The 56,444-nt window shown below is 59.8% G+C and carries 54 protein-coding genes, 2 tRNA genes and 2 pseudogenes; 33 read left to right on the top strand and 25 right to left on the bottom strand.

Annotated features, from left to right (window positions below):
• Nucleotides 1-114: 114 nt before the first annotated feature.
• Nucleotides 115-684 carry a lipocalin family protein gene (locus IMW75_RS19625; RefSeq protein WP_205893502.1) on the bottom strand — a complete coding sequence of 190 codons (570 nt, stop codon included), beginning with the start codon at nucleotides 682-684 and terminating at the stop codon, nucleotides 115-117.
• Between the two features lie 31 nt (nucleotides 685-715).
• Nucleotides 716-970: a lipoprotein gene (locus tag IMW75_RS19620; protein ID WP_045061982.1), complete on the bottom strand. Its 255-nt coding sequence runs from the start codon at nucleotides 968-970 to the stop codon at nucleotides 716-718.
• Between the two features lie 30 nt (nucleotides 971-1,000).
• Between IMW75_RS19620 and IMW75_RS19615 the strand changes: the two genes are divergently transcribed.
• The 3 genes and pseudogenes from IMW75_RS19615 to IMW75_RS27420 all read left to right on the top strand — a co-directional run bounded on the left by IMW75_RS19615 (nucleotide 1,001) and on the right by IMW75_RS27420 (nucleotide 3,200).
• Entirely contained in the window at nucleotides 1,001-1,153 is a 153-nt protein-coding gene (locus tag IMW75_RS19615; RefSeq protein ID WP_205893501.1) for a hypothetical protein, read from the top strand.
• A 154-nt stretch (nucleotides 1,154-1,307) separates the two neighbouring features.
• Nucleotides 1,308-2,342: pseudogene (locus IMW75_RS27425) on the top strand (HAMP domain-containing protein); the annotation flags it as partial.
• A gap of 93 nt (nucleotides 2,343-2,435) precedes the next feature.
• Nucleotides 2,436-3,200, top strand: coding sequence for a methyl-accepting chemotaxis protein (locus IMW75_RS27420; protein WP_414704660.1), 765 nt, complete (start codon nucleotides 2,436-2,438; stop codon nucleotides 3,198-3,200).
• Nucleotides 3,201-3,316: 116 nt separating this feature from the next.
• Here IMW75_RS27420 and IMW75_RS19605 read toward each other — a convergent pair whose 3' ends face one another.
• The 5 genes from IMW75_RS19605 to IMW75_RS19585 form a co-directional block, all read right to left on the bottom strand.
• A complete protein-coding gene (locus tag IMW75_RS19605; RefSeq protein WP_045061984.1) occupies nucleotides 3,317-3,919 on the bottom strand; it encodes a DUF924 family protein in 603 nt (200 codons plus the stop codon).
• A gap of 1 nt (nucleotide 3,920) precedes the next feature.
• Nucleotides 3,921-4,931 (bottom strand): class 1 fructose-bisphosphatase, encoded by a 1,011-nt coding sequence (locus IMW75_RS19600; protein ID WP_045061985.1) that lies wholly within the window; start codon nucleotides 4,929-4,931, stop codon nucleotides 3,921-3,923.
• Between the two features lie 286 nt (nucleotides 4,932-5,217).
• Complete coding sequence (locus tag IMW75_RS19595) at nucleotides 5,218-6,591, bottom strand: DUF3999 domain-containing protein (protein WP_205893500.1); 1,374 nt, start codon at nucleotides 6,589-6,591, stop codon at nucleotides 5,218-5,220.
• Nucleotides 6,588-9,803: a DUF2339 domain-containing protein gene (locus IMW75_RS19590; RefSeq protein ID WP_205893499.1), complete on the bottom strand. Its 3,216-nt coding sequence runs from the start codon at nucleotides 9,801-9,803 to the stop codon at nucleotides 6,588-6,590. Before IMW75_RS19590 ends, IMW75_RS19595 begins: the two co-directional genes overlap by 4 nt.
• Before the next feature lie 162 nt (nucleotides 9,804-9,965).
• Nucleotides 9,966-12,416 carry a glycogen/starch/alpha-glucan phosphorylase gene (locus IMW75_RS19585; RefSeq protein WP_205893498.1) on the bottom strand — a complete coding sequence of 817 codons (2,451 nt, stop codon included), beginning with the start codon at nucleotides 12,414-12,416 and terminating at the stop codon, nucleotides 9,966-9,968.
• Nucleotides 12,417-12,675: 259 nt separating this feature from the next.
• Here IMW75_RS19585 and IMW75_RS19580 point away from each other — a divergent pair, with 259 nt between their 5' ends.
• Nucleotides 12,676-13,116: a YkgJ family cysteine cluster protein gene (locus IMW75_RS19580; protein ID WP_045062033.1), complete on the top strand. Its 441-nt coding sequence runs from the start codon at nucleotides 12,676-12,678 to the stop codon at nucleotides 13,114-13,116.
• A 174-nt stretch (nucleotides 13,117-13,290) separates the two neighbouring features.
• Here IMW75_RS19580 and typA read toward each other — a convergent pair whose 3' ends face one another.
• Both typA and thiI read right to left on the bottom strand, forming a co-directional pair.
• Nucleotides 13,291-15,111: a translational GTPase TypA gene (gene typA / locus IMW75_RS19575; RefSeq protein WP_045061989.1), complete on the bottom strand. Its 1,821-nt coding sequence runs from the start codon at nucleotides 15,109-15,111 to the stop codon at nucleotides 13,291-13,293.
• A gap of 139 nt (nucleotides 15,112-15,250) precedes the next feature.
• On the bottom strand, nucleotides 15,251-16,705 hold the full coding sequence (gene thiI, locus IMW75_RS19570; RefSeq protein WP_045061990.1) for a tRNA uracil 4-sulfurtransferase ThiI: 1,455 nt from the start codon (nucleotides 16,703-16,705) through the stop codon (nucleotides 15,251-15,253).
• 332 nt (nucleotides 16,706-17,037) lie between these two features.
• On the opposite strand from thiI, the gene glnA reads away from it, so the two are divergent.
• From glnA to IMW75_RS19555, 3 genes are all read left to right on the top strand, one after another.
• Complete coding sequence (glnA, locus tag IMW75_RS19565) at nucleotides 17,038-18,444, top strand: type I glutamate--ammonia ligase (RefSeq protein WP_045061991.1); 1,407 nt, start codon at nucleotides 17,038-17,040, stop codon at nucleotides 18,442-18,444.
• A 232-nt stretch (nucleotides 18,445-18,676) separates the two neighbouring features.
• A complete protein-coding gene (locus tag IMW75_RS19560; RefSeq protein WP_205893497.1) occupies nucleotides 18,677-19,186 on the top strand; it encodes a DUF4124 domain-containing protein in 510 nt (169 codons plus the stop codon).
• Complete coding sequence (locus IMW75_RS19555) at nucleotides 19,183-19,806, top strand: DUF4124 domain-containing protein (protein ID WP_205893496.1); 624 nt, start codon at nucleotides 19,183-19,185, stop codon at nucleotides 19,804-19,806. The genes IMW75_RS19560 and IMW75_RS19555 overlap by 4 nt, the downstream gene beginning before the upstream one ends.
• A gap of 3 nt (nucleotides 19,807-19,809) precedes the next feature.
• Here the strand turns inward: IMW75_RS19555 and IMW75_RS19550 are convergent, their stop codons facing one another.
• Nucleotides 19,810-20,013, bottom strand: a complete 204-nt coding sequence (locus tag IMW75_RS19550) for a hypothetical protein (RefSeq protein WP_205893495.1) — start codon at nucleotides 20,011-20,013, stop codon at nucleotides 19,810-19,812.
• 23 nt (nucleotides 20,014-20,036) lie between these two features.
• Here IMW75_RS19550 and glnL point away from each other — a divergent pair, with 23 nt between their 5' ends.
• Nucleotides 20,037-21,122: a nitrogen regulation protein NR(II) gene (gene glnL / locus IMW75_RS19545; RefSeq protein WP_045061994.1), complete on the top strand. Its 1,086-nt coding sequence runs from the start codon at nucleotides 20,037-20,039 to the stop codon at nucleotides 21,120-21,122.
• Entirely contained in the window at nucleotides 21,119-22,555 is a 1,437-nt protein-coding gene (gene ntrC, locus IMW75_RS19540) for a nitrogen regulation protein NR(I) (protein WP_205893494.1), read from the top strand. Before glnL ends, ntrC begins: the two co-directional genes overlap by 4 nt.
• Before the next feature lie 551 nt (nucleotides 22,556-23,106).
• Here the strand turns inward: ntrC and IMW75_RS19535 are convergent.
• Nucleotides 23,107-23,547, bottom strand: a complete 441-nt coding sequence (locus IMW75_RS19535) for a hypothetical protein (RefSeq protein WP_045061996.1) — start codon at nucleotides 23,545-23,547, stop codon at nucleotides 23,107-23,109.
• Between IMW75_RS19535 and IMW75_RS19530 the strand changes: the two genes are divergently transcribed.
• A complete protein-coding gene (locus IMW75_RS19530; protein WP_205893493.1) occupies nucleotides 23,546-24,001 on the top strand; it encodes a tRNA (cytidine(34)-2'-O)-methyltransferase in 456 nt (151 codons plus the stop codon). The two genes, IMW75_RS19535 and IMW75_RS19530, sit on opposite strands and share 2 nt — an antisense overlap.
• Nucleotides 24,002-24,109: 108 nt before the next feature.
• On the opposite strand, the gene secB is transcribed toward IMW75_RS19530, so the two are convergent.
• The 3 genes from secB to IMW75_RS19515 are packed head-to-tail and all read right to left on the bottom strand — an operon-like array spanning nucleotide 24,110 to nucleotide 25,310.
• Complete coding sequence (gene secB, locus IMW75_RS19525) at nucleotides 24,110-24,601, bottom strand: protein-export chaperone SecB (protein ID WP_045061997.1); 492 nt, start codon at nucleotides 24,599-24,601, stop codon at nucleotides 24,110-24,112.
• 39 nt (nucleotides 24,602-24,640) lie between these two features.
• Entirely contained in the window at nucleotides 24,641-24,895 is a 255-nt protein-coding gene (grxC, locus tag IMW75_RS19520) for a glutaredoxin 3 (protein WP_045061998.1), read from the bottom strand.
• A 1-nt stretch (nucleotide 24,896) separates the two neighbouring features.
• Nucleotides 24,897-25,310 carry a rhodanese-like domain-containing protein gene (locus IMW75_RS19515; protein ID WP_045061999.1) on the bottom strand — a complete coding sequence of 138 codons (414 nt, stop codon included), beginning with the start codon at nucleotides 25,308-25,310 and terminating at the stop codon, nucleotides 24,897-24,899.
• Nucleotides 25,311-25,463: 153 nt separating this feature from the next.
• Between IMW75_RS19515 and gpmI the strand changes: the two genes are divergently transcribed.
• From gpmI to IMW75_RS19495, 4 genes are all read left to right on the top strand, one after another.
• On the top strand, nucleotides 25,464-26,993 hold the full coding sequence (gene gpmI, locus IMW75_RS19510; RefSeq protein ID WP_045062000.1) for a 2,3-bisphosphoglycerate-independent phosphoglycerate mutase: 1,530 nt from the start codon (nucleotides 25,464-25,466) through the stop codon (nucleotides 26,991-26,993).
• 251 nt (nucleotides 26,994-27,244) lie between these two features.
• The gene (locus tag IMW75_RS19505) at nucleotides 27,245-28,540 is read left to right on the top strand and encodes a murein hydrolase activator EnvC family protein (protein WP_205893492.1); all 1,296 of its coding nucleotides are present in this window, start codon (nucleotides 27,245-27,247) and stop codon (nucleotides 28,538-28,540) included.
• A 31-nt stretch (nucleotides 28,541-28,571) separates the two neighbouring features.
• Entirely contained in the window at nucleotides 28,572-29,891 is a 1,320-nt protein-coding gene (locus IMW75_RS19500; RefSeq protein WP_045062002.1) for a S41 family peptidase, read from the top strand.
• 1 nt (nucleotide 29,892) lies between these two features.
• Nucleotides 29,893-30,669: a divergent polysaccharide deacetylase family protein gene (locus IMW75_RS19495; protein WP_045062003.1), complete on the top strand. Its 777-nt coding sequence runs from the start codon at nucleotides 29,893-29,895 to the stop codon at nucleotides 30,667-30,669.
• 132 nt (nucleotides 30,670-30,801) lie between these two features.
• On the opposite strand, the gene IMW75_RS19490 is transcribed toward IMW75_RS19495, so the two are convergent.
• The 7 genes from IMW75_RS19490 to IMW75_RS19460 all read right to left on the bottom strand — a co-directional run bounded on the left by IMW75_RS19490 (nucleotide 30,802) and on the right by IMW75_RS19460 (nucleotide 36,625).
• Entirely contained in the window at nucleotides 30,802-31,557 is a 756-nt protein-coding gene (locus IMW75_RS19490) for a substrate-binding periplasmic protein (protein WP_045062004.1), read from the bottom strand.
• 77 nt (nucleotides 31,558-31,634) lie between these two features.
• Nucleotides 31,635-32,405, bottom strand: coding sequence for an imidazole glycerol phosphate synthase subunit HisF (gene hisF / locus IMW75_RS19485; RefSeq protein ID WP_007972752.1), 771 nt, complete (start codon nucleotides 32,403-32,405; stop codon nucleotides 31,635-31,637).
• 9 nt (nucleotides 32,406-32,414) lie between these two features.
• Nucleotides 32,415-33,152 (bottom strand): 1-(5-phosphoribosyl)-5-[(5-phosphoribosylamino)methylideneamino]imidazole-4-carboxamide isomerase, encoded by a 738-nt coding sequence (hisA, locus tag IMW75_RS19480; RefSeq protein ID WP_045062005.1) that lies wholly within the window; start codon nucleotides 33,150-33,152, stop codon nucleotides 32,415-32,417.
• 42 nt (nucleotides 33,153-33,194) lie between these two features.
• Nucleotides 33,195-33,449, bottom strand: coding sequence for a DUF2164 domain-containing protein (locus IMW75_RS19475; RefSeq protein WP_045062006.1), 255 nt, complete (start codon nucleotides 33,447-33,449; stop codon nucleotides 33,195-33,197).
• A complete protein-coding gene (hisH, locus tag IMW75_RS19470; RefSeq protein WP_045062007.1) occupies nucleotides 33,450-34,088 on the bottom strand; it encodes an imidazole glycerol phosphate synthase subunit HisH in 639 nt (212 codons plus the stop codon).
• A complete protein-coding gene (gene hisB, locus IMW75_RS19465; RefSeq protein ID WP_007897437.1) occupies nucleotides 34,088-34,681 on the bottom strand; it encodes an imidazoleglycerol-phosphate dehydratase HisB in 594 nt (197 codons plus the stop codon). The genes hisH and hisB overlap by 1 nt, the downstream gene beginning before the upstream one ends.
• A 282-nt stretch (nucleotides 34,682-34,963) precedes the next feature.
• The gene (locus tag IMW75_RS19460) at nucleotides 34,964-36,625 is read right to left on the bottom strand and encodes an OFA family MFS transporter (protein WP_045062008.1); all 1,662 of its coding nucleotides are present in this window, start codon (nucleotides 36,623-36,625) and stop codon (nucleotides 34,964-34,966) included.
• 222 nt (nucleotides 36,626-36,847) lie between these two features.
• Between IMW75_RS19460 and IMW75_RS19455 the strand changes: the two genes are divergently transcribed.
• The 9 genes from IMW75_RS19455 to IMW75_RS19415 all read left to right on the top strand — a co-directional run bounded on the left by IMW75_RS19455 (nucleotide 36,848) and on the right by IMW75_RS19415 (nucleotide 43,344).
• The gene (locus IMW75_RS19455) at nucleotides 36,848-37,252 is read left to right on the top strand and encodes an acetyl-CoA sensor PanZ family protein (RefSeq protein ID WP_045062009.1); all 405 of its coding nucleotides are present in this window, start codon (nucleotides 36,848-36,850) and stop codon (nucleotides 37,250-37,252) included.
• A 78-nt stretch (nucleotides 37,253-37,330) separates the two neighbouring features.
• The gene (locus tag IMW75_RS19450) at nucleotides 37,331-39,550 is read left to right on the top strand and encodes an AsmA family protein (protein ID WP_045062010.1); all 2,220 of its coding nucleotides are present in this window, start codon (nucleotides 37,331-37,333) and stop codon (nucleotides 39,548-39,550) included.
• Nucleotides 39,547-40,614: an A/G-specific adenine glycosylase gene (gene mutY, locus IMW75_RS19445; protein ID WP_122841431.1), complete on the top strand. Its 1,068-nt coding sequence runs from the start codon at nucleotides 39,547-39,549 to the stop codon at nucleotides 40,612-40,614. The genes IMW75_RS19450 and mutY overlap by 4 nt, the downstream gene beginning before the upstream one ends.
• Complete coding sequence (locus tag IMW75_RS19440) at nucleotides 40,611-40,883, top strand: oxidative damage protection protein (protein ID WP_010464608.1); 273 nt, start codon at nucleotides 40,611-40,613, stop codon at nucleotides 40,881-40,883. Before mutY ends, IMW75_RS19440 begins: the two co-directional genes overlap by 4 nt.
• 103 nt (nucleotides 40,884-40,986) lie before the next feature.
• A tRNA-Phe gene (locus IMW75_RS19435) sits at nucleotides 40,987-41,062 on the top strand.
• A 162-nt stretch (nucleotides 41,063-41,224) separates the two neighbouring features.
• Nucleotides 41,225-42,187, top strand: a complete 963-nt coding sequence (locus tag IMW75_RS19430; RefSeq protein WP_205893491.1) for an alpha/beta hydrolase family protein — start codon at nucleotides 41,225-41,227, stop codon at nucleotides 42,185-42,187.
• Nucleotides 42,188-42,224: 37 nt separating this feature from the next.
• Entirely contained in the window at nucleotides 42,225-42,641 is a 417-nt protein-coding gene (locus IMW75_RS19425) for a hypothetical protein (protein ID WP_045062013.1), read from the top strand.
• A gap of 6 nt (nucleotides 42,642-42,647) precedes the next feature.
• Complete coding sequence (locus IMW75_RS19420) at nucleotides 42,648-43,097, top strand: hypothetical protein (RefSeq protein WP_205893490.1); 450 nt, start codon at nucleotides 42,648-42,650, stop codon at nucleotides 43,095-43,097.
• 43 nt (nucleotides 43,098-43,140) lie between these two features.
• Complete coding sequence (locus IMW75_RS19415) at nucleotides 43,141-43,344, top strand: AbrB/MazE/SpoVT family DNA-binding domain-containing protein (protein WP_205893489.1); 204 nt, start codon at nucleotides 43,141-43,143, stop codon at nucleotides 43,342-43,344.
• 111 nt (nucleotides 43,345-43,455) lie between these two features.
• Here IMW75_RS19415 and gabP read toward each other — a convergent pair whose 3' ends face one another.
• On the bottom strand, nucleotides 43,456-44,847 hold the full coding sequence (gabP, locus tag IMW75_RS19410) for a GABA permease (protein WP_205893488.1): 1,392 nt from the start codon (nucleotides 44,845-44,847) through the stop codon (nucleotides 43,456-43,458).
• Nucleotides 44,848-45,004: 157 nt separating this feature from the next.
• Nucleotides 45,005-45,232, bottom strand: coding sequence for a hypothetical protein (locus tag IMW75_RS19405; protein ID WP_152644325.1), 228 nt, complete (start codon nucleotides 45,230-45,232; stop codon nucleotides 45,005-45,007).
• A 175-nt stretch (nucleotides 45,233-45,407) separates the two neighbouring features.
• On the opposite strand from IMW75_RS19405, the gene IMW75_RS19400 reads away from it, so the two are divergent.
• The 7 genes from IMW75_RS19400 (at nucleotide 45,408) to IMW75_RS19370 (ending at nucleotide 50,930) form a co-directional block, all read left to right on the top strand.
• A complete protein-coding gene (locus IMW75_RS19400; protein ID WP_205893487.1) occupies nucleotides 45,408-46,181 on the top strand; it encodes an ABC transporter ATP-binding protein in 774 nt (257 codons plus the stop codon).
• Nucleotides 46,182-46,193: 12 nt separating this feature from the next.
• Entirely contained in the window at nucleotides 46,194-46,940 is a 747-nt protein-coding gene (locus IMW75_RS19395; RefSeq protein ID WP_045062019.1) for an ABC transporter substrate-binding protein, read from the top strand.
• Between the two features lie 77 nt (nucleotides 46,941-47,017).
• Nucleotides 47,018-47,713, top strand: a complete 696-nt coding sequence (locus IMW75_RS19390; RefSeq protein WP_205893486.1) for an ABC transporter permease — start codon at nucleotides 47,018-47,020, stop codon at nucleotides 47,711-47,713.
• Nucleotides 47,710-48,399, top strand: coding sequence for an ABC transporter permease (locus tag IMW75_RS19385; RefSeq protein ID WP_045062021.1), 690 nt, complete (start codon nucleotides 47,710-47,712; stop codon nucleotides 48,397-48,399). The genes IMW75_RS19390 and IMW75_RS19385 overlap by 4 nt, the downstream gene beginning before the upstream one ends.
• Entirely contained in the window at nucleotides 48,380-49,609 is a 1,230-nt protein-coding gene (locus tag IMW75_RS19380; RefSeq protein ID WP_205893485.1) for a methyltransferase, read from the top strand. The genes IMW75_RS19385 and IMW75_RS19380 overlap by 20 nt, the downstream gene beginning before the upstream one ends.
• A gap of 343 nt (nucleotides 49,610-49,952) precedes the next feature.
• A complete protein-coding gene (locus IMW75_RS19375; protein ID WP_205893484.1) occupies nucleotides 49,953-50,777 on the top strand; it encodes an FkbM family methyltransferase in 825 nt (274 codons plus the stop codon).
• Nucleotides 50,778-50,854: 77 nt separating this feature from the next.
• A tRNA-Thr gene (locus IMW75_RS19370) sits at nucleotides 50,855-50,930 on the top strand.
• A 507-nt stretch (nucleotides 50,931-51,437) separates the two neighbouring features.
• Here the strand turns inward: IMW75_RS19370 and IMW75_RS19365 are convergent.
• Nucleotides 51,438-52,103, bottom strand: a complete 666-nt coding sequence (locus IMW75_RS19365) for a DUF2076 domain-containing protein (RefSeq protein ID WP_205893483.1) — start codon at nucleotides 52,101-52,103, stop codon at nucleotides 51,438-51,440.
• Between the two features lie 690 nt (nucleotides 52,104-52,793).
• Here IMW75_RS19365 and IMW75_RS19360 point away from each other — a divergent pair.
• The 3 genes from IMW75_RS19360 to IMW75_RS19350 all read left to right on the top strand — a co-directional run bounded on the left by IMW75_RS19360 (nucleotide 52,794) and on the right by IMW75_RS19350 (nucleotide 55,966).
• Nucleotides 52,794-54,170 carry a hemolysin family protein gene (locus tag IMW75_RS19360; RefSeq protein WP_205893482.1) on the top strand — a complete coding sequence of 459 codons (1,377 nt, stop codon included), beginning with the start codon at nucleotides 52,794-52,796 and terminating at the stop codon, nucleotides 54,168-54,170.
• Nucleotides 54,167-55,183, top strand: coding sequence for a CNNM domain-containing protein (locus tag IMW75_RS19355; RefSeq protein WP_205893481.1), 1,017 nt, complete (start codon nucleotides 54,167-54,169; stop codon nucleotides 55,181-55,183). The genes IMW75_RS19360 and IMW75_RS19355 overlap by 4 nt, the downstream gene beginning before the upstream one ends.
• 213 nt (nucleotides 55,184-55,396) lie before the next feature.
• Nucleotides 55,397-55,966: a MepB family protein gene (locus IMW75_RS19350; protein WP_205893480.1), complete on the top strand. Its 570-nt coding sequence runs from the start codon at nucleotides 55,397-55,399 to the stop codon at nucleotides 55,964-55,966.
• A 5-nt stretch (nucleotides 55,967-55,971) separates the two neighbouring features.
• Here IMW75_RS19350 and IMW75_RS19345 read toward each other — a convergent pair.
• Nucleotides 55,972-56,319, bottom strand: a pseudogene (locus IMW75_RS19345) (IS66 family transposase); the annotation flags it as partial.
• Nucleotides 56,320-56,444 lie beyond the last annotated feature (125 nt).

Genomic DNA, 56,444 nt, shown 5'->3' with positions numbered 1-56,444 from the left:
GAAATGTGGGAGCGAGCCTGCTCGCGATGAGGCCGTCATATCCAACAGAGATATTGGCTGACAGACCGCTATCGCGAGCAGGCTCGCTCCCACAGTTTTGATCTTCGGTGCCCGCTAGTTCGAAGTCTTCGCCATCTGCGTATCGGAGGCACGCCAGATCAATCGCGTGGTGTCGTACCCCTGCTGTCGCGCCTTGCTCAGCAGCTCTTCGCGCGTTACGCCGTTGACGGTGGGGCTGCGTGACAGCAACCACAGGTAACGACGGCTCGGATCGCCAACAATGGCAGTCTTGTAGTCGTCGCTGACGTACAGCACCCAGTAATTGCCCTTCGCTACACCCGGCAGCAAGCGCGAAAACCAGTTGTCGAATTCGACCCACAGCTTGTCGGTCTTGCCTGGCACTTGTGGCCAGGCGGTGCCTTGGGCCTCTTCCCATTGCCAATCCGCCGTCAGGCAGCGGTTCAGCACCAGCACATTACCGTCGGACTTGAGGGTGTAATGGGCTTCGGATTGCGCACAGTTGCGCTGGAAATACATCGGCAGGCGCGCCAGCTCATACCAGGTGCCTTGATATTTCTTCAGGTTGACGCTGTCGACCGTTTTCGGCGCCAGCGACTCATCGCCAGAAGTGGCGCAGCCGGCCAATACCAGGCCGGCCAAAAGAACAAATAATAACCGCTTCATTGTTTTTCTCCCGTGGGCGCGAAGCCCCGGTTTACTTCAGGCCTTGGCCAGAAAACATCAACACTTTGTCACCGGCGTACTGCACGCTGATAAAGCTGTTCTTGTCGCCCCAGGTGCAACTGGACATGCCGAGCGCGCCGGAGCAATCGGTAGGCTTGCCCAGCAAGGTTTCAACCTCGGCCTTGGGCATGCCCGAGGACAACTTCGAATAGTTTTCCTGATTGACCTTGCTGCATGCGGCCAACAGCACGCAGAACGAAAGCAGGGCGATAGAGCGCAGCGACATGGTGTAGCTCCTGGGGCGAAGGGGGTTGGCATGGCTGCCAAGCAGAAGCTTAGAAGAGAAAACCCCAATCTGGTTCCCCGGCCGGCAGCCTATTTGTCGATCCACTCGTCTGCCATGTTCCGAAAAATCAGCAACTTTGCCGCGCCACTCATCAATTCGCCAATTTTGCAGCAGGACGCCTAATCTTTGGCACGGTGCGGTCGACACATCATGTAGGAGCGAGCTTGCTCGCGATGGATGCCAACGATAACGCGGTTCGATTAACCACACGCGATTATCAAACTCCCTCGCACGAGCAAATCGCGACCACACCAGTCCCTGCGCGGTAGCTCACTTAATGACCAGAAACATGAAGTTCAGCCACAAGATCCTGCTGGCTGCCGCCCTCGTGGTGGCCGTTGCATTCGCCTGTTTCATCCTGTTCAACGACTACCGCCAGCGCCAGACCCTGCGCAGCAGTACGCAAGCGTCGATGCAGGAACTGGGCAGCCTGACCACCAGCAACATCCAGACCTGGCTGGAAAGCCGCATTCAGTTGCTGCAATCGCTGTCCCAGCAGATTGCAATAGACGGCTCCGCGCCGGCCAGCCTCAAGCGCGCTATCGACCTGCCGGCCTATACCAGTAACTTCCAGCTGAGCTATTTCGGTGGCAGCGACGGCGTGATGTTCTCGGTCCCGGCCGGCAATCGCGCCGCCGACTACGATCCCCGCGCCCGCGGCTGGTACAAAGCGGCCAACAGTGCAAAACAGACGGTGGTCACTGAACCCTACATCGCAGCGTCCTCAGGCAAACTGGTGATCACGGTGGCAACACCGGTGCAACGCCAGGGCCAGATGATTGGCGTCGCCGGTGCAGACATCGACCTGTCCAGCGTCAGCGCGATCATCAACTCGCTGAACTTCGGTGGCCACGGCCATGCGTTTATCGTCAGCGCCGACGGCAAGATCCTGATCCATCCGGACAGCAACTTTGTCCTCAAGAGCCTGGCCGACGCCTACCCCAATGGGGCACCGACCGTGAGCCCGGGGCTGAAAGAGGTCGAGATCGGCGGTAAAAGCCAGTTCATCTCCTTCACTCACGTCAACGGTGTGCCTTCGGCGGACTGGTACGTGGCACTGGTGCTCGACCAGGAAACCGCGTTCGCGATGCTCAGCGAATTCCGCACCTCGGCGATCATTGCCATGGTGATTGCGGTGGTGATCATCATTGCGCTGCTGGGCATGCTCATCAGCTTCCTGATGCAACCGCTGCTGACCATGGGCCGTGCCATGCACGACATCGCTGAAGGTGAAGGCGACCTGACCCGGCGGCTGACTATCCACGGTCATGACGAATTCGGCGCGCTGGGCACTTCGTTCAACCGCTTCGTGGAACGTATCCATACTTCCATCACTGAAGTGGCGTCCGCCACCGGCCAGGTCAACGAAGTCGCCCTGCGCGTAGTGGCAGCTTCGAACTCGTCGATGTTCAACTCCGACCAGCAAGCATCGCGCACCAGCAGTGTGGCTGCGGCGATCAACGAACTGGGGGCCGCCGCCCAGGAAATCGCCCAGAATGCAGCCCTCGCCTCGCAACATTCGAGCGATGCGCGGGCCCTGGCCGAAGACGGCCAGCAGGTGGTCGACAAGACCATTGCCGCGATGCAGCAGCTGTCGGCGAAGATCAGTGATTCCTGCGGCAACATCGAAACGCTTAACAGCAGCACGGTGAACATCGGGCAGATTCTGGAAGTGATCACCAGCATCTCCCAGCAGACCAACCTGCTGGCCCTGAACGCAGCCATCGAAGCGGCCCGTGCCGGCGAAGCCGGACGTGGGTTTGCCGTGGTCGCCGATGAGGTACGCAACCTGGCGCACCGCACCCAGGACTCGGCGCAGCAGGTGCAGAAGATGATCGAGGAACTGCAGGTCGGCGCCCGGGAAGCGGTGAGCACCATGACCGATAGCCAGCGTCAGAGCGAAAGCAGTGTCGGCATCGCCAACCAGGCCGGCGAGCGCCTGGGTAGCGTGACCCAGCGTATCGGTGAGATCGATGGCATGAACCAGTCGGTGGCGACGGCCACTGAGGAACAGACGGCAGTGGTGGAGTCGATCAATGTCGACATTACCGAAATCAACATGCTGAATCAGGAAGGCGTGGAGAACTTGCAGTCGACGTTGCGGGCATGCTCGGATCTGGAGCAGCAGGCGGCGCGGCTTAAACAGTTGGTGGGTAGCTTCAGGATTTAAACTGCTTTCACTGGCCCCATCGCCAGCAGGCTGGCTCCCACAGGGGATTGTGAACGACACAACCCCAATGTGGGAGCCAGCCTGCTGGCGATGACGGCATCAGCCGCAAGGAAAATCTAGAACCTTGAACCAGGCCCCGAAAGAAACGCCAACTCTTCAGCCGTCGAATCCCTTCCCAACACTGCATTGCGATGCGGAAACCGCCCAAACCGCGCAATCACCTTCTGATGCTTTTCGGCGTAATTCAGGTAATCGGTAAACAACGCCTGATCACCCTCAGGTTGTTGGTTAACCAGATCGATGTACCGCGAAACGGCCTCGTTCTGCACCGCCAGATTCTCGCAATGCTCGAACACCATGTAGATGAATACCCGCTGAATCGGCTGCAACTGCCGATCAAAATCCGCAGCAATGCCTTGGGCTACCAGGGCTTGAGCCCTGAGGTCACCGCAAAAGGCTTTGGGGGAGTCGCGATAGATCATGCGTGGCAGCTGATCGAGCAACAGCACCAGCGCCAGCCAACCGTCGGGGCGTTGCGCCCAGTCAGTCAATCCGCCGGCCAGCGCCTGCTCGACCCAGTCCCCGAAACGCGTTTGCGCCTCGAGGTCCTGGCGGTCGTGCTTGCCGAACCATAACTTGCCCTTGTCAGCCGCTACCTCGTCAGAGGTCTGGGCTGAGCCAAACCACCATTCGAGCAACGGCTGCCAGGGCGCGGTCATGTTATTCCTTGTGGTAAGCCGTAACGCGGGCGACTTCTTCTTTCGAGCCCAGGTACACCGCTACGCGCTGGTGCAGGCCTTCTGGCTGGATGTCGAGAATGCGCTGGTGACCATCGGTGGAAGCGCCGCCGGCCTGTTCCACCAGGAACGACATCGGGTTGGCTTCATACATCAGGCGCAGTTTGCCCGGCTTCGACGGCTCGCGGCTGTCGCGTGGGTACATGAACAGGCCGCCACGGGTCAGGATACGGTGCACATCGGCCACCATCGCGGCAACCCAGCGCATGTTGTAGTTCTTTTTCAGCGGGCCTTCATCGCCAGCCAGCAATTCGTCGACGTAGCGCTGTACCGGAGCTTCCCAGTGACGCTGGTTGGAGGCATTGATCGCGAATTCCTGGGTGCTTTCAGGAATCGTGATGTCTTCATGGGTCAGGACAAAGCTGCCCATTTCACGGTCCAGGGTAAAGCCCTTGACGCCGTCACCCAGGGTCAACACCAGCATGGTTTGCGGGCCGTAGATCGCGTAACCGGCCGCAACCTGCTGGGTACCTGGCTGCAGGAAGGCCTTTTCGTTCAGGGCTTCGTTCTGGCTCAGGTATTCAGTTGGGCAACGCAGTACCGAGAAGATGGTGCCGACTGGCGCGTTGATATCGATGTTGGACGAACCGTCCAGTGGGTCGAACACCAACAGGTAGGCGCCTTTCGGGTATTTGCCCGGGATCTGGTAGGCATTGTCCATTTCCTCGGACGCCATGCCGGCCAGGTGACCGCCCCATTCGTTGGCTTCGAGCAGGATGTCGTTGGAGATCACGTCGAGTTTCTTCTGCACTTCGCCCTGGACGTTTTCAGTGCCCATGCTGCCCAGAACACCACCCAGGGCGCCTTTGGATACGGCGTGGCTGATTTCTTTACAAGCGCGCGCCACCACTTCAATCAGGAAACGCAGATCGGCAGGAGTGTTGTTGCTGCGGGTCTGCTCAATCAGATAGCGACTCAGGGTAACGCGGGACATGGAAGGCTCCGGTGGAATGGGGGGGCGGGAAACCCGCGCAGTTTAACGCGAGTCGGGGCGCATTTCCTCCTATCAGACGTGAGATGCCCAATAGAGTTCATGCGCGGGGTTTAGCGTAGTTCGAATCCTGCAGGATTTGGCGGAAGATTTTTGCCGACTCTGCGAGCGCCATCGCGGGCAAGCCTTGCTCCCACAGGCGCCATCAGTCAGGCCCAATCCCCCAGGACTTCCCTGATCCTGTGGGAGCAAAGCTTGCTCGCGATCCGGCGCGCAGCGCCGGCCATTCTCAGGAGTTCGCCGGCGGTTTGCGCAACAGGCTGAACGCCATCGCCGCCAGAAACACCACACTCAAGAGCAACACCGCCCAAAGACCGAATTTCTTCCAGTCGGTGGCGGCGGTGGCCGCAGTGGTCACCGTAGACGTCGGCACCACGACCACTCCAGCATCTACCGAAGCCTTGCCCAGCGCCGCCAACTTTTGCGCGCTGTAATCCGGGATCAGCGTCGACAACGGCAGGTTCGCCGCCTTCACCGTCGCACTGCCAAGCGCCAGGGTGTAAGGCCCCTCCCCGCGTGCCAGGAACACCAGCAGCGTAGAGCGCACGGCAAATTTCAGGGTCGGCGCCTGCGCGCCCAAGCCACCGCCGCGCTCGTCGACGACCAGCTTCAACTGCTGGACGGTCTGCCCGGCCAACTGCAACTCGTTCTGCACCACATCCTGGCCATTCTGGGTCAGGCGGTACAACAAACCGCTGCCCAGCGGCCGCCACGGCAAGCTGCTTTCCCGACGCCCGGACACCGTCACCGGCGCCAGGCTGTTGGCCTGATCCAACTCGATCTGGATGCGCTCCACGTTCAGCCCCGTCGGCAACTGCCAGATGTACTCACCGGCCTTGGCGCTGCTGGCGCCCAACGGCTGCGACCAGACCAACGGCAGCGGCAAGCTGCGCCCGCTGGCGCTTTCCAGTTGCGCCGAGGTCAGGACAGGCGCCGACTGCGCCGTGTTCCAGAGCAGGCGCAGGTAACGCGCCGATTGCCCCGGCAACCCCACCTCACGCTGCTCCACCCGCTCGTCGGCAAAGGTCAGCCGAGCCACCTGCCCTTCTCCCCAGGATTGCCAGTGCTGCAAGTCGTCGCTGGCCTCAATGGTGAAACGCTGGAAGCCATCGCGCTCACTGGTCCAGTCGAGTATCAACTGCTGCAGGGGCGCCTTGATTCCGCTGGCATCCAGCAACCAGCCGCGCAGCACTTCTTCGCCCGCTTCAAGTTGACCGGCTGGTTGCACTTCCACCAGCGTACCGTCACCGCTCGACCGCACCTTCACGCTCGGAGCGCGCTCAGTGGAGTCGGCGGAGGCGTACAGCGGGAACCATTTCACGTCGGTCAGCACAGGCTTCTCGCTGGCCTGCGCCGATTCCCGAGCCAGGGCATAGGCCTGGGGCTCGCCTGCGGCATTGAACACCCGTACATCTGCAAGATCGGTCTGGCGTGCATTCAATTGCACGCTCATCGGTAGCTCAAGGCGATACCACGGCCCCTCGCCGCTGATTGACAACGGCACCTGGGTGCTGAAGTCTGCCGGTTTTTCCTGGGCGCCGGCCGACAGCGTCACGCCTAGCGCAACAACGCCCAACCAACCCAGGCTCAGCTTCTGACTCAAGACGAAACTCCTTCGGTTTGCGGGGCCGGTTTATCCGCCTCCGCCGCAGCTTCGGCGCGCTTGGGCGGCAGCGGGGCGAAATAGCCCACCACCAGCAGCAACACCCCGACTCCAATGAAAGACACAATCCGCGCCAACCCGCCACGGTTGCTCAGCTCAACAAAGAACAACTTGGCAACCACCACACCGATCAGCGCGGCGCCGATCAACCAGACCTCGCGACGATGGCGCAGGTGACCACCAATCATCAGGCTCAGTGCCATCAAGGTCCAGACGATCGACAGCCCGGCCTGCACCCGCATGGATTCAAGCAATGCATCGAGCTGGAATGGCACGCCAGCCCAATGATGGGCGGTGCGCATCACCAGGACGGTGAAGAAGGCGAACAGCGAGACGCCTGCGATCATTTGCGCAGCCTGGTGGAAGTAGTTGCTGCGCAGCGCCAGTTGCGCCACTGCACTGCGCGCCCAGATAAATACGCCGAACAGCGCAAACAACAGGCCCAATTCCAGCGGATTGATCAACGGTACATAGGGCAAAGGGTCGGCCGATCCGTCGCTGACACTGTTCGCCAACCAGAACCAGCCAAGCATCAGCAGCGCCAGCGGTGCGGCCGCATAGACCCGGTACTCGCGGGGATAGGCCGCCACCGGCCATGGCCAACTGCGCGGTACCGCCATCAGCACCAGGTAGACGCTCGGCAGAATCGCCCAACCCAGCCAGCGCCAGGCATTGTACTGCTCGGACAACAGCAGCAAGGCGTAGCGCAACTCCAGGGCCAGCACGCCAATCAGCAGCCAGCAGCCGAGCACGTGGGCGATGCCGAGTGCGCGCTCGGGCACCCGCGCAGCCAGTCGCCGCAGCGAGATGAAATGCACGGCGAACACCGCGACCCACACCAGCCAGCCAAAATCGGCAGCCGGATGAAAACGGCCATGCAGCGCGTCCAGCAGCACCAGGGCGGCAGCAGGTATCAGCGTGAGACAGAGCAACCCCAGCGAGGCCCACTGCAGGCGCAAAGCAAGCACCGTCCACAGCGCGACGCTCACCGCCAGGACGGCCAGCAGCAACGTCGCTTGCAGGTCCACTGCAGCGAAACGCTGGATGTCCATACCCCAGGCGATCGCCCACCAACCCGCGCCCCACACCAGCAATACGTCAGCCAACCGCTTCAGGCTGAACGCACCGAACCTCGCTGCAGGGTTGCCGAACTGCAGGCACCAGGCCCCGACGAACGCTGCCAGGCCCAAAACCATTGGCGTCCAGAACCCGGTGTGCGCCAGTGGACGCAAGCCTTCGCTGGCGAACTGAGCGAAAAATCCTGCAGCCGACAGCGCGAAAGCCGCGCCACCCAGCAACTGCACGGCAAATGCCATGAACAGGAACGTGCGCGACTGCAGGCGCAGGCCGACAACCAAGGTCGCCAGGCCGGCCAGCGCCCAACTGATCGCCGTGCCCTGGGTCAGGAAAAACAGCGGCGCCAACAGATAGAGGAAGATCAGCCCCAGGCCCGCGAGCACCGGCAGCCCCTGACGTTCCCAAGGTGCAGTGTGCGCAGCAGAGGCTGTGCGCAATTGGTGGAAGCTGAACAACAACGCCGCGCCAAGCATCAACGCGCCCAGCGGTGCGCCTTGGAGCAAACTGCTGTCACCGAATCGCAGCTCGCTGAGAAACATCAGCGCCGAGCCCAGCTGCAAGAGCAAGGCAAAGGCGCGGGCCAATGTTCGCTGCTGACGCAGGCCGAGCCAGAGGATACCGGCCCCCTCAATAGCCCAGGCCGCAGACGTCCAGCGCGCATCCAGCCCCAGGGGAATCGCCAGGCTGGCGAAGATCACCCCGAGGGCGAGGCAGGTTTCCGCCAACAACAGCGCCCGGCCCCCCATCAGCCAACGGGCCAGGCCCATGTAGATCATGCCCAATGCCAGGGCACTGAACGCAGCGGCCAACTCCAGATGCTGGACCAGCACAAACTGCAGGCCAAAGCCCACCAGCGGCGGGCCGAAGAGCAGGGTGCCGTCGACGTAATCGCCCTTGCGCGCCGACCAGCGCAACAGCGCATCGCGACTGTCGTCCTCGGGTGTGTCGCTCATCTCCAGCAATTTGCGACGGGCGAACAGCAGGCCGATGGCCAGGTACATCAGGAAAAACAGGATCAGGAACGGCTCGGTGCTCCACAGCAGCTCCGGCGTATAGGAACGCAAGCCCCAGGTGAAGCCGATACCGAAAGTGCCAACGAAGCCGATCACGTTGAGTAACCGCCAGGCCTTGAACCAGGCGATGGCGAGGATGCCGGCATTGAGCAGCGCGAAGTAACTGAACAGCGCGACGTGGCTGCCGGCGCCGGTCGAGGTTAGCAGTGGCGCGGCAAAACCGCCCAGTGCCGCAGCGGCGGCCAGGCCCAGGGAGTCCTGCTTGATGGCGAGGATGGCGGAAAACACTGTCACCGCCACCAGCAGGCCCAGGGCCGCAGTCGGGTCCAGCAGCGGATGCAGGCGCATTGCGGCGAACACCGTGAGGTACAGCACCGCGATCCCGGTGCCTTGCAGGATCAGCGCGTAGTTATTGTTGCGTGTGCGCAACCACCAACCCAGCCCAAGCAGGCTCAAAGCAGCCGCCGCCACCCCGGCGTACCGCAACTCGATCGGCACTACCATGCCTTCGGTGGCGTAACGCAGCAGGAACGCCAGCCCGAGGAACAACAGCACCACGCCGACCCGCAGCACGGTGTTGCCGCCGAATAACCAGGCACGGGCACCATCGATAGCCCGTTCGATGAAGTTGGGGCCGCGTGGAATCGCTGGCTCCAGGGGTTCGCGGGCGACCGGTGCGGCCCTCCAGGCATCGACGGGCGGCGGACGCCTCGCTTCAGAGGCTGCGACGGTAATCGGCTCGAGCTCGGGTGGAAGCTCCCAGACAAGTTCGGGCGCTTCAACAGGGATGTCGTCAAGAATGAACTCAGGAGCAGGCTCCGGTGCCTGCGGCGTCCTCATGCCGGACGTTTCGAGCGAAGCCAGGCGTTGCTGCAGCGCCAGCAGGTCGACTTGCGCCTTCTGTAACTGCAACTGTTGCTCGGTGGCTTGCAAGGCCAGACGGCCGATACGAATGGCCTGCCCGATACCCAGGCCGAGCAACGCACCCAATAGCGCATCGCCGAACGACTCGTCGAGCACCCAGCCGAGCACCAGCCCTATGAGCATGAAAATCCATTGCATGGTCGATATCCCTAAGCGCAGTGGCCAATCCGGGAAGATTAGCGCAGCCCGACACGAAAAGATCGCAGCCTTCGGCAGCGCCTACACAGGAATACGTCCCCCTGTAGGCGCTGCCGAAGGCTGCGATCTTTTCGGCGCCATTATATCCAGCCGGGCGGCTACTTACTCCAACGCTTTCCAGATATCTGTGGCGTACTCGCGAATCGTCCGGTCGGACGAGAACCAGCCCATCCGCGAGGTGTTCAGCACCGCCGAACGCCACCATTCGTTGGAATCGTGCCAATGCGCTTCGACCCGCATCTGCGCGTCCCAGTAGGAGTCGAAATCGGCGCAGACCAGGAAGCGGTCGTAGTCGATCAGCGAATCGATAAAGCCCGCGTAACGGGATGGATCATCCGGCGAGAACACCCCACCGCGAATCGCCTGCAGCACATCGTTGAGTCGATGGGACGCTGCGATGTCCGGCGTCGCATTGAACTCGTGGTTCTGCTTGCGCGCTTCAACCTGCTGGGCACTGAGACCGAAGATAAACATGTGCTCGGCACCGATGCGCTCGCACATTTCCACGTTGGCACCGTCCAGGGTACCGATGGTCAGCGCGCCGTTCAGGCCGAACTTCATGTTGCTGGTACCCGACGCCTCGAAGCCCGCCGTGGAAATCTGCTCCGACAAGTCCGCCGCCGGAATAATACTTTCCGCCAGGCTGACGTTGTAGTTGGGCAGGAACACCACCTTGAGCAGACCGCGCACGGTCGGGTCGTTGTTGACCACACGGGCGATGTCGTTGGTCAGCTTGATGATCAACTTGGCCTGGTGATAACTGGCGGCCGCCTTGCCGGCGAAAATTTTCACCCGGGGTATCCAGTCGGTTTCCGGCTCGGCACGAATCGCCTGATAAAGCGCCACGGTGTGCAGCAGGTTGAGCAGCTGGCGTTTGTACTCGTGGATCCGCTTGACCTGCACGTCGAACATCGCCGCCGGGTTGACGGCGATACCCAGGCGCTCGTGAATGATGTAGGCCAGGGCCTTCTTGCTGTGCAGACGCTGCTCGGCGAACGCCTTGCGGAAGGCGGCTTTCTCGGCGAACGGTTCCAGCTCCAGCAAGCGTTCTTCCGGGTTGTCCAGCAGGTCCGGTCCCAGGGCATCCACCAGCATTGAAGTCAGCTCGGAGTTGGCCTGGTACAGCCAGCGGCGGAAGGTGATGCCGTTGGTCTTGTTGTTGATCCGCTCCGGGTACAGCTTGTGCAGCTCGGAGAACACGGTTTTGCGCATCAGCTGGGTGTGCAGGCCGGACACGCCATTGACGCTATGGGAACCGAGGAACGCCAGGTTGCCCATGCGCACGCGGCGGCCATTGTCTTCCTCGATCAGCGACACCGCGCGCAACACGTCGAAGTCGTGTATGCCCTTGGCCCGCAACGAGTCGATGTGCTGGGCGTTGATCAGGTAGATGATCTGCATGTGTCGCGGCAGCATGCGCTCCATCAGGCCGACCGGCCAGGTCTCCAGCGCCTCGGGCAGCAGCGTGTGGTTGGTGTACGAGAGCGTATCGACCGTCACCTGCCATGCAGCGTCCCATGCCACGTCATAGACGTCGACCAGTTGGCGCATCAGCTCGGCTACGGCGATCGATGGGTGCGTATCGTTGAGCTGGATCGCCGCGTGGTCACCCAGGGTCAGCACCGAGGTGTGCATGTTGCGGTGGCGGCGCAGCAGGTCCTGCAAGGAGGCGGCAACGAAAAAGTATTCCTGGCGCAAACGCAGTTCCTGACCGGCTTCGGTGCTGTCCGCCGGGTAAAGCACACGGGAAATACTTTCGGCCCGGGCAACCTCGGCAACGGCGCCCAGGTGGTCACCGGCGTTGAAGCGTTCCAGGTGCAGATCTTCCATGGCGCGGGCGCGCCACAGCCGCAGAGTGTTGACGCTCGCCCCGCGCCAGCCGACAACCGGGGTGTCGTAGGCAATGGCGCGAACGGTTTCCACGGGTGTCCATACCTGCTTGGTCTTGCCGTTCTCGTCAGTGACGGTCTCGACACTGCCACCAAAGCCGATCGGGTAAACCACCTCCGGGCGCTCGAACTCCCACGGGTTGCCGAAGTCCAGCCAATGCTCGGTTTGCTCCTGCTGCCAGCCATCCACGATGGCCTGGCGGAACAAACCATGCTCGTAACGAATTCCGTAGCCATGGCCGGCGATGCCGAGCGTCGACATGCTTTCCATGAAGCACGCGGCCAGGCGCCCGAGGCCGCCGTTACCCAGCGCCGCGTCAGGCTCCAGCAGGCGGATACGCTCAAGGTCGACACCCAGCTCGGTCAGCGCTTCGCGCGCAACATCAAGCAGGCCGAGGTTGCTCAGGCTGTCATAGAGCAGACGGCCGATGAGGAATTCCAGCGAGAGGTAATAAACACGCTTCTGGCCTTTACGGTAGATCTGCCGGGTGTGATCCATCCAGTGCTCGACCATGTGATCGCGCGCCGCCAGGGCAATGGCTTCGAACCAGTCGTGGTCGAAGGCGTGATCCGGGTCTTTGCCCACCGCGTAGGTGAGTTTGGTCAAGACGGCGTCGCGGAATGCGGCCACCTCTGCTTCGCGAACAAGTGGTTCTTGAGTCATCGATAAGACCTCGAGCGAGCGTGGAGTAGTTGAGCCTAGACGGTCTGACAGGCCGTGGAGAGTCTGGTTCGGCAGTTTTTCCCGTTAGTGCGAGATAGGTCGACAATACCTTGTCGTATGCCGGAAAGAATGCAGGGCCCGTGCCGGATTACCGAAGCCGATCAGCCGCGCTGGAAAAAAACTGGCGAAAGGTTGTTCAAAAATCCACCAGTCCCGGTATGATCGCGCGCCCTGATGCACACGCTGGTAACAACCGATGATGAAACCCAACCTGATCGCCGCTGCGGAGATCGATCGCCTCGATACCTGGGCCAAGTATTCTGCACCGATGTGCGGCTCTTGTGTGTCCAGCTGCTGCACCCTGCCTGTCGAGGTCAAGATCAAGGACCTGATCCGGATCGGCATCGTCGACGAATTCGAGCGCGGCGAGCCGGCGAAGAACATTGCCAAGCGTCTGCAGAAGGAAGGGATCGTCGAGCGCTACAGCCAGAAGACCGAGATCTTCACCCTCCAGCGCATGAGCAACAACGATTGCCTGTATCTGGATCGTAAGAGCCGTCTGTGCACTATTTATGAAAAGCGCCCGGATACTTGCCGCAATCACCCCAAGATCGGGCCGCGGCCGGGGTATTGCGCTTACAAGCCCAAGGAAGTGGTGCGCGAGACCAGTAGCAGCCGTCGCACCCTCGAGAAATTCTAACGCCGAAAAGATCGCAGCCTCGTTTCACTCGACAGCTCCTACAGGGTTATGTGTACGCCTGTAGGAGCTGTCGAGTGAAACGAGGCTGCGATCTTTTGATTTTTTCTCCAGACAAAACAAAAACGCCCCCGATCTCGCGATCGGGGGCGTTTTTTTGTCTGCTAACTAAATGACTTAGTTACCGGACTTCTTGGCAGCGCGGGTACGCTCGCTTTCGCCCAGGATCTTCTTACGAAGACGGATGGACTTAGGAGTGACTTCGCACAATTCGTCTTCTTGAACGAATTCCAGAGCTTGTTCCAGGGTGAAACGGATAGGCGGAACCAGAGCGATGGTTTCGTCTTTACCCGAAGCACGCATGTTGTCGAGCTTCTTGCCTTTGGTTGGGTTGACGCCCAGGTCGTTGTCGCGGCTGTTGATGCCGACGATTTGACCTTCGTACACGTCTTCACCGTGACCCAGGAACAGTTTGCCGCGAGCTTGCAGGGTTTCCAGCGAGTAAGTCAGAGCCTTACCGGTAGCAACCGAAACCAGCACGCCGTTCTGACGGCCGGACATGTCGCCGGACTTCATCACGTCGTAACGGTCGAAGATCGAGGTCAGGATGCCTGCACCGGAGGTCAGGGTCAGGAACTCGTTACGGAAACCGATCAGGCCACGTGCCGGGATGTTGTACTCAAGGCGCACACGGCCCTTGCCATCCGGAACCATGTTGGTCAGGTCGCCTTTACGGATACCGATCTGCTCCATGATCGAACCTTGCGATTCTTCCGGCAGGTCGATGGTCACGTTTTCGTACGGTTCGTGCTTCACGCCGTCAACCATGCGGATGATCACTTCCGGACGACCAACACCCATTTCGAAGCCTTCGCGACGCATGGTTTCGATCAGTACGGACAAGTGCAGCTCACCACGGCCGGAGACCTTGAACTTGTCGGCGGTGTCGCCTTCTTCAACGCGCAGGGCAACGTTGTAGAGCAGTTCCTTGTCCAGACGTTCTTTGATGTTACGGCTGGTGACGAACTTGCCTTCACGGCCGCAGAACGGCGAGTCGTTAACCTGGAAGGTCATCGAAACGGTTGGTTCATCAACGGTCAGCGGCTTCATCGCTTCAACGTTCTGTGGGTCGCACAGGGTGTCGGAGATGAACAGCGACTCGAAGCCGCTGATGCAGACGATGTCGCCGGCAGCTGCTTCTTCAACGTCAACGCGGTGCAGACCGTGGTGACCCATCAGTTTCAGGATACGGCCGTTACGGCGCTTGCCGTCAGCGTCGATCGCAACAACCTGGGTGTTCGGCTTGACGCGACCACGAGCGATACGGCCAACGCCGATAATGCCCAGGAAGCTGTTGTAGTCCAGTGCCGAGATTTGCATCTGGAACGGGCCGTCACGGTCAACTTGCGGTGCTGGTACGTTGTCGACGATCGACTGGTACAGCGGAGTCATGTCTTCAGCCATGTCGGTGTGATCCAGACCGGCAATGCCGTTCAGGGCCGAGGCGTAGACGACTTTGAAGTCCAGCTGTTCTTCGGTGGCACCGAGGTTGTCGAACAGGTCGAAGATCTGGTCCAGAACCCAGTCCGGACGTGCGCCTGGACGGTCAACCTTGTTGATGACCACGATCGGACGCAGGCCGGCTTCGAAAGCCTTCTTGGTCACGAAACGGGTTTGCGGCATAGGGCCGTCTTGAGCGTCAACCAGCAGCAGAACGGAGTCAACCATCGACATTACGCGTTCAACTTCGCCGCCGAAGTCGGCGTGGCCCGGGGTGTCCACGATGTTGATGTGGTAGCCGTTCCAGTTGATGGCGGTGTTTTTCGCCAGAATGGTAATACCGCGCTCTTTCTCCTGGTCGTTGGAGTCCATCACGCGCTCGTCGTTGAGCTCGTTGCGCTCCAGGGTGCCGGATTGACGCAAGAGTTTGTCTACCAGGGTGGTTTTACCATGGTCAACGTGAGCAATGATGGCGATGTTGCGTAGATTTTCGATCACTTGTGTATCTCGATCAGAGGATTCGGTGTGCTGACAAGTCTTGGCAGCGATTAACAGTAGAGTCAGGCCTTGCCGTTACAGCTTGACGGCAGAGTCGGGGGGCCGGTGACGCAGGCCACAGGCAAACAGCCCCGGGCTCTTAGCTCGGTCGATAAACGCGCACATTGGCATGCCCCTCACTGAGCAAATGGTGGGCATGCAGGCGACTCATCACGCCTTTGTCGCAATACAGCAGGTACTGGCGAGTAGGGTCCAGTTCCTTGAAACGAGCGTTCAATGCATAAAACGGCATCGTTTGTACCTCAATGCCCGCGAGGTCCAGCGGCTCGTCTTCAGCGGCATCCGGATGACGGATGTCGATGACGATCTGACCTGCCAGTGCTTCGCCGACTTCTTCGATTTGCAAGTCCTGGCCCAATTCGTCGATCACGCGATCGATCGGTACCAGCTTGGCGTTCTCAAGCGCACGCTCGAGAACCGCCATGTCGAATTCTTTCTCTTCGTGCTCCACGCGCGGACGCTTGGCGTGGGTCTTGGGGTTCACCGAGATGACCCCGCAATATTCCGGCATGTGCTTGGCGAAATCGGCCGTGCCGATTTCGTTGGCCAGATCGATGATGTCCTGCTTGTGGCTGGCGATCAGCGGTCGCAAGACCAGCTTGTCAGTCACGCAGTCGATCACGGACAGGTTCGGCAGCGTCTGGCTCGACACCTGGGAAATCGCTTCACCGGTGACCAGCGCCTCGATCTCCAGCCGATCGGCAATACGGGAAGCAGCGCGCAACATCATACGCTTCAAAACTACGCCCATATGACTGTTATCGACTTTCCCGAGAATTTCTCCCAGTACTTCCTCGAACGGCACACTGACAAATAACACGCGTTGGGAGCTGCCGTACTTCTTCCAAATGAAGTGCGCGACCTCCATCACCCCCAATTCATGGGCCCGCCCGCCCAGGTTGAAGAAGCAGAAATGGCTCATCAGCCCGCGGCGCATGATCTGGTAGGCGGCCACCGTTGAATCGAAGCCACCGGACATCAGCACAAGCGTCTGCTCCAGGGCACCCAGCGGATAACCGCCGATGCTGTTGTGCTGGTTGTGGATCACGAACAACCGTTTGTCGCGAATTTCGAGACGAACTTCGATTTGCGGCTCTTTCAGCGAGATTCCGGCGGCGCCGCACTGACGACGCAGCTGGCTGCCGACGTATTTCTCGACATCCATGGAGCTGAATTCATGCTTGCCGGCGCGCTTGCAGCGCACCGAAAAAATCTTCCCGGCCAGGGCGTCACCGAAGTGCAGCTTGCACTTGGCAACGATGTCGTCGAAGTCACCCAATGGGTACTCGTCGACCTGCAGGAAATGCGCAATGCCCGGCATGCAGCTCAGGCGCTCGGTCATCTCCTTCAGGGCCTTGGGCTCGCTCACGCGGGTTTCCAGCTCGAGATTGTCCCACACACCGTTCACCACCACGGCCGGGTCCAGGTCGCGGAGCACGGTGCGGATGTTCTTGGCCAACTGGCGGATGAAACGCATCCGTACCGGGCGGCTCTTGATGGTGATCTCGGGGAAGACTTTTACGATTAGTTTCATGAAAACAGCGCGCGCTGGGCCAGCCGAAAAAGGGGGGCGCGGATTATAGCGGAAATTGCTCAAGGTTTAACCAGTTAATATGCAGAACCTTCGACGCGCACCAAAACGGGTCATTTGTGTGATTATGCGCCACATAACGGGGCGAGTTTTGCCGTTTCTGAACGCCATACATCTATATAAGCGTGAATTTGGGGCGAAAAACCCATGCTGGGGCACTGGCATGCAATTTGCTCCCTTGTGAGGCAGGTTGCCTTGGCAGAGTATTCGCGCCGGCATCACCCACATTCCAAGGGCCATCCACTACCAAAGCCCGAAGCCACCCGGAGGACACTATGTCGAAGTCGGTTCAACTCATCAAAGATCATGACGTCAAGTGGATTGATCTGCGCTTCACAGACACCAAAGGCACTCAGCACCACGTGACCATGCCGGCTCGCGACGCGCTGGATGAAGCTTTCTTCGAAGAAGGCAAAATGTTCGACGGTTCCTCCATCGCTGGCTGGAAAGGCATCGAAGCCTCCGACATGATCCTGCTGCCAGACGACAGCACGGCCGTTCTCGACCCGTTCACCGAAGACCCAACGCTGATCCTGGTCTGCAACGTGATCGACCCGTCGACCATGCAAGGCTATGACCGCGACCCGCGCGCCATCGCCCACCGCGCCGAGGAATACCTGAAGTCGACCGGTATCGGCGATACCGTATTCGTTGGCCCGGAGCCAGAGTTCTTCATCTTCGATCAAGTGAAGTTCAAGTCCGACATCTCCGGCTCGATGTTCAAGATTTACTCCGAGCAAGGTTCGTGGATGTCCGACCAGGACATCGAAGGCGGCAACCATGGCCACCGTCCAGGTATCAAAGGCGGCTACTTCCCGGTTCCACCGTTCGACCACGACCACGAAATCCGTACCTCCATGTGCAACGCCATGGAAGAAATGGGCCTGACCATCGAAGTTCACCACCACGAAGTGGCGACTGCCGGCCAGAACGAAATCGGTGTGAAGTTCAACACCCTGGTGGCCAAGGCTGACGAAGTTCAGACCCTGAAGTACTGCGTACACAACGTTGCTGTCGCCTACGGCCGCACCGCGACCTTCATGCCTAAGCCACTGTACGGCGATAACGGCTCGGGTATGCACGTTCACCTGTCCATCGCCAAAGATGGCAAGAACACCTTCGCAGGTGAAGGCTATGCCGGCCTGTCCGACACCGCCCTGTACTTCATCGGCGGCATCATCAAGCACGGTAAGGCCCTGAACGGCTTCACCAACCCGTCGACCAACTCCTACAAGCGTCTGGTCCCAGGTTTCGAAGCACCGGTCATGCTGGCCTACTCGGCTCGCAACCGTTCCGCTTCGATCCGTATTCCTTACGTGTCGAGCCCGCGCGCTCGCCGTATCGAAGCCCGCTTCCCGGATCCAGCAGCCAACCCGTACCTGGGCTTCGCTGCACTGTTGATGGCTGGCCTGGACGGCATCCAGAACAAGATCCACCCTGGCGACGCAGCTGACAAAAACCTGTACGACCTGCCGCCTGAAGAGGCCAAAGAGATCCCACAAGTTTGCGGCAGCCTGAAAGAAGCCCTGGAAGAGCTGGACAAAGGTCGCGCGTTCCTGACCAAAGGCGGCGTGTTCTCCGACGACTTCATCGACGCTTACATCGCTCTGAAAAGCGAAGAAGAAATCAAGGTCCGCACCTTCGTACACCCACTGGAATACGAGCTGTACTACAGCTGCTGATCCGGTAGCGCTAGCACTCGCGGCGTGACAAAAAGAGGCCTCCTTCGGGAGGCCTTTTTTATGCGTACAAGATCAAAAGATCGCAGCCTTCGGCAGCGCCCACAGGCGCGTAGGAGCTGCCGAAGGCTGCGATCTTTTGATCCACTTGGCCACACCCAACTATTAACGACTTGGGTCAAGCGCCAGCCCTGACCTATGCTGCACCCCAACGCCTTCGCTTCTGGTCGATTTTATGGGTCGTGGTTTTCTTTTGATGTTGCTGCTGATCGCCCTGCCCGCTGCAGCGCAGATCTACAAGTACACCGACGCCAACGGCAACACCGCCTACAGCAACCAACCGCCCGATGGCGTCGTGGCGCAGCCGGTCGAGCTACCTCCGCTAAACAGCGTCGAATCACAAGCACCTGCTGCGCCGCCTGTTGACGCCGTAACTGACGAGCAGCCGAGTAGCGAATACGAGGTGCTGGAGCTGACCAACCTGCCCACCAGCGAAGCGTTACGCGCCAACAACGGCACATTCACCGTGAACGTGTTGATCAAGCCGCGCCTGCGGGGCCCGCATCTGTTCCGGCTGCTGCTGGATGAACAGCCCTACGGCCAGCCTGGCAACGTGCCAGCGCTGCAGTTGGTAAACATCGATCGTGGCACCCACAGCCTGGCGGTACAGGTGATCAGCGGGGAAAACGTCGTGCAGCAAAGCCCGACCGTGACCTTCACCGTGCAGCGAGTGCACAAGCCTTGAAAGGGTGGCTGTTGGCCGGACTGCTGCTGGTTGCGCTGCCCGCGCCGGCCGAAATATTTACCTACGTCGATGCCCAGGGCAATCGGGTCTTCACCGATCAGCCCGGCTCCGGCAACGCCAAGCGCGTACCGCTGGCGCCGGGTAATCGCATGTCCGCCAATCCGGGCAGCGCCAAACCGGCGCCCCCCCGACCACAAGCCGAAGCCCCCCCTCTTTATCGCTACGACCTGCTGAGGGTGCTGGTACCCGAACCTGACGCCACGCTGCGCAGCAGCGCCGGTGAACTGATCGTCAGTGTGACCAGCGAGCCCGGCCTGCAACGGGGTCACCGCTACCGCCTGCTGCTGGACGGCAAACCCACCGCCGAACCCGGCCTCAGCCCGGTCTTTGCCCTGACCAATGTCGACCGCGGCAGCCACAACCTGTCCGTTGAAATCCTCGACCAGCAAGGCCGCACAGTAGAGCGCACCGCCAATCAACCCTTTCACATGCTGCGAATTTCCCTTGCCCAGAAACGCCAGGTCAAACCCTGCGCCCTTTCCGACTTCGGCCAGCGCCCGGAGTGCCCGCTCAAGGACAAACCCGAAGAGGAAAAAAATCCCTTCCTGAAGTTCTTTTAGCCCTCAGCCCGCTTGCGCACTATATTGGTGCGCGTAGAGGCGCACTACCCACTTCTCATCCCATTTTGGTTCGAAACTACCCGTCAAAGCTGGCAAAACGCCACGCAAAAGAGCGTCAAACGCCTGTTTCAGGCGATCGACGCTTCTTTTCAGAGCCTTGGTTTGGTTTTTGCATTTTCCAGTAACAAACGCTTTTTTCTTGCGCACGCCCTGCTCCAAAAGAGGTCCTGATGACCATTAGCGACGCACTGCACCGCTTGCTGCTCGACAACCTGACTACCGCCACCATCCTGCTCGACGCGCAGCTGCGCCTGGAGTACATGAACCCGGCGGCAGAAATGCTCCTGGCAATCAGCGGGCAGCGCAGTCACGGGCAATTCATCAGTGAATTGTTCACCGAATCCACCGAAGCGCTGAATTCCCTGCGCCAGGCTGTTGAACAGGCTCACCCTTTCACCAAGCGTGAAGCGATGCTTACTGCCCTCACCGGCCAGACCCTGACTGTCGATTACGCAGTGACGCCGATCCTCTCCAACGGCGACACCCTGCTGCTGCTCGAGGTCCACCCGCGCGATCGCCTGTTGCGCATCACCAAGGAAGAGGCACAGCTGTCGAAACAGGAGACCAGCAAGATGCTGGTGCGTGGCCTGGCGCACGAGATCAAGAACCCGCTGGGCGGGATTCGTGGCGCAGCGCAACTGCTGGCCCGTGAACTGCCCGAAGAAAGCCTGCGCGATTACACCAACGTGATCATCGAAGAAGCCGATCGCCTGCGAAACCTGGTGGATCGCATGCTCGGCTCGAACAAGCTGCCATCGCTGGCCATGTGCAACATTCACGAAGTGCTCGAGCGGGTCTGCCATCTGGTGGAAGCCGAAAGCCAGGGTTGCATCAACCTGGTGCGCGACTATGACCCAAGCATTCCCGATGTCCTGATTGATCGTGAGCAGATGATTCAGGCGGTATTGAACATCGTGCGCAATGCGATGCAGGCCATCAGCAGCCAGAATGAGCTGCGCCTTGGCCGCATCAGCCTGCGCACCCGGGCCATGCGCCAGTTCACCATCGGCCACGTGCGTCACCGCCTGGTCACCAAGATCGAGATCATCGACAACGGTCCAGGCATACCGGCGGAACTTCAGGAAACCATCTTCTTTCCCATGGTCAGCGGCCGCCCGGACGGTACCGGGCTGGGCCTGGCCATTACCCAGAACATCATCAGCCAGCACCAGGGCCTGATCGAGTGTGACAGCCACCCAGGCCACACCACCTTCTCGATCTTTCTGCCACTGGAACAAGGAGCCACATCGACATGAGCCGTAGTGAAACCGTGTGGATCGTCGATGACGACCGTTCTATCCGTTGGGTCCTGGAAAAAGCCTTGCAGCAGGAAGGCATGACCACGCAAAGCTTCGACAGCGCCGATGGCGTGATGAGCCGCCTGGCGCGCCAGCAGCCGGACGTGATCATCTCTGACATTCGCATGCCCGGCGCCAGCGGTCTGGACCTTCTGGCGCGGATTCGCGAACAGCACCCACGGCTGCCAGTGATCATCATGACCGCTCACTCCGATCTGGACAGCGCTGTCGCGTCCTATCAGGGCGGCGCGTTCGAGTACCTGCCAAAACCGTTCGACGTCGACGAAGCCGTATCGCTGGTCAAGCGGGCGAACCAGCACGCCCAGGAGCAGCAAGGTCTTGAAGTCGTCCCGACCCTGACCCGCACTCCGGAGATCATCGGCGAAGCGCCGGCGATGCAGGAAGTGTTTCGCGCCATTGGACGCTTGAGCCACTCCAACATCACCGTGCTGATCAACGGCGAATCGGGCACCGGCAAGGAACTGGTCGCCCACGCCCTGCATCGTCACAGCCCACGGGCAGCCTCGCCGTTCATCGCGCTGAACATGGCGGCAATCCCCAAGGACCTCATGGAATCCGAGTTGTTCGGCCATGAGAAAGGCGCCTTCACCGGCGCCGCCAACCTGCGTCGCGGGCGTTTCGAACAGGCAGATGGCGGCACGCTGTTCCTCGATGAAATCGGTGACATGCCGGCAGACACCCAGACTCGCCTGCTGCGGGTCCTGGCCGACGGCGAGTTTTATCGGGTAGGGGGTCACACCCCGGTCAAGGTGGATGTACGAATCATCGCCGCGACTCACCAGAATCTGGAAACCCTGGTGCACGCGGGTAAATTCCGCGAAGACTTGTTCCACCGCCTCAACGTCATCCGCATCCACATTCCACGACTGTCGGACCGTCGCGAAGACATCCCGACCCTGGCCAAACACTTCCTTGCCCGCGCAGCCCGGGAACTGGCAGTGGAGCCCAAGCTGCTCAAGAGCGAGACCGAGGAGTACCTGAAGAACCTGCCGTGGGGCGGCAACGTGCGTCAGCTGGAGAATACCTGCCGCTGGATTACAGTGATGGCTTCCGGTCGCGAAGTGCACATCAGCGACCTGCCGCCGGAACTGTTGAACCTGCCTCAGGATTCGGCCCCGGTGACCAACTGGGAGCAGGCGCTGCGCCAGTGGGCAGACCAGGCGTTGGCCCGTGGCCAGTCGAGCCTGCTCGACAGCGCGGTGCCGGCGTTTGAACGGATCATGATCGAGACCGCCCTCAAGCACACGGCTGGCCGCCGGCGTGATGCCGCGGTATTGCTGGGCTGGGGGCGCAATACCCTGACTCGCAAGATCAAGGAATTGGGGATGAAGGTTGATGGTGGGGATGATGATGAGGGGGAAGAGGGCTAAATACCCTATAAATCATCGTCGCTACATAGATCCATTCGCGGGCAAGCCCGCTCCCACAGTGAATCCGGTGTTTTCACGAATGCGTGAACAACACTGGACCCTGTGGGAGCGGGCTTGCCCGCGATGCTTTTGGCGCCATCGTGCACCGACTGAATGCACCGTGAACCGCAATCGCGCACAAATGCTGATTTAAAACCCCGCCTGCTTTCGCAATCGAACCCTGACCGAAAAAACACGAAAGCCCCGGAATACGGGGCTTTCGACGTTTCAATGCGACTTTCTGTTTCAACTTGTTAAAAACTGGCACGCCCCCTGCAATAGTCCATTCAGTGAATCAGTTCACTACCCAGTTTCGGGGACCTTGGTACAGGCAGGCCGGGGATTCCCCTCTTTACACCGGGCTCACACCGCACAAGCGACGAGCCCAACCAGTTTTGGGGCCCTTGATACAGGCAGGTCAGGGGTTCCTTCTTTACACCGGGCTCACGTCGTCATGCGCGAGCCGTCCCGTTTCGGGAACCTTGGTACAGGCAGGCCGGGGATTCCCTCTTTTATTGCTCCCGGAGATGGATCTCCAGCCGCCAGCGGTCATCGACCTCGCTACCCGCCCACTCGCCCAGCAGTGGCCGGGCAGCCACCACGGTCAGCAACAATCCCCCATCACTCAAACGCACTCGCCAGTTCGCGCTTTTATCATTGAGCTTGAGCTGCCCTTTCTGCGCCTTGCCTTCGGCCGCGAACAGCAGCGCAAGGCTGCCGTCGACGATCTCGCCATGGGTCTTGGGTTCGTTGCTGAACCACACGACCAATCCGTCACTCGTCACCTCGACCTGCTGCAGTTCACTGGGGTCGGGTGTGGTCAGGCGGCCAATCATCAGCCCGACCATGACACCGACTATCGCCAAAGAACCCATCACGCGCGGGAATAGTTTCGAACGCCGATCCTCGGGCGGCGTAGAATGCCGGTCATCTTTATCTTCGGAGCCGTGCATGTTTCACGTCATCCTCTTCCAACCAGAAATTCCGCCGAATACCGGCAACGTTATCAGGCTGTGCGCCAACAGTGGCTGCCACCTGCATTTGATCGAGCCGCTGGGCTTCGAGATGGACGACAAGCGTCTGCGCAGGGCGGGCCTCGACTACCACGAGTATGCCACCCTGCAACGTCACGCCGACCTCGCCAGCTGCCTGGAAAGCCTCGGTCACCCGCGCCTGTTCGCCTTCACCACCAAGGGCTCGCGGCCGTTCCATGATGCGAGCTTCGACGAGGGCGACGCCTTCCTGTTCGGTCCGGAGAGCCGGGGCCTACCGCCCGAGGTGCTGGACGCCCTGCCCGGCGAGCAACGCCTTCGGTTACCGATGCGCGAAGGCTGCCGCAGCCTGAACCTGTCGAACACCGTGGCCGTGGCCGTGTACGAAGGCTGGCGCCAGCTCGGATTCAAGTAACCCGAAGATTATTTTCGCCTGACAGAAACAATCGCGGGCAAGCCAGCTCCCACAGGTTTTGCTCAATCCTGTGGGAGCGGGCTTGCCCGCGATTTGCAGCAGCGCCGCTTATTGAACCGTCGGAGTCTCGCCAGCTGCCTGCATGCGTTGCAGCTCTTGCGCGTACAGCGCATCGAAGTTCACCGGGGCCAGCATCAGGGCCGGGAACGAGCCGCGGGTTACCAGGCTGTCCAGGGTTTCGCGAGCGTACGGGAACAGGATGTTCGGGCAGAACGCACCCAGGGTGTGGCTCATCGAAGCGTCGTCCAGGTTCTTGATCAGGAAGATCCCGGCCTGTTGCACTTCAGCGATGAAGGCGACTTCGCCGCTCTCACCGTTCTTCACGGTCACCGACAAGGTCAGCACGACTTCGTGGAAGTCACCTTCCAGGGCCTTCTGGCGGGTGTTCAGATCAAGACCGACGCTCGGCTCCCACTGCTGGCGGAAGATCGCCGGGCTTTTCGGGGCTTCGAAGGACAAGTCACGTACATAGATGCGCTGCAAGGAGAATTGCGGTGCGGTTTCTTCTTCGCTAGCTGCAGTGTTCTGTTGGTCAGTCATCTCAGATCCTTTCTGATCTTGGGTCTTATAGGGAAGGCGTCAGGCCTTGAGCAGGGCGTCGAGCTTGCCGGCGCGCTCAAGGGCAAACAAATCATCACAGCCACCGATGTGGCGCTCGCCGATCCAGATCTGCGGGACGGAGGTCCGCCCGGCTTTCTGGGCCATGGCGGCGCGCACCTGCGGCTTGCCATCGACCTTGATCTCTTCGAAGGCCACGCCTTTGTTCTCGAGCAGGTACTTGGCTCGCGAGCAGTAAGGGCAGTAATCGCTGGAATAGACGACGACGTTGCTCATATCACTTCACCAGCGGCAGGTTGTCGCCTTTCCAGCTGGAGATCCCGCCGGACAGCTTGGCGGCAGTGAAGCCGGATTTCATCAGTTCGCGGGCGTGAGTGCCAGCGGTCTGACCCATGGCGTCGACCAGGATGATGGTCTTGGCCTTGTGCTTTTCCAGTTCGCCGACACGAGCAGTCAGTTTGTCGTGAGGAATATTCAGCGCGCCGACAATGTGACCGGCGGCGAAGTCCTTGGCCGGACGAATATCGATCACCACGCCTGCGTCCTTGTTGACCAGCCCGGTCAGTTCACCGGTGCTCAGGCTACGACCGCCGCCCTTCATTTCATGGGCGATCAGCAGAGCCAGCAGAACGGCGAAGATACCGACAAGCAGATAGTGAGTGGTGGCAAATGCAATCAGGTGATCAACCATTGAAGGAGGTTCCAGGGCGTTAAAATGTCGGCCAGTATACACAGCCACTATGGTGGGCCAAACCCCGTCCGGCGGTGACGCAGCAGGAACTTACCTTTAAACTGCCACTCCCTTTTCCATTGCCCTCTTTTAACTCAGCCACGAGTGGAATCCATGACTACCACGCCTAAACCTTTGGTCCTGATCATCCTCGACGGCTTCGGTCACAGTGAGAGCCCTGAATCCAACGCCGTATTCGCCGCGAAGAAGCCTGTGCTGGACCGCCTGACGGCCTCCGTACCCAATGGCCTGATCTCCGGCAGCGGCATGGACGTCGGCCTGCCGGATGGCCAGATGGGCAACTCCGAAGTCGGTCACATGAACCTGGGTGCTGGCCGCGTTGTGTATCAGGACTTCACTCGCGTGACCAAATCGATTCGTGACGGCGAGTTCTTTGAAAACCCGACCATCTGCGCTGCCGTGGATAAAGCCGTTGCTGCCGGCAAAGCCGTGCACTTCATGGGCCTGCTGTCTGACGGCGGCGTTCACAGCCACCAGGACCACCTGGTGGCCATGGCGGAACTGGCCTACAAGCGCGGCGCAGAAAAAATCTACCTGCATGCCTTCCTCGACGGCCGCGACACCCCGCCGAAAAGTGCCCAGTCGTCGATCGAATTGCTCGATGCCAGCTTCCAGGCCCTCGGCAAAGGCCGCATCGCCAGCATCATCGGCCGTTATTTCGCCATGGACCGCGACAATCGCTGGGACCGCGTAGCCCAGGCTTACAACCTGATCGTCGACGGCAACGGCGAGTTCAATGCCGCCACCGCCCAGGAAGGTCTGCAAGCCGCCTACGACCGTGGCGAGAGCGACGAATTCGTCAAGGCCACCTCCATCGGTGAGCCGGTCAAGGTCGAAGACGGCGATGCCGTGGTGTTCATGAACTTCCGCGCCGACCGCGCCCGGGAACTGACCCGAGTGTTCGTCGAGGACGATTTCAAGGAATTTGCCCGCGCCCGCCAGCCGAAACTGTCCGGTTTTGTCATGCTGACCCAATATGCCGCCAGCATCCCTGCCCCATCGGCTTTCGCCGCAGGCAGCCTGGACAACGTACTGGGCGATTACCTGGCGAAAAACGGCAAGACCCAGCTGCGCATCGCCGAAACCGAAAAATACGCTCACGTGACCTTCTTCTTTTCCGGCGGGCGCGAAGAACCGTTCCCGGGCGAAGAGCGCATCCTGATCCCGTCGCCAAAAGTCGCCACCTACGACTTGCAGCCGGAGATGAGCGCACCGGAAGTCACAGACCGGATCGTCGAGGCCATTGAAAACCAGCGTTATGACGTGATCGTGGTCAACTACGCCAACGGCGACATGGTCGGCCATAGCGGCGTGTTCGATGCAGCAGTCAAGGCGGTTGAGTGCCTGGACCTGTGCGTGGGGCGCATCGTGGACGCGCTGGAAAAAGTCGGCGGCGAAGCGCTGATCACCGCCGACCACGGTAACGTCGAGAAAATGGCCGACGAAGAAACCCACCAGGCTCACACGGCGCACACCACCGAGCCGGTACCGTTCATTTATGTCGGCAAGCGTGATTTCAAGGTACGCCATGGTGGCGTACTGGCGGATGTGGCGCCGACCATGTTGATGCTGATGGGCCTGGAAAAACCGGCCGAAATGACCGGTACTTCGATCCTGGTGTAATCCGCCCGCACAAACACCGCAAAACCCTGTGGGAGCTGGCTTGCCAGCGATAGCTATCTGACACCAACCTCAATGTTGAATGTTCAGACGCCATCGCCGGCAAGCCAGCTCCCACAGTGGCTTATGGCGTTTTCGCAATGGAATCTGGCCTGTTGCTTGTCCCGGTTATCACACAGCCCCAATTGGGCATTTTTTTTGCTGCGCTTGGCGGGCATACTAGGCCGTCCCTTTCCCTGGTGTCGCCCGCCTTTATGCTTCGCGTCCTGATAGCCCTTGCCCTGACTTGCCTGCTCCAACCGGCCTTCGCTGACGAGCGCGCGCAAACCCAACAGCAGTTGGACGCCACGCGTCAGGACATTGCCGAGCTGAAGAAACTGCTGGGCAAGCTTCAGGAAGAAAAATCCGGTGTGCAAAAGGACCTCAAAGGCACCGAGACGGAAATGGGCAAGCTCGAAAAGCAGGTCGATGCCCTGCAAAAAGAGCTGAAGAAAAGCGAATCCGAGCTGCAGCGACTCGATGCCGAGAAAAAAAAACTCCAGAGCGCGCGCATTGAACAGCAACGACTGATTGCCATCCAGGCCCGAGCGGCCTATCAGAACGGGCGCCAGGAGTACCTCAAGCTGCTGCTTAACCAGCAGAACCCGGAAAGATTCGCCCGCACCCTCACCTATTACGACTACCTGAGCCAGGCCCGCCTGGAGCAGCTGAAAAACTTCAACGAAACCTTGCGCCAACTGGCCAATGTCGAAAAAGACATCGACATGCAGCAGGCTCAACTGCTGGTGCAGAAAAGCAGCCTGGACAGCCAGCGAGACGAGCTCGAAAAGGTTCGCCAGGAGCGCCAGCAAGTGCTCGCCAAGCTCAACCTCGACGTCAAGGCTCGCGACCAGAAGCTGGCGGCACGCGAGCAGGATCAGGCAGACCTGTCTAAAGTCCTTAAAACCATCGAAGAAACCCTGGCCCGTCAGGCCCGAGAGGCAGAAGAAGCGCGGCAAAAAGCGCTGATCGCCCAGCAGGAAGCCGAAAAAAAGCGTTTACGTGAGGCCCAGGCAGCAGCAGAAGACAACACTGACGCCCCACGCAAACAGGTCAAATCAACACCCGGCGCTCTGGTCTCAAGCTCAGGCGAAACCTTCGGTGGTGCTTTTGCTTCCACTCGGGGAAAACTTCCATGGCCTGTTGATGGTCGATTGCTGGCACGCTTTGGCGAATCCCGTGGTGATGACGCTCGAACCAAGTGGGACGGCGTAATGATCAGTGCTTCCGCCGGCAGCCAGGTGCATGCCGTGCACGGTGGTCGTGTGGTGTTTGCCGATTGGCTGCGCGGTGCCGGACTGCTGGTTATCCTGGATCACGGCAACGGTTTCCTGAGTCTTTATGGTCACAACCAGACGCTGTTGAAGTCTGCAGGTGACGTGGTTAAAGCCGGTGAGTCCATTTCCACTGTCGGTAGCAGTGGCGGGCAGGACACCCCGGCGTTGTATTTCGCTATTCGTCAGCAGGGTCACCCGAGTGATCCCGCGCAATGGTGCCGCGCGCAAGGATAAGCACGCCATCTACTTCAGGAGTTCGTTCGACATGCTGCATCTGTCCCGCCTTACCTCGCTGGCCCTGACGATCGCCCTGGTGATCGGCGCGCCTCTGGCGTTTGCCGCTCAACCGGCCCCGGTAGTCGCGCCTGCGGGCACTGCTGCGACCACCAAGGCGCCTTTGCCGCTGGAAGAGTTGCGCACCTTTGCCGAGGTCATGGACCGGATCAAGGCCGCCTATGTCGAACCTGTTGACGACAAGACCCTGCTGGAAAATGCCATCAAGGGCATGCTCAGCAACCTTGACCCGCACTCCGCCTACCTGGGCCCGGAAGATTTTGCCGAGCTGCAGGAAAGCACCAGCGGCGAATTTGGCGGCCTGGGTATCGAAGTCGGCGCCGAGGACGGTTTCATCAAGGTGGTTTCGCCGATCGATGACACCCCTGCGTCGAAGGCCGGCATCCAGGCTGGCGACTTCATCGTCAAAATCAACGGCCAGCCCACTCGCGGCCAGAGCATGACCGAAGCCGTGGACAAGATGCGCGGCAAAATCGGCCAGAAAATCACCCTGACCCTGGTGCGCGACGGCGGCACGCCGTTCGACGTGACCCTGTCCCGCGCCATCATCCAAGTGAAGAGCGTCAAGGCACAGCTGCTGGAGTCGGGCTACGGCTACATCCGCATCACCCAGTTCCAGGTCAAGACCGGCGAAGAGGTCTCCAAGGCCCTGGCCAAGCTGCGCAAGGACAACGGCAAGAAACTCAAGGGTGTCATTCTCGACCTGCGCAACAACCCGGGCGGCGTACTGCAATCGGCGGTGGAAGTGGTCGACCACTTCATCACCAAAGGCCTGATCGTCTACACCAAGGGCCGCATCGCCAACTCCGAGCTGCGCTTCTCCGCCACTGGCAAGGATGAAAGCGAAGCCGTGCCAATGGTCGTGCTGATCAACGGCGGCAGCGCCTCGGCCTCGGAGATTGTCGCCGGCGCCCTGCAGGATCAGAAACGTGCAGTGATCATGGGCACCACCAGTTTCGGCAAAGGCTCGGTGCAAACCGTGCTGCCGCTGAACAACGACCGCGCCCTGAAGATCACCACGGCGCTGTACTACACGCCGAACGGCCGCTCGATCCAGGCCCAGGGCATCGTCCCGGACATCGAAGTGCGCAAGGCGAAGATCACCAGCGAGCAGGACGGCGACTACTTCAAGGAAGCCGATCTGCAAGGTCACCTGGGCAACGGCAATGGCGGCGAAGACAAACCGACCGGCTCCGGCGGCAAAGCCAAGGCGATGCCGCAGGATGATGATTACCAGCTGGCCCAGGCGCTCAGCCTGCTCAAAGGTTTGAGCATCACCTCTGGCCGCTGAGATGTGCGTGCGGTTGCTGCTCGCCCTGTTGTGCTGCCTGGCGGGTGTTGCTCACGCGATGCCCGCCGCCACCACGGCGCATAAGGCCTACATCAGCCTGATCATTGACGACCTGGGGCAGAACCTGCCCCGGGACCGTCGAGTGCTTGCCCTGCCCGGCCCCGTGACGGCGGCGATCATGCCCGACACGCCACACGCCACCGAGTTTGCCCGTGAAGCACACCGCGCCGGCAAGACAGTGATCCTGCACATGCCCATGGACCCGGCCACCGGCCCGTTCGCCTGGCATCCCGAGCTGCCTATCGAAGAACTTGAGAAACGCCTCAACGCGGCGCTCAAGGTCGTGCCTTATACCGCCGGCATCAACAACCATATGGGCAGCCGCATGACCGCTCAGCGACCGGCCATGGCCTGGTTGATGGCGCACTTGCAGCGCCGGCACAAGCTGTTCGTCGACAGCCGCACCAGCGCGCAGACGGTTGCGGCGGCCGAGGCGCAGAAGATTGGGTTGGCGAGCGTTTCGCGGGATGTGTTTCTGGACGATGAGCGCACTGAAGCGGCGATTTTCACCCAGCTACAGACGGCGATCAGCCTGGCGCGCAAGCAGGGTTCGGCGGTGATGATCGGGCATCCGTATCCGCAGACGCTGGCGGTATTGGAGCGGGAATTGCCGAAACTCAAGGCTCAGGGGATTGAGTGGATCGACATCAAGCAAATGATCAGCGTGCGCGGCAATCGCGCGACGGCGGCTCACGGCAACGATGGCGTGTACCGCTAAAAGATCGCAGCCTTCGGCAGCTCCTACACGTCGGGGCGTTCGCCAGCTCCTACACGTGGGTGCGTTCGGCAGCACCTGTAGGGTAGTGCGTTCGGTGTAGGAGCTGCCGAAGGCTGCGATCTTTTGATTGACCTAGAGATACTTCGCCATGATCTCACCTACCACGCCTTCCTTGCGCAACTGATCCAGCGCGGCCTGCAGTTTGGCAACGGTGGTATCCGGAACGTCTTTGTTCAACGCCAGATAGAGCTCGGCACTGTTGAACCGCAGTACCGTCTTGAGCCCGTACACGCCCTCCTGACGCGCCAGATAACGCCCAGCCGGGTCACCCGTGGCCCACAGGTCGATCTGGCCATTGACCAGCTTCTTCGCGTTATCCTGATCGCGCAGCACCAGGATCGGCTTTAGGCCCTGCTTGGTCAGCGTCTCGGCGATCGCATCGCCCTTGTAGGCACCGATCCGGTATTGGCTGGCCTGTTCCAGCGTCTCCAGGCTGATCTTGCTGTCTGCCTTGGCGAGCATGATCCAGTCATCAGGACCAATGGGGCCAACCCACTTGAAGAGATTTTCGCGATCAGGCAGTCGCGCCATCACGAACACGCCGTAGCCTGGTTTTTCGAGGGCGAGTTTATACACGCGCTCCCAGGGGAAACGCAGCGTCAGGCTGTAGGTGATATCAGCACGCTTGAACATCTCGCGAACGATGTCGGTGGCGATGCCATTGATATTTTCGTTCTGGGCGAAATTCTTGCCGTTCTTCGCCATGTTGTAGGGCGGGAAGTTTTCAGTCAGCAGCACCAGGTCGGTGGCGTGACTTTCTGCGGCAGGCACATTGTTGGAGAGCAATACGGCTGCGCTGGCGAGGACAAGAAGAAAGCGTTTCAGCATGTCTGGCTACCGAGATCCATGGCGTACCCAAGAGTGCCTTGAGCCCGCCATGATGTCCACTGGCCTGTACCGTTTGTTCAGCGCATCACAATGCCGCGATGAGCCATGTAGGCCTTGGCTTCCTGCACGGTGTATTCGCCGAAGTGGAAGATACTCGCCGCCAGCACGGCACTGGCGTGACCTTCGATAATGCCATCGGCCAGATGCTGCAGGTTGCCGACGCCACCCGAGGCGATCACCGGGATCCCCAGTGCATCGCTGATGGCGCGAGTCACGCCCAGGTCGAAGCCGTTTTTCATGCCGTCCTGGTCCATGCTGGTCAGCAGGATTTCACCGGCGCCCAGGCCTTCCATCTTCTTCGCCCACTCCACCGCGTCGAGACCGGTAGGTTTGCGCCCGCCGTGGGTGAAGATTTCCCAGCGCGGGGTTTCGCCCGGGCCAGAGACTTTCTTGGCGTCAATGGCGACAACGATGCACTGCGAACCGAAATGCTGGGCAGCTTCGCCGACGAATTCCGGGTTGAACACGGCCGCGGTATTGATCGAGACCTTGTCCGCGCCGGCATTGAGCAAGTTGCGAATGTCCTGCACGGTACGCACGCCGCCGCCCACGGTCAGCGGGATGAATACCTGGCTGGCCATGCGCTCGACGGTATGCAGCGTGGTGTCGCGGCCATCGACGCTGGCGGTGATGTCGAGAAAGGTAATCTCGTCAGCGCCCTGCTCGTCGTAGCGACGGGCGATTTCCACCGGATCACCGGCATCGCGGATGTTCTCGAACTTCACACCCTTGACGACCCGGCCGTTGTCCACGTCCAGGCAAGGGATGATGCGTTTGGCCAGCGCCATAGTCAGTCCTCAGCCTTTATACGAATCGCAGAAAGCTTGCGCTTCGGCGACGTCGAGGGTGCCTTCGTAGATCGCGCGGCCGGTGATGGCGCCGATGATGCCTGGCGCCTTGGCGTCGAGCAGCGACTTGATGTCACCCAGGTTGTGGATGCCGCCGGAAGCAATCACCGGAATACGCGTGGCAGCCGCCAGCGCAGCGGTGTACGAAACGTTGCAGCCCTGCATCATGCCGTCTTTGGCGATGTCGGTATAAACGATGGCAGACACACCGTCGGATTCGAATTGTTTGGCCAGGTCGATGACGTTCACGGTGCTGATCTCAGCCCAGCCGTCGGTAGCGACGAAGCCGTCCTTGGCATCCAGGCCAACGATTACCTTGCCAGGGAATGCGCGGCAGGCTTCGGCGACAAACGCGGGGTCTTTCACGGCCTTGGTGCCGATGATCACATAGCTCACGCCGGCTTTCACGTAGTGCTCGATGGTTTCCAGCGAACGGATACCGCCGCCGATCTGGATCGGCAGGTTGGGGTAGCGCCTGGCGATCGCAGTGACAACCTCGCCATTGACCGGCTGGCCTTCAAAAGCACCGTTCAGGTCGACCAGATGCAGACGGCGGCAACCGCCCTCCACCCACTTGGCGGCCATGCTCACCGGGTCATCGGAGAACACCGTGGAATCTTCCATGCGGCCCTGGCGCAGACGAACACAGGCACCGTCTTTGAGATCGATAGCGGGGATAATCAGCATCTGGCAAACCTTCAAATTCGATTGTTCAGCTTCGCTCGGAAATCAGTTTTTCTCGAGCGCCCACAAGTCGCTTTCGATGCTCTCGAACCTTTCTTTAAGGTGCGTCTGCACATCGAAAATCGCCCTGTTGTAATAGTGCGGAGCAATTTCGCGGGTAAACAGCTCAAGGATTTCGGCCGCTTCGAACGAACCCAGGTCCAGTTCGAAGCGATCCTCCATGAAGCGCTTGATCTTGTGATTGGCCTCATTCTCCTGTTCGGGAGTGAGGGTCAGGATCGGCGGCTTTTTCCTGGCCATTTACCAGCGACCATCCCACGCAGCGAAGTTCTGCAACAATTGCAGGCCATGGGTATGGCTCTTCTCCGGGTGGAACTGCACGGCGAAACGCGAGCCATCGGCCAGCGCCGCGGCGAAATCGACACCGTAGTGACCGCCACCCACCACCTGCCGCGCGTTGCCGGCAGCGATGTAGTAGCTGTGCACGAAGTAAAAACGCGCCAGGTCCGGAATGTTGTGCCACAGCGGATGCGAGATCGTCTGCTGCACTTCGTTCCAGCCCATGTGCGGGACCTTCAGATGCTCGCCATCTTCATGCAGGTCCTTGCCGAAGAACTTCACCGCGCCGGGAAACAGGCCGATGCAGTCAACGCCGTCGTTCTCTTCACTGCTATCGAGCAGGGCTTGCATGCCGACGCAGATGCCGAGGAACGGACGGTCCTGGCTGACTTCGCGCACCAGCGAATCGAAGCCCAGGCGCCGGATCTCGGCCATGCAGTCGCGAATCGCGCCGACGCCGGGAAAAACCACCCGGTCGGCTTCGCGAATCACATTGGCATCGCTGGTGATCAGGACCTTGCCGGCACCGACGTGCTCGAGGGCCTTGGCCACCGAGTGCAGGTTGCCCATGCCGTAATCGATTACCGCGACCGTCTGCATTACAGAACGCCCTTGGTCGACGGCATTTGGCCGGCCATGCGGTCATCGAGCTCGACGGCCATGCGCAGGGCGCGGCCGAATGCCTTGAACACGGTTTCGATCTGGTGGTGGGTGTTGGTGCCACGCAGATTGTCGATGTGCAGGCTGACCAGTGCGTGGTTGACGAAGCCCTGGAAGAATTCCTGGAACAGGTCAACATCGAAACCGCCAACGGTGGCGCGAGTATAGGGAACATGCATCTGCAAGCCAGGACGGCCGGAGAAGTCGATGACTACCCGCGACAGTGCTTCATCCAGCGGGACATAGGCGTGGCCGTAGCGACGGATGCCTTTTTTGTCACCGATGGCTTTGGCAAAAGCCTGACCCAGGGTGATGCCGACGTCTTCCACGGTGTGGTGGTCGTCGATATGCAGGTCGCCCTTGCTGACGATATCCAGGTCGATCAGCCCGTGACGGGCGATCTGGTCCAGCATGTGCTCAAGAAAAGGTACACCGATATCAAATCGGGCCTTTCCGGTGCCATCCAGGTTGATCGAGGCTTTAATCTGGGTTTCCAGAGTGTCGCGCTCGACTGACGCCATACGTTCGGCCATCACCAGCTCCGCAAATCATTGGGCGAAAAAGGCATCCATTATAGGGGCGCGGGCGGGAAACAGAAACACGAGAGGTGATATCGCTGACGGAGTGAATTCAGGAGTGTGGCGGGTAGACATGTCCATACAAGCGATATCTGGAGACACATGAATCAAGTGTGGGAGTGAGCCTGCTCGCGACAGGGCCTGCACATTCAGCATTTCTGCCGACTGTCAGGCCGCAATCGCGGGCAAGCCCGCTCCCACAGGGTTGGGTGTTGGCCTGAAATTCAGGCCTTTCCCTTAGTGAAACAGCACCGCCGTTTTCTGCAGGGTCACCCAGACACCCCACGCCAACGGAATGCCCACCACCAGCCAGGCGGCAATCGCCAGCGGCTTGGTACCCGGGGCGGCTTTCCACTCCAGCACGGTAGTGCTGTCAGCGCCCTTGTCGTGACCCAGCGCCTGTTCGGCGGCCAGTTCGGCGTCGGTCATGAAGTACTTGTCCGCCACCGGCCGCACCAGCAGGTTGCACAGGAAGCCCAACACCAGCAGGCCTGCCAGGATGTACAAGGTGATGTCATACGCTGCCGCGCGCTCCACCCCAATGCTCAGCTGATACTCGCGCAGGTAGTTCACCAGCACCGGCCCCAACACACCCGCCGCCGCCCATGCGGTCAGTAGGCGACCGTGAATCGCCCCCACCATCTGGGTGCCGAACAGGTCCGCCAGGTAAGCCGGCACCGTCGCAAAACCACCGCCGTACATCGACAGGATGATGCAAAACGCCGCCACGAACAGCGCGATATTGCCCAGGTGGCCCAGGTTCGGGATCAGCGCGTACAGTGCGAAACCCAGGGCGAAGAACACGAAATAAGTGTTTTTGCGGCCCAGGTAGTCCGAGAACGACGCCCAGAAGAAACGACCACCGATGTTGAACAGGCTCAGCAACCCGGTAAAACCTGCCGCAATGGCAGCGATCGAAGCCAGTTGCCCGGCATCCAGTTGGCCAAATGGCAGGTCGACACCGATCAGCTTGCCGCCAAACACTTCCTGCAACAGCGGCGACGCCATGCCCAGGATGCCGATACCGGCAGACACGTTGAGGCACAGAACCAGCCAAACCAGGCGGAATTGCGGGGTTTTCCACGCCACATTCACGTGCACATGGCGATGGGTGATCATCGCATTCGCAGTTTTCTTGGCCGGGGCAGTCCAGCCCTCAGGCTTCCAGCCCGTTGGCGGAACGCGGTAGGACAGTGCGCCGCCGATCATGAACACGAAGTAGATTGCGGCCATTACCAGGAAGCTTTGCCACACCCCGACGCTGGTCGGCGAGGCAAAATGCCCCATCAGCGCGGCAGCGAGCGGAGCCCCCACCATAGCGCCACCACCGAAGCCCATGATCGCCATGCCAGTGGCCATGCCGCGTTTGTCCGGGAACCACTTGATCAGGGTCGAAACCGGCGAAATGTAGCCCAAACCAAGGCCGATGCCGCCAATGACCCCGGAACCTACCCACATCAGCCAGATCTGGTGGGTATAAATCCCCAGCGCCGATATCAGCAGACCACCACACCAGCACAATGCCGACACTACGCCAGCCTTGCGCGGCCCGGCGTGTTCCAGCCAGCCACCCCAGATCGCCGCCGAGCAACCGAGGAAAATGAAGAACAGGGTGTAGATCCAGCCGAGCATCGAGATCGGCCAGTCGCACTGGGAGGAGAAGATTTGCGAAATAAAGCTCATGTCCGGCGCGCAAGCCACCGGTGCGGTCACACCCAGGGCTTTGGACAACGGCAGCCAGAACACCGAAAAGCCGTAGGCCATGCCGATGCACAGGTGGATCGCCAGTGCGGCTGGCGGTACCAGCCAACGGTTGAAACCGGGCTTGGCGATGATGCGTTCCTTGGACAGGAACGCAGGCTGGCCGGCTATGCCGTCAGCCGTGATGCTCGTGGTCATTGTGTATCCCCCAATTATTAGTATTGTTCGCCAGCCACTGCTCATCCCCAGCCTTTATGCACACAGGCATGACTGTCTTGTCAGATGAAGCTCCATTTTGATGCAACATCAAGTCGCAGAAGGACGGACGTACCAGCAGAGGTTACCATTTGCGCGTGGCAGAAAAATCAATCTGCCATCACCTTTTGCACGTCATCTGATCTCTTTCACGCTGGAGCCGCCATGCCGATCGTTGTCGAGTCGCTCAAAGAAGCCAACTATCAGGATCAGCAAGACCTGCAGAAGATCTACCTTGATGCGCCGCAGTGGCTCTTCGCACCCTTTGCCTCGCCGCAACAGTTGATCGAAGCCTGCCTGGGCGATGGCTCACTGATCGCCGGGCGCTTCAATGACCGGTTGCTGGGTGCAGCTCGCCTGCAACGGCACCAGAACGTCTGGCACCTGTCGCAATTGTGCGTGCGCAAGGTCACCCGTCGACGCGGCGTCGCCGAACGCCTGGTGGACGAGGCGCGGAAAATGGCCCGCGACGCCGGCGCCACCTTGCACCTGCTGGCTCCCGCCGGCCATCTCGAAGCCCAGGCGCTCGCCGCCAAGCTGAAAGTGTCGCTGGATGAACTGACAACGTGATCGCCGACCGATCGTCGTCCCCGAGGCGCTATACTCCCCGGCTGAATTTCGAATTTGACTAACTACAAGGACTCGCCCATGAAAGCGTTCGGCAAAATCCTGGGTCTGGTACTTCTCGGGCTATTGCTGATCATTGTGGCCCTGGGTTTTGCACTGACCCACCTCTTTGATCCCAATGACTATAAAGACGAGATTCGCCAGATAGCCCGCGACAAGGCCCACATCGAGCTGACGCTCAATGGCGACATCGGCTGGAGCCTGTTCCCGTGGCTGGGCCTGGAATTGCACGAAGCCAGTGTCGCGACCCTGGCCAAACCCGCCGAACCCTTCGCCGACCTGCAAATGCTCGGCCTATCCGTTCGCGTGCTGCCCCTGCTGCGCCGCGAAGTCCAAATGAGCGATGTGCGGGTCGAAGGCCTGAACCTGCGCCTGAACCGCGACAAGGACGGCCACGGCAACTGGGAAGACATCGGCAAGGTGCCTGCCACTCAGACCACGCCAACTGCCACCCCCGGTGAGCCTGCCAGCGAGACCACGGCCCAGGCGGAAAAACCCGCCCAGCCCATTCGCCTGGACATCGACAGCCTGACTGTCAATAACGCCCGGGTTGAATACAGCGACGAAAAGACCGGCAAGCAGTTCAGCGCCGAAAGCATCCAGCTCAGCACCGGTGCCGTGCATGATTCGACCAATATTCCGGTCAAACTCACCGCGTTCCTTGGCACCAATCAGCCAGTCCTGCGGGTTCGCACTGAACTGAACGGCGAACTGCGTTTCGAACGCGCCCTGCAGCGCTACAAGTTCGAAGACATGAAATTGACCGGGGAAGTCGCCGGCGATCCGCTGCAAGGCAAGACCATGACTTTCGCCGCACAGGGCCAGCTTTTGCTGGATAAAGCGGCGAACGTCGCCGAATGGACCGGCATCAAGATTTCCGCCAACCAGCTTCGCGCACTCGGCGAGCTGAAGGTCAACGACCTCGACAAGACACCTCAGGTCAACGGCGCGCTATCGATCGCCCAGTTCGACCTGGCCAAGTTCGTCGACAGCATCGGCCAGACCCTGCCGGCCATGGCCGAAGGCAGCCTGAGCAAGGTCGAGCTGGTCAGTCGCGTCAGCGCAACGCCCACCAGCGTGGCCTTCGACAACATCAACCTGAAAATCGACGACAGCAGCTTCAGCGGTCGCATCGCCGTCGAGGACTTCGCCAGGCAATCGCTGCGTGCGGTGCTCAAGGCTGACACCTTCAACGTCGACCGTTACCTGAAGCCAAAATCTGCCGAAGCCAATAGCGCAACGCAAGTGCGCCAGGCCGAAGTGGCCAGCACCGAAGCCAATGCCATGGCCGGCGCAGGCAGCACTCCGCTGCCGGATGCGCCGACCAAGACAGCCTGGAGCAACGATCGCCTGTTGCCCGTGGAGCGCCTGAGCAAACTCGATCTCGACGCCGACCTGACGTTCGGCCAACTCACCCTCGACAAGCTGCCGATCCGCAACGCGGCCCTCAAGGCTACCGGCCAAAATGGCCTGCTGACCCTGGAAAACCTGCGCGGCGAATTGTACGAAGGTAACTTCGAAGCCAAAGGCACCCTCGATGTGCGCCAACAGGTCCCGGCGCTGAACCTGCAGACCCAGATCAACAAAGTGCCGGTGGAAAAAATCCTTGAAAGCCAAGGCAAAAACCCGCCGGTCAAAGGCCTGGTCACCCTCAACAGCAACCTGACCGGCAGCGGCAACAGCCAGAAAGCCCTTGTCGACACCCTCAACGGCACCGCCAGTTTCGCGATCAACAATGGCGTGCTGCTCAATGCCAACCTTGAACAGCAGCTGTGCAAAGGCATCGCCACGCTCAACCGCAAGACCCTCAGCGGCGAGCCGCGCGGCAAGGACACGCCCTTCCAGGAGCTCAAGGGCAACCTGACCTTTCGTAACGGCGTGGCCAGCAACCCCGACCTGAAAGTGCGCATCCCCGGCATGACCGTCAATGGCGATGGCGATGTTGACCTGCGCGTGCTGGGCATGGATTACCGCGTCGGCATCATCGTCGAAGGCGACAAGAGCGACATGCCCGACCCGGCCTGCCAGGTCGGCGAGAAGTTCGTCGGCATCGAGTGGCCATTGCGCTGCCGCGGCCCACTGGAACTGGGTGCCAAGGCTTGCCGCCTCGATAACGAACGCATGGGCCAGGTCGCGACCCGGCTCGCGGGAGACAAGCTCAGTGAAAAAATCGACGAAAAACTCGGCGACAAAGTCAGTCCGGAACTGAAAAACGCACTTAAAGGGCTGTTCAAGCGATGAGATCCGAGCAGTTTTCGGCAGCAGTGCTGGATTGGTACGACCGCCACGGCCGTCACGATTTGCCTTGGCAGCAGGGCATCACGCCGTATCGGGTGTGGGTCTCGGAGATCATGCTGCAGCAGACCCAGGTCAGCACCGTGCTGAACTACTTCGACCGCTTCATGGCCTCGTTGCCGACGGTCGAAGCCCTGGCTGCCGCGCCCGAAGACGAAGTGCTGCACCTGTGGACCGGCCTGGGCTACTACACACGGGCGCGCAATCTGCAGAAAACCGCGAAAATCATTGTGGCCGACTACGCCGGTGAATTTCCGCGGGACGTCGACAAGCTGGTCGAGTTGCCAGGTATCGGCCTGTCTACCGCCGGCGCCATCGCCAGCCTGAGCATGGGCATGCGTGCGCCGATCCTCGATGGCAACGTCAAACGCGTCCTGGCGCGCTTTACGGCCCAGGAGGGATATCCGGGCGAGCCAAAGGTGGCCAAACAGCTGTGGGCCACCGCAGAGCGCTTCACGCCCCATGATCGGGTCAACGCCTACACCCAGGCCATGATGGACCTGGGCGCCACGCTCTGTACTCGCAGCAAGCCCAGTTGCCTGCTGTGTCCGCTGGAAAAAGGCTGTGAAGCGCACATGCTCGGCCTGGAAACCCGCTACCCGATCCCTAAACCGCGCAAAGCCGTGCCCCAGAAGCGCACGCTGATGCCGATGCTGGCCAATGGCGAAGGCGCGATTCTGCTCTACCGTCGGCCTTCGACGGGCTTGTGGGGCGGTTTGTGGAGCCTTCCGGAGCTCGATGACCTGGACGACCTGCAACACCTGGCCACTCAACACTCGCTGGAGCTGGGCCAGCAACAAGCCTTGCCGAGCCTGGTGCACACTTTCAGCCATTTCCAGTTATCCATCGAACCCTGGCTGGTCCAGGTCCAGGAGGCGGCCCATCACGTGGCCGAGGCCGACTGGCTCTGGTATAACCTCGCCACCCCGCCGCGCCTGGGCCTTGCCGCCCCGGTCAAGACCTTGCTCGAACGCGCGGCCGCCGTATTGAACGCAGGAGAGTCGTCATGACCCGCACCATCATGTGCCGCAAGTACAAAGAAGAATTGCCTGCCCTGGAGCGCGCTCCATTCCCGGGCGCCAAAGGCCAGGACATTTTTGACCACGTCTCGGCCAAGGCCTGGGCCGACTGGCAGAAACACCAGACCCTGCTCATCAACGAAAAACGCCTGAACATGATGAACGCCGAAGACCGCAAATATCTTCAGGGCGAGATGGACAAGTACTTCTCCGGCGAGGAATACGCCAAGGCTGACGGCTACGTTCCGCCGGCTGAATAATCCCGATTTCACGGGGGTCGGATCGTAAGCGACGGTAATAATTAAATATTTTTTGAAAACTTGCTTGACGACCCCCTGAAAAACCAGTTTAATGCGCCCCGTTGCCCAGATAGCTCAGTCGGTAGAGCAGGGGATTGAAAATCCCCGTGTCGGCGGTTCGATTCCGTCTCTGGGCACCAAATACCGAAAACCCTGAATCGCAAGATTCAGGGTTTTTTTATGCCTGCGATTTGACCGGCGCAGCCGTGATGTACTTTCCTGCACACCCCGGCCTTGGCATGGATTGTCCAAGTGCCGCCCGAAGACTATCGTTGTCAGCTACCTGCAATGGTAAGACGCCGATGAATCTGCAGGACATGCCGTCACCGGCACCCAGCCACATCGAGTTGCCGCTGCCCGCGTTCGCGCCCGGCGAACCCTTCAAGGAACCCGCTGCAGACGGTTTCATCCTCGGCGGCTTTACCTGGCGCCATGCCTCCCATGACAGCGCGCGCCCGGTCGTGATCATCAACGCTGCTACTTCCGTGCGCTGCCGCCACTACGCGCGGTTTGCCGACTATCTGCATGTCAACGGCTTCGACGTCATCACCTATGATTACCGCGGCATCGGGGAATCGCGCCCCGCTTCGATGAAAGGCCTGAGGGCGTCATGGTCCGACTGGGGCACCCTGGACTTCGAGGCGATGCTCAAGCGCGCCCAGCACGAATTCCCCGGCCAACCCATCGATGTGGTGGCTCACAGCTTTGGAGGCTGTGCAGCGGGCCTGGGAGCCTCGGGGCCGGTGATTCGTCGCCTGGTGACGGTGGGTGCGCAATTCGCTTACTGGCGCGACTATGCGCCCGCCCATCGCTGGCGCATGTTGGGCAAATGGCACCTGGTGATGCCGTTGCTGACGATGCTGTACGGTTACTTCCCCGGCAAGCGCCTGGGCTGGCTGGAAGACACCCCTGCCGGCGTCGTCCGGGACTGGAGCACGCCCACCGCCCGTTACGAAAAGCGCCCCAGCGGCCGCGACCTGCATGTGAAAACCTTTGCGGCAGTCAAGGCGCAAGTCCTGGCCATCAGCATCAGCGACGACCCCTATGGCACAATTCCCGCCATAGAACGCCTGCTCGGCTACTTCACCCACAGCCGCAAAACCCATTTGCGCATCGCACCTGAAGACATCGATCAGACAGACGTGGGACATTTCGCCTTTTTTCGCAGCGCATACCAAGCCACACTATGGCCCATTGCATTGTCCTGGCTGCAAAGCGGCGAACTGGCCCCCGGCACTCCGGGGCGGCTAGTGCCACGCAGCTGACTGATGCGCCCACTCAACGCAATACGGAACGACGCCCATGGCCTCCGCCAACAAGCAGCAAAAACGCGCCACCCGCGCCAAAGACAAGGCCAAGCAGAACCGTACCCAGCGAGCGGCTGCGCCGGTGGAGCTGGACCCGAACGACGATCGCATCGATTTTGACTCGGTGGACCTGACCGAACTGTTCAAGGAAATGCTCGACGCGCAGAAAATCAGCCAGCAAGCGATGTGCGCAGCCTTCCTCGAACACCCGCTGCTCGCCCTGGTGCTGGAACAGGAAGGCGAGGAGATCGCCACTGACTTCATCATCGGCGCGCTGATCGAGTATCGCCAGTGGTCCACCGAAACCGACGAAGCCGGCGCCCTGGCGTGGATCGAATCCCCCGCCTTCCAGGTTGATTACGTGGCAGCCTCCGACGCCATCGCCGCCCAAAACCCACAGACACCCAACTGAGTTCCCATGGCCTCCCTGAACAAGCAGCAGAAACGCGCCAAGCGCGCAAAAATCAAAGCCAAGCAAATCAATATCCACGGCCGCAAACCCGCAGCGCTGGATGATGACCTGGGCGAACCGGGCGAGCCGATCCCGGAATACACCCTGGCGATGTTCAGCAAGATGCACGACGCCGAAGCAGTCGGCCGCAACGACATGCTGCAGGTACTGCTGTCGGAGCTCGCGGTTATCATCTCGGACCATCCCGACCTGCTCGACATGGAAAACGCCGACAACGAAGCCATGGCCGCCACCCACCTGGCCGCCGACATGCTGCTCGACTACCGCATGTGGGCCGACGGCATGGACCGCGAAACCGCCCAGGCCTGGCTCACCGAGCCGCAGTTCATCACCGACTTCGGTCATGCACTGGACCAATACCGCCAGGCGCTGGATGCGCAGGAAGAAAAAAGTTGAATAACCACCGCCGTTAGGGGCAAGGAAGCGAGTAGGAGCTTCAATGGAAAGGACAACGATTGTCTCGCAAGACGGAGGCCAGATTATCTGCATACCTGATGCAGTAGCGATGCCGGAATCTATCAAGCGTGTCGACATCGTCGCGATTGGCAGGGCTCGCCTGCTTACACCCGCAGGTGACTGGGACAATTGGTTCGACAACAATCACGTCAGTGCTGACTTTATGACTGATCGAGAACAACCATGAGGTAGAGCTGGGAAATCACTATCAGCTCAATTGACCCAACGGTAAAACGCTCCAAAAAAAACGGCCGCCTGTCATCCCTGACAGCGGCCGTTTTGCGTTACTCGCTACCTATCAGTTCAGCACTGCCGCACCCAGCTTCTGCTGCTTGCGACGGCGCGCCACGAACAGCCCGGCGGCTACAACCAGCACGCTGAGCAAGCCGGTCGCGAGGATCTCCACGCGATGGGCTTCCTGGAACAGCATGATCGTCAGCACGCCAACGATGAACACGATGACCGCGTAGGTCAGGCCCGGGAACAGCCACATGCGGAAGGCGATTTTCTCGCCGGCGATTGCGCGCTGCTTGCGCATGCGCAATTGCGACACCGCGATGACCAGGTACACCAGCAAGGCGATTGCGCCGGAGCTGGCCAGCAGGAATTCGAACACCGCAGCAGGCGCTACGTAGTTGGCGAATACCGCGAGGAACGCAGCAGCCGTCGACAGCATCACGGCCCAGTACGGCGTGCCGCTGCCGTTGGTGCGTTTGGACACCGCCGGCGCATCGCCGCGCTTGCCCAGGGAGAACATCATGCGCGAGGCGGTGTACAGCGCCGAGTTCAGGCAGCTGGTCACCGCAACCAGGACCACGATATCGACGATCATCTTGGCGTTTGGAATGCCCATGCGCTCAAGGACGGTCTGGTAGGAACCCACGCTGGCCAGGACTGGGTCGTTCCATGGCACCAGGGATACCACGATGAAGATCGATACCAGGTAGAACAAGCCGATCCGCCAGATCACCGAATTGGTGGCCTTGGAGATTTGCTGGCCCGGGTTCTTCGATTCTGCGGCGGCAATGGTCACGATCTCGGTGCCCATGAAGGAGAACATGGTGGTCAGAATAGCCGCCAGTACTGCGCCCATACCGTTAGGCATGAAGCCCTGGGTGTCGAACAGGTGGGACACACCACTGACCTGACTGGTCGGCAGGAAGCCGAAAATCGCCAGGATACCGAGCACCACGAAACCGACAATCGCAATGACCTTGATCAGCGCGAACCAGAATTCGAACTCACCGTAGTTCTTCACACTGAACAGGTTGGTGGCTGTCAGCAACAGCGTGATGATCAGCGTAAACGCCCAGATCGCTATATTCGGGAACCAGGCGTGCAGGATGGTCGCGGCGGCGTTGGCCTCCAGCGGTATCACCAGCACCCAGAACCACCAATACAGCCAGCCGATGGTGAAGCCGGCCCAATGACCGATCGCCCGATCGGCATAGGTCGAAAATGAACCGGTGTCCGGTGAAGCAACCGCCATCTCACCCAGCATGCGCATCACCAGTACCACCAGGGTACCGGCGGCGGCGTAGGCCAGCAGCACGGCCGGGCCAGCTACAGCAATGGCATGACCGGAACCGACGAACAGCCCGGCACCGATAACCCCGGCGATCGACAGCATGGTCACATGACGCGGTTTGAGCCCCTGTTCGAGGCCATTGGAACTTGGGGTACTGCTCATTGAAACTACCTTTGTAAGGAAAAGCGAAAGCATTGAGCTCGCCGTTTGTTCTCTCTCGTAAAAAGAAACCAACGGGGCGTTCCTTATTCTGCACGCAATAATTGCGCCAAAATGTTACAAACTCCCAAGACCCGGGGCTCTCCGCCTGACCGGACAGTCATCGCAAGTGCTTGAGATTAATGGCAATTTGCCAGAGCGTTACCCTGCGACTCACTTTCAGGACGATTTGCCGCACCAGAAACACAACAAAAAATGCCCGTCGCACAATAAAAGTGCAGATCAGGAACGTTTGTCCGGTTAACGCTTCCAACCCCCCGGCAAAGCTGGCAACATCGCGCCTTTTTTTACGGCAGGACGTCGTTTTTCCATCGCCGGGCAGGTTCAAACACCTGTTCGTTTGATAGCAGCGCGACAGTCTGCTGTGACGATGCGACAACCTGCCACATGACATCCGTTTACTGCCCGTAGCGCTGTTGGCTGCCATTCAGACGCTATGCTAGCTTGGCCGCCTCGCCAGGAAGGCCGCCAACAGCAGGAGCAACACACTATGAGGAACGCACATGGCTGAGGCCACGCCCGCGCTTGAAATCCGCAACCTGCATAAACGCTACGGTTCGCTGGAGGTGCTCAAAGGCATCTCGCTGACCGCCCGCGACGGCGATGTGATCTCGATCCTGGGCTCCTCCGGTTCCGGCAAGTCCACGTTCCTTCGTTGCATCAACCTGCTGGAAAACCCGCACCAGGGCCAGATCCTGGTGGCCGGTGAAGAACTCAAGCTCAAGGCCGCCAAGAACGGCGAACTGGTCGCTGCCGATGGCAAGCAGATCAATCGCCTGCGCAGCGAGATTGGTTTTGTGTTTCAAAACTTTAATCTGTGGCCGCACATGAGCGTGCTCAACAACATCATCGAAGCGCCGCGCCGGGTGCTCGGGCAAAGCAAAGCCGAAGCCATCGAAGTCGCCGAAGCCTTGCTGGCCAAGGTCGGCATCGCGGACAAGCGCCACGCCTACCCCGCCGAACTGTCCGGCGGCCAGCAGCAACGCGCGGCCATTGCCCGCACGCTGGCGATGCAGCCCAAGGTGATTCTGTTCGACGAGCCCACCTCCGCCCTTGACCCGGAAATGGTCCAGGAAGTACTTAATGTCATCCGCGCATTGGCCGAGGAAGGCCGTACCATGCTGCTGGTCACCCACGAAATGGGCTTTGCCCGCCAGGTGTCCAGCGAAGTGGTGTTCCTTCACCAAGGCCTGGTAGAAGAGCAAGGATCGCCACAGCAGGTGTTCGAAAACCCGCTTTCGGCGCGCTGCAAACAATTCATGTCCAGCAACCGCTAACGGAGCTACAGCATGCAGAACTACAAAAAGGTCTTCCTGGCTGCCGCCGTCACCCTGGCGTTCAGCGCCGGTGCCATGGCCGAAACCTTGAAGATGGGCATCGAAGCGGCCTACCCGCCGTTCAACAACAAGGATGCCAGCGGTAACGTGGTCGGCTTCGACAAGGAAATCGGCGACGCCCTGTGCGCCAAGATGAAAGTCGAGTGCACCGTGGTGACCTCCGACTGGGACGGGATCATTCCGGCCCTGAACGCCAAGAAATTCGATTTCCTGATCTCCTCGATGTCGATCACCGACGAGCGCAAGCAGGCGGTGGACTTCACCGACCCGTACTACAGCAACAAGCTGCAATTCATCGCCCCGAAAGACAAAGACTTCAAGACCGACAAGGCTTCCCTGCAAGGCAAAGTGATCGGCGCACAACGTGCGACCCTCGCCGGTACCTGGATGGAAGACAACATGGAAGGCGTTGAAGTCAAACTCTACGACACCCAGGAAAACGCCTACCTTGACCTGACCTCCGGTCGTCTGGACGGCATCCTGGCGGACAAATACGTCAACTACGAGTGGCTCAAAAGCGACGCCGGCCGTTCTTACGAGTTCAAGGGTGACCCGGTAGAAGAAAGCGACAAGATCGGTATCGCTGTACGTAAAGGCGACCCGGTCCGCGAGAAGCTGAACGCCGCACTGAAAGAGATCGTTGCCGACGGCACCTACAAGAAGATCAACGACAAGTACTTCCCTTTCAGCATCTATTGATTCTGACTTGCCTGGCAGGCGCCGTTCGCTAACGGCGCCTGCCCCGGCATTGCCTGCCGCGATTTGAAAAGAAATCCATGACTATCGATCTCTACGGATTCGGCCCGGCGCTCGCCGCTGGCGCGCTGATGACTGTGAAACTGGCACTCTCGGCCCTGTGCCTGGGGCTGGTGCTCGGTCTGCTCGGCGCCTTGGCCAAGACTTCCCCGTACAAGCCGTTGCAATGGCTTGGCGGCACTTATTCGACCCTGGTGCGTGGCATCCCGGAATTGCTCTGGGTGCTGTTGATCTACTTCGGTACGGTCAACCTGATGCGCGAACTGGGCGAGTTCTTCGGCAACCCCGAACTGGAACTCAACGCCTTCGCCGCTGGCGTGATTGCCCTTGGCCTGTGCTTCGGCGCCTACGCCACGGAAGTATTCCGCGGCGCGATCCTGGCCATCCCCAAAGGCCACCGTGAAGCGGGCGTGGCCCTGGGCCTGTCTAAATTTCGCATCTTCACCAAGCTGATCATGCCGCAGATGTGGCGCATCGCCCTGCCGGGCCTTGGCAACCTGTTCATGATCCTGATGAAAGACACGGCGCTGGTGTCCGTGATCGGCCTGGAAGAAATCATGCGCCATGCGCAAATCGGCGTCACCGTCTCCAAGCAACCGTTCACCTTCTATATGGTGGCCGCGTTCATGTACCTGGGCCTGACGATTCTCGCCATGATTGGCATGCACTTCATGGAAAAACGCGCCGGTCGCGGGTTCGCAAGGAGCACCCAATGAACTGGGAAGTCATCATCAAGTGGCTGCCGAAGCTCGCCCAGGGCGCAACCCTGACGCTGGAGCTGGTGGCCATCGCCGTGATTGCCGGGTTGTTGCTGGCCATTCCGCTGGGCATCGCCCGGTCATCGCGCCTGTGGTACGTGCGCGCATTCCCCTACGCCTACATCTTCTTTTTCCGTGGCACGCCGCTGCTAGTCCAGCTGTTCCTGGTCTATTACGGCCTCGCGCAGTTCGATGCGGTGCGCAACAGCTCGATGTGGCCCTACCTGCGCGATCCGTTCTGGTGCGCCACCGCGACCATGACCCTGCACACCGCCGCCTACATCGCGGAAATCCTGCGCGGTTCGATCCAGGCGATTCCCAAGGGTGAAATCGAAGCGGCCCGGGCGCTGGGCATGTCCCGGGCCAAGGCGATGTTCTACATCATCCTGCCCCGCGCCGCGCGCATCGGCCTGCCGGCCTACAGCAACGAAGTCATCCTGATGCTCAAGGCCAGCGCCCTGGCCAGCACCGTGACCTTGCTCGAACTGACCGGCATGGCCCGCACCATCATTGCCCGGACCTACCTGCCGGTGGAGATCTTCTTCGCGGCGGGCATGTTCTACCTGCTGATGGCCTTCGTTCTGGTGCGCGCCTTCAAGCTGCTGGAGCGCTGGCTGCGCGTCGATGCCTGCCAAGGGCGTTGATGGGCACGTGCTGACGGGCGAGGCCCTGCTCGCCCGCTTCGCCGCGCTGGATGCTTTTCTGATCGAGCATCAAGCGCTGTGGAAGCCGCGACCGTTCACCCATCTGCAACTTCCCTGGGAAGCGTCCTGCCCGCAACTGGCGCAGTGGCTGCGCGGCCGTTCACTGGAAGAGGCTGAACTCGCCCACAACCACCCCGCGCTGCTGGACGCGCCCGAGCCTTTCGCTTCGCTGGCCGCGCAGTCGCTGCAACTCAGCGCCATCGGCGAACTGCCGGCCCATGCGCTGGAAGAGGCCGGGCACCGCCTGAATGTCGATGTGCCGGGGCGCAAATGGCAGCAGATCGAAGCGTTTGCCAGCCGCCTGGAATTCACCCAGCCGTCCAAACACTGGCTCGACTGGTGTGCCGGCAAAGGACACCTGGGCCGACGCCTGTTGCAGGCCGGCCAGCAACTCACCTGCCTGGAATACGACCCGGCACTGGTCGCCAGCGGCCAGGCACTCAGCCAGCGCCATCACCTGCACGCCCTGCATGTTGAACAGGATGTGCTCGCCGCCGAAGCCGCCAGCCTGCTGCACGGTGGGCATACCCCGGTCGCGCTGCACGCTTGCGGAGACCTGCACGTCAGGCTGATCCAGCTCGCCAGCGCCGCAGGCTGCAAACAGCTCGCTGTCGCACCCTGCTGCTACAACCGGATCAGTCTCACAGCCCATCAGGCGCTTTCCTCACCGGGCCAGCAATCCACCCTGCAGCTGTCCCTGGATGACCTGGCGCTGCCCGCCAGCGAAACCGTCACCGCCGGCGCCCGGGTCCGCCATCAGCGCGACACTTCAATGGCCCGCCGCCTGGGCTTCGACCTGCTGCAAAGGCAACTGCGCGGAGTCGATCAATACCTGCCCACGCCATCTCTTTCCAGCGCCTGGCTGGACAAATCCTTTGCCGAATACTGCCATCACCTGGCCGCGCTCAAGGACTTATCCACAATCGGGCCGCAGGACTGGCCCGCCCTGGAGGCCGCCGGCTGGCAACGCCTGGCACAGGTGCGCAACCTTGAGCTGCTGCGCGGACTGTTCCGGCGTCCGCTGGAGCTGTGGCTGGTGCTCGACAGGGCGATTTTCCTCTCCGAGCAGGGTTACACCGTTCGGCTCGGAACCTTCTGCGAAAGCCCCCTCACTCCGCGTAATCTGCTGATCCTGGGCGAGCGCTGCTGAAGCACGCAACCTGTGGATAACTCTGTTGATGGAATTATCCTGGATCCAATGTATACAGCTGTTTCCTCCCTGAAACACCTGTGTTCATTTTTCGTACACATGGATAAAAAACCATAAAAACAGGCATTTGCGGCCTAATGAGAACGGGTCCACAAAATCGGTAATGAACAGTAACGGCCATCACGCCCGTTGTGCATAAGCAATTCGCGAAAACGACATAACCGCCGAATACGGGACCACGCCCGCAGGAATTTGCACCCCGACCGCGACCCTTGCTATACAGGCAAACAAAGCGCCGACACTGCGGCCGTTAACAATAAAAACAAAACACAGGACTCGACTCGTGACGTTCATTTCCTACGCACAGAACTTCGAAGACATCCGCCTGTGGCGCGCCCTCAGAAACGTCGAAAACGGCTATTACATCGACATCGGCGCCAACGACCCCGTCCACGACTCGGTCACCAAGGCTTTTTATGACCACGGCTGGACCGGCATCAACGTCGAGCCCGTCGCCAATTACCACCAGTCCCTGTGCGAACAACGCCCCAAAGACACCAACCTGCAATGCGTCGCCGGCGAAAACGCCCACGACCTGACCTTCTACAGCATCGCCGACACCGGCCTGTCGACCCTTGAACCCACCGTCGCGCAACAGCGCAAAGACGCCGGCATGGACGTGCGCAGCCACACCGTGCAATCGCGCACCCTGACCGCCATCTGCGAGCAACACGCCCAGGGCAGGCCCATCCACTTCCTGAAAATCGACGTCGAAGGCCACGAAGAGACCGTGCTGCGCGGCATGGACTTCAGCCAGTGGCGCCCGTGGATCATCCTCATCGAGACCCCGTGGGAGCGCAACCAGACCTGGGAAACCCTGCTCATCGACGCCGGCTACCAGTCCATCCTCTTCGACGGCCTCAATACCTACTACCTCGCCGAAGAACACCTGAACCTCAAACCCGCCTTCGACATCCCGCCCTGCAACCTGGACAACTTCCAGCTCTGCCGCGGCCACACATTCAGCCACCCCCTCAGCGACGCCGACCAACACCTCGCCGCCGCTCTACAACGCGCCGAACAGGCCGAAGCGCAACTGCACGCCATCCAAAACAGCCGCACCTGGAAAGCCCTGCACAAACTCCGAACAGCACTGCGCCGCGCCTGACCCGAGGCCCGCGCAAAAATAGTCTGAATTCAGGGGTTTACAGAACCATTCCAATCGCTATAATCGTCGCCCAACACGCCGGTATAGCTCAGTTGGTAGAGCAACTGACTTGTAATCAGTAGGTCCCGGGTTCGACTCCTGGTGCCGGCACCATATAGATCAACAACTTAGGCTCACCGAAAGGTGGGCCTTTTTTGTTTCTGCGGTTTGATACCCCATTTGGTCACAGCTTTGGTCACAGCTTCTCTGTTTATTGGAGCTGGTGGCATATACTTTTTGACCGGCACCTCGCTTCACTGCTGGTTTGGCTCCAGCGCTTGTTTTATGCCAAAAGGACTCCTCACGTTCGGCAGAGTGTTGCCGACAATGCGCGGCGCCCTAGGAAGCCATCGACAAGAATGAGGAATTCATCAGGATGACGCTCGCGGTGATGATGGCGCCGGATTGAATGCAACCGGCCATTTGCATTTGACTTGACCAGGTACTGACCGGCAAAGAACGACCCAAAGCGGACTTTCAGATGGCAGTTCCAACCATGTACTCATGGGTCACATCTTTAACAGGCGTTCCCAGCTTCAATTTGACGAACATTGGAAACGTTTGGACGAGTAAAAAACATGCCGGTCATTAAGACCGGCATCTTTAGCTCATTTTGCGAAATCAAACAAATTCGTCGTCCTCCCCGCCACCGAAGAAGCCCTCGTCAGCATAGTAGTCATCTGCTGCGGGTTCCTCCTGTGCCACTGGTGGCTCTTCTACAGGTGCTTGGCTAGCAAGTTGATCAGCACCATCGTCTTGGAACATACCCATCAACATGTTACCAAGCACCATCCCTCCAGCAACACCGGCGGCCGTTTGCAAGGCGCCCGAAAGGAAGCCGCCACCTTGCGCCGGCGCCCCGCGTTGGACGAACCCTGGCTGCTGTCCTGCACCTGGTTGTTGTCCGAAACGCCCGCTAGCAAGTGAGCTTTGTGCACCGGTATTGCCAGCCTGGGAACTGGCCGGCCGGTTCTCAACTGGGTGAGCCTGGCTACGACCGCCAAACAGGCCTGCCAAGAAACCGCCACTGTTCTGCTGTGAAGCGTTCTGAGCACCCTTGAGAGCTTCAATCTCCGCTGCCTGTTCTTTAATGCGAGCGTCCAACTGCTCGATAGCATTTTCCTGCACGATGATGGCCTGCGCCATGAAATAGGGGGCTGCGGGCTGACGAGCAACGTGCTCCCTTATCAATGCGTCGGCCTGGGGCTCTCGCGGTGCGGATTGCCCCTCAACAGCATGCAGGCGGGCAAAAAGTCCATCAATTAGGTTCTTCTCTTCAGGTTGCATAGTGTCTACTCAATGCCTTATGGCAGGTGCACGCATCATCAGAAGCGGCTTCAGCGATGTCAAAAAACAGCTATTTCAAGAGGTTTCAACACGCGATCAAGCGTTGGATGGATATTTTCAGTGACATTATTTTCAGAACATGACGGCCTCAGAAGAGTGCAGGAACACTTCTGACCACAGGGGAAATGACTTCCCAGCCAAGCTACCGCCGCCCTCAAGAGTCTATTGAAGGCGGCTGTAGCTCAAAGCAAGTTCGAAACCACGCGGAGTCAGCGACTCACTGCTGGATGGTTTCGTCACTTATGGCCGATTTCTGCCTGTCGCGACCGGCAGCTTCACGTCCTGAGGAAGTCAGTCAACCTAAATCGAGGTTCTTCAGGAGCGGTGAACCGCGCTTCCTCAAGGCATTCAAATAGGTGGGTTCATCGTAGAGGGTCACAGCTCAATTTCATGACGATGTTTGCGTGATATGAATGCGATTGTGCTGGTGGCAGCCAGCTGCGCTTTTCCAGTTTCTAGACCATAGGTCGATTGGAGTCGGCATTCACAAACGGAAAAGGTTCTCTAGCTAGACGACACGGAGCAAACGCCCGTATGCTCTCGATTCCTTATCTGCATGGAATCCTTCGTGGACCCCAGCCCCGCAACACACATCCGCTGTCCAGATTCTGAATTTGGTCGTGCCACCAAATGATCGAAACTATCCCTACCCTCATTCTTGGCATCTTGGTCATCCTGGCGATCATCGCTGTAAACGGCTATTTCGTTGCGCAAGAATTTGCCTACATGGCGGTTGACCGTACCAGGCTCTCAGCATTGGCTGCTGCCGGGGATACGTCGGCAAAGCGAGCATTAGCCGTCACGAACCGCACAAGCTTTATGCTGTCGGGTGCCCAGCTTGGCATTACCGTAACAGGCTTACTTGTTGGTTATGTCGCTGAGCCCTTGGTTGGTGAGCCATTAGGCTTTCTGCTCGCGGGAACCGTTATTCCGCCCGACGCCAGGGTGGCCGTCGGTACAGGTATGGCCCTAGTTGCTGCTACGATTATCCAAATGATCGTGGGTGAGCTTTATCCGAAGAACCTTGCCATTGCGAACCCTGAGCCCCTGTCGCTCGGGCTTGCCCGCTCCACGCTCTTCTATATGTCGGCCTTCGGCTGGCTAATCAGTTTCTTCGACAAATCTGCCAATCTTCTCCTGAAGTTACTGCGTATTGAGCCGATTCATGACCTCGACGTGAGCGCCTCGGCTACCGATCTACCGCACATAATCGCGAACTCGCGTGACAGTGGCGACCTACCACGTGAGCTTTCACTCATGATGGATCGCATCCTCGACTTCCCGCAACGCAACGTCGAGCACGCTATGGTGCCCAGATCACAAGTCGACTGGGTTGAGCCAGATACGACGCTCGAAGAGCTGCGAGGGCTAATGGCGCGCGCTCACACCCGATACCCGGTGATTGACGATGATGATTCCCCTGTGGGTGTTGTACATCTCGCCGACGTGCTTGCACGTCTTTCCACGGGAAACAGTAATGAGACCGTTGCGTCGCTGATGAGACCTGCCAAGGTTCTGCCGACGCTGATGCTGCTGCCAGATGCTCTTGATCAGTTGGTTCAAACAACCGATCAGTTAGCTTGTGTTATCGACGAGTATGGTGGTTTCGCTGGAGTGCTTACGATTGAAGATCTCGCCATGGAAATCGTCGGTGAAATTACCGATGAGCATGACGCAGAAGTTGGCGATGCCATCGTGTCTGAAGGGGAAAACACCTGGACAATGGAGGGCGACGTTCACCTCGACGAGGTTAGGCGCATTATTGGTCACGACCTGCCGCGCGTTGATGTTGAGACAGTGGCAGGTATGCTGATCGCTGAGCTTGGCGCCCTGCCCGGAGAAGGCGACACAGTCACCATTGATCTACCTATCGATGCTGCCGAGCTGGTCTCCGACGAGCCGGTGAGATATCGACTCGAAGTTGATGTACTGCGTATTGAACGACATGTTCCGACTGACGTTCGCGTACGGCTGGTCAAAGTGTCTGTGGCGGAGGAAGACCAATGAATGATCCGCTGATAGTCACGATAGCAACAGTCGCGCTCATCGCGCTGAGTGGCTTGTTTGTTGTAATCGAGTTCGCGTTGCTCGGCGCTCGCCGGCACCGCCTTGAAGAGCTGGCCGTCAACAGTCTGTCCGCTCGTGCTGCGCTGCGCGGCATGAATGATTTGACGTTGATGCTTGCCGGTGCTCAGTTGGGCATAACGCTGTGTACCTTTGCCCTAGGTGCGGTAACGAAACCTGCGGTCGACTTATGGCTCGGCCCAGTGTTCATCGCGTGGGGCTTGCCTGAGTGGGCTGCTGGTGGCGCAGCTTTCGGCTTCGCGCTTTTCCTGGTGACGTTCTTGCACCTGGTTGTCGGTGAGATGGCGCCCAAGTCCTGGGCCATTGCACACCCGGAAAGATCCGCTCTGGCAATTGGCATCGTCTCGCGCATCTATACCTGGCCGCTACGTCCGCTGTTGCGCTGGGTGAACCGAATCGCCAATCGTCTCGTAAAAGCCTCAGGTGTTGAGCCAGTTGAAAGCGCCGCAGTGGGTGGTCAGGATATTGAGACCATAAGGCAACTCGTTGAGCATTCGGCGAAGGTGGGCACGCTACAGCCGCAGATGCAACAGCAGATTTCTGGCCTGATCGACCTGGGCACCCTACCCGTCGAAGCTCTGCTAATCGAGGGGGAGGCGCTGGTTCACGTTACGCGGGATGCGACGGTGGCGGATGTCCGCACTGCGGCCATTCAGTCCGGGCACCTGCGCATTCTCGTGCTGGGAACCGAGGGCATACAACCCTCGGTGGTTCACGTACGCGACACCTTGCTTGAGCCAGAGACTCGGTTTGCGCATGAGCTTGCACGAGAAGCTTTTGTGCTTGATGCGAAAACCCCCGTCTATGAAGCACTTGCGCGCATGCGTAAATCGAGCATTCAGCTTGCTTTAGTCGTGAGCGCGGATCGCTTGCTGGGCGTTGTTACGTTGGCCGACATCCTCAAACGAGTGCTTCCTGCTGCCTCCAATACCTAACGGTCGCATGTATGTCATAAATGTTCGGGTGTGCCCGTAACCACTTGGCAGTTACATCTTGCTTGGTATAGACAGTTTTCGTAAGCGGCTGGCTATCCCACCTTGCGTAATCACACGATGTAACCGCCCGCAGTCCGCTCGGTATGTCGAAGGGCGTAGCATATGTTCTGGATTGGATCGTATGGTCAATGAGTGGTTTAGGAGTTGTTCCCTTTGAAATTCGATTTAACTGAACAAGACACAAAATATGCAGGCGCGGCAGACCCTGCCCTCGGCCATATTCCAAACGATCTGATAGCGGCTATCCAGGATGTGTACACGCCGGCGGGAATGCAATTGACGGATCTGGCTCTACGCGAGGCTGAGAGTGCCGAGTATGGTGCCTCCCGCTTTGGCCTCGACGGACACACCATTGTCTTCCGTGTGGCTAAAACAACGCCGACGAAGATTGGACAGTTCGTCACAATATGGAAGCGCCCGACGTCAGGCTGCATCATTGCACCTCTCGATATCGATGATGGCGTAGCCTTTGTTGTGGTGAGTGTGTTCGATGCAACGCATCGCGGACAGTTTGTTTTCGACCAGAAGATACTGGCATCAAAGGGCATCATGGCGATTAACGGTAAAGGCGGTAAGCGCGCTATCCGCGTTTATCCACCTTGGGTCAAACCAGTCGCCAAAGAGGCCGTTAGGACACAGCAATGGCAACTACGTTACTTTCTTCCTATTGAACAAAGCGGAAGCGCCGATTCCGTGCAGGTGCGTCGGCTCTTTGAAGTTTAAGATCCTTATTCGTCATTTTTGAGCGTTCTGGGTAAGCCCGGCGTCCACCTATGCGGCAGCAACTGATCAATTTCACTCGCCCGTTGCGTCGGCAGTCGCGTGAGAGCGTCCTTCAGATAAGCATACGGATCATGGCCATTAAGCCGCGCAGACTGGATCAAGCTCATGATCGCTGTCGCCCGCTTGCCGCTACGTAACGACCCTGCGAAGAGCCAATTCTTGCGTCCAAGAGCCCATGGTCGGATCTGGTTCTCGGCCCAATTGTTGTCTATGGGTACGGCCCCGTCATCGAGGTAGCGCGACAGCGCTGCCCAGCGTTTCAGGCTGTAATCCAGGGCTCGGCTGATAGCTGTATGCGTCCGGCCAAGTCATCTACCCAACCCCGCAACGCCAGGACATGGTGTGCACTTAAATTTAAGTGGGCACCAGTTCTAGCCTTTCAAGCGGGTATTTCATGCAGCCAACACGCCGTTCCTAT

It is taken from the genome of Pseudomonas gregormendelii (genome assembly GCF_017114825.1).
Classification (GTDB): Bacteria; Pseudomonadota; Gammaproteobacteria; order Pseudomonadales; family Pseudomonadaceae; genus Aquipseudomonas; species Aquipseudomonas gregormendelii.
This window is presented reverse-complemented; position numbering and strand designations above follow the sequence as displayed.

Bases quoted from the DNA above. Each gene is read 5' to 3' on its own strand.
- IMW75_RS19625 (WP_205893502.1), bottom strand. From the start codon at position 684: ATGAAGCGGTTATTATTTGTTCTTTTGGCCGGCCTGGTATTGGCCGGC.
- IMW75_RS19620 (WP_045061982.1), bottom strand. From the start codon at position 970: ATGTCGCTGCGCTCTATCGCCCTGCTTTCGTTCTGCGTGCTGTTGGCC.
- IMW75_RS19615 (WP_205893501.1), top strand. From the start codon at position 1,001: ATGGCTGCCAAGCAGAAGCTTAGAAGAGAAAACCCCAATCTGGTTCCC.
- IMW75_RS27420 (WP_414704660.1), top strand. From the start codon at position 2,436: ATGTTCAACTCCGACCAGCAAGCATCGCGCACCAGCAGTGTGGCTGCG.
- IMW75_RS19605 (WP_045061984.1), bottom strand. From the start codon at position 3,919: ATGACCGCGCCCTGGCAGCCGTTGCTCGAATGGTGGTTTGGCTCAGCC.
- IMW75_RS19600 (WP_045061985.1), bottom strand. From the start codon at position 4,931: ATGTCCCGCGTTACCCTGAGTCGCTATCTGATTGAGCAGACCCGCAGC.
- IMW75_RS19590 (WP_205893499.1), bottom strand. From the start codon at position 9,803: ATGCAATGGATTTTCATGCTCATAGGGCTGGTGCTCGGCTGGGTGCTC.
- IMW75_RS19585 (WP_205893498.1), bottom strand. From the start codon at position 12,416: ATGACTCAAGAACCACTTGTTCGCGAAGCAGAGGTGGCCGCATTCCGC.
- IMW75_RS19580 (WP_045062033.1), top strand. From the start codon at position 12,676: ATGAAACCCAACCTGATCGCCGCTGCGGAGATCGATCGCCTCGATACC.
- thiI (WP_045061990.1), bottom strand. From the start codon at position 16,705: ATGAAACTAATCGTAAAAGTCTTCCCCGAGATCACCATCAAGAGCCGC.
- glnA (WP_045061991.1), top strand. From the start codon at position 17,038: ATGTCGAAGTCGGTTCAACTCATCAAAGATCATGACGTCAAGTGGATT.
- IMW75_RS19560 (WP_205893497.1), top strand. From the start codon at position 18,677: ATGGGTCGTGGTTTTCTTTTGATGTTGCTGCTGATCGCCCTGCCCGCT.
- glnL (WP_045061994.1), top strand. From the start codon at position 20,037: ATGACCATTAGCGACGCACTGCACCGCTTGCTGCTCGACAACCTGACT.
- ntrC (WP_205893494.1), top strand. From the start codon at position 21,119: ATGAGCCGTAGTGAAACCGTGTGGATCGTCGATGACGACCGTTCTATC.
- IMW75_RS19530 (WP_205893493.1), top strand. From the start codon at position 23,546: ATGTTTCACGTCATCCTCTTCCAACCAGAAATTCCGCCGAATACCGGC.
- IMW75_RS19535 (WP_045061996.1), bottom strand. From the start codon at position 23,547: ATGCACGGCTCCGAAGATAAAGATGACCGGCATTCTACGCCGCCCGAG.
- secB (WP_045061997.1), bottom strand. From the start codon at position 24,601: ATGACTGACCAACAGAACACTGCAGCTAGCGAAGAAGAAACCGCACCG.
- grxC (WP_045061998.1), bottom strand. From the start codon at position 24,895: ATGAGCAACGTCGTCGTCTATTCCAGCGATTACTGCCCTTACTGCTCG.
- IMW75_RS19515 (WP_045061999.1), bottom strand. From the start codon at position 25,310: ATGGTTGATCACCTGATTGCATTTGCCACCACTCACTATCTGCTTGTC.
- gpmI (WP_045062000.1), top strand. From the start codon at position 25,464: ATGACTACCACGCCTAAACCTTTGGTCCTGATCATCCTCGACGGCTTC.
- IMW75_RS19505 (WP_205893492.1), top strand. From the start codon at position 27,245: ATGCTTCGCGTCCTGATAGCCCTTGCCCTGACTTGCCTGCTCCAACCG.
- IMW75_RS19500 (WP_045062002.1), top strand. From the start codon at position 28,572: ATGCTGCATCTGTCCCGCCTTACCTCGCTGGCCCTGACGATCGCCCTG.
- IMW75_RS19495 (WP_045062003.1), top strand. From the start codon at position 29,893: ATGTGCGTGCGGTTGCTGCTCGCCCTGTTGTGCTGCCTGGCGGGTGTT.
- IMW75_RS19490 (WP_045062004.1), bottom strand. From the start codon at position 31,557: ATGCTGAAACGCTTTCTTCTTGTCCTCGCCAGCGCAGCCGTATTGCTC.
- hisF (WP_007972752.1), bottom strand. From the start codon at position 32,405: ATGGCGCTGGCCAAACGCATCATCCCTTGCCTGGACGTGGACAACGGC.
- hisA (WP_045062005.1), bottom strand. From the start codon at position 33,152: ATGCTGATTATCCCCGCTATCGATCTCAAAGACGGTGCCTGTGTTCGT.
- IMW75_RS19475 (WP_045062006.1), bottom strand. From the start codon at position 33,449: ATGGCCAGGAAAAAGCCGCCGATCCTGACCCTCACTCCCGAACAGGAG.
- hisH (WP_045062007.1), bottom strand. From the start codon at position 34,088: ATGCAGACGGTCGCGGTAATCGATTACGGCATGGGCAACCTGCACTCG.
- hisB (WP_007897437.1), bottom strand. From the start codon at position 34,681: ATGGCCGAACGTATGGCGTCAGTCGAGCGCGACACTCTGGAAACCCAG.
- IMW75_RS19460 (WP_045062008.1), bottom strand. From the start codon at position 36,625: ATGACCACGAGCATCACGGCTGACGGCATAGCCGGCCAGCCTGCGTTC.
- IMW75_RS19455 (WP_045062009.1), top strand. From the start codon at position 36,848: ATGCCGATCGTTGTCGAGTCGCTCAAAGAAGCCAACTATCAGGATCAG.
- IMW75_RS19450 (WP_045062010.1), top strand. From the start codon at position 37,331: ATGAAAGCGTTCGGCAAAATCCTGGGTCTGGTACTTCTCGGGCTATTG.
- mutY (WP_122841431.1), top strand. From the start codon at position 39,547: ATGAGATCCGAGCAGTTTTCGGCAGCAGTGCTGGATTGGTACGACCGC.
- IMW75_RS19440 (WP_010464608.1), top strand. From the start codon at position 40,611: ATGACCCGCACCATCATGTGCCGCAAGTACAAAGAAGAATTGCCTGCC.
- IMW75_RS19430 (WP_205893491.1), top strand. From the start codon at position 41,225: ATGAATCTGCAGGACATGCCGTCACCGGCACCCAGCCACATCGAGTTG.
- IMW75_RS19425 (WP_045062013.1), top strand. From the start codon at position 42,225: ATGGCCTCCGCCAACAAGCAGCAAAAACGCGCCACCCGCGCCAAAGAC.
- IMW75_RS19420 (WP_205893490.1), top strand. From the start codon at position 42,648: ATGGCCTCCCTGAACAAGCAGCAGAAACGCGCCAAGCGCGCAAAAATC.
- IMW75_RS19415 (WP_205893489.1), top strand. From the start codon at position 43,141: ATGGAAAGGACAACGATTGTCTCGCAAGACGGAGGCCAGATTATCTGC.
- gabP (WP_205893488.1), bottom strand. From the start codon at position 44,847: ATGAGCAGTACCCCAAGTTCCAATGGCCTCGAACAGGGGCTCAAACCG.
- IMW75_RS19400 (WP_205893487.1), top strand. From the start codon at position 45,408: ATGGCTGAGGCCACGCCCGCGCTTGAAATCCGCAACCTGCATAAACGC.
- IMW75_RS19395 (WP_045062019.1), top strand. From the start codon at position 46,194: ATGCAGAACTACAAAAAGGTCTTCCTGGCTGCCGCCGTCACCCTGGCG.
- IMW75_RS19390 (WP_205893486.1), top strand. From the start codon at position 47,018: ATGACTATCGATCTCTACGGATTCGGCCCGGCGCTCGCCGCTGGCGCG.
- IMW75_RS19385 (WP_045062021.1), top strand. From the start codon at position 47,710: ATGAACTGGGAAGTCATCATCAAGTGGCTGCCGAAGCTCGCCCAGGGC.
- IMW75_RS19380 (WP_205893485.1), top strand. From the start codon at position 48,380: ATGCCTGCCAAGGGCGTTGATGGGCACGTGCTGACGGGCGAGGCCCTG.
- IMW75_RS19365 (WP_205893483.1), bottom strand. From the start codon at position 52,103: ATGCAACCTGAAGAGAAGAACCTAATTGATGGACTTTTTGCCCGCCTG.
- IMW75_RS19360 (WP_205893482.1), top strand. From the start codon at position 52,794: ATGATCGAAACTATCCCTACCCTCATTCTTGGCATCTTGGTCATCCTG.
- IMW75_RS19355 (WP_205893481.1), top strand. From the start codon at position 54,167: ATGAATGATCCGCTGATAGTCACGATAGCAACAGTCGCGCTCATCGCG.